41 protein-coding genes and 2 pseudogenes (1 of these 43 running past the window's edge) are annotated in these 51994 nt (G+C 65.1%); 20 read left to right on the forward strand and 23 right to left on the reverse strand.

Annotation, left to right across the window (positions count from 1 at the left end; translation table 11 throughout):
• The 13 genes and pseudogenes from A7D17_RS12155 to A7D17_RS12205 all read right to left on the reverse strand — a co-directional run.
• Positions 1-168 (reverse strand): annotated as a pseudogene (locus A7D17_RS12155) (hypothetical protein) (it extends 222 nt beyond the left edge of the window).
• 70 nt (positions 169-238) lie between these two features.
• Entirely contained in the window at positions 239-493 is a 255-nt protein-coding gene (locus A7D17_RS12160) for a DUF2164 domain-containing protein (RefSeq protein ID WP_064509318.1), read from the reverse strand.
• A gap of 118 nt (positions 494-611) precedes the next feature.
• Positions 612-839: a hypothetical protein gene (locus A7D17_RS12165; RefSeq protein WP_153041938.1), complete on the reverse strand. Its 228-nt coding sequence runs from the start codon at positions 837-839 to the stop codon at positions 612-614.
• A gap of 185 nt (positions 840-1024) precedes the next feature.
• Positions 1025-1315 (reverse strand): hypothetical protein, encoded by a 291-nt coding sequence (locus tag A7D17_RS24520; RefSeq protein WP_064509320.1) that lies wholly within the window; start codon positions 1313-1315, stop codon positions 1025-1027.
• Positions 1316-1654: 339 nt separating this feature from the next.
• Positions 1655-2122 (reverse strand): LuxR family transcriptional regulator, encoded by a 468-nt coding sequence (locus A7D17_RS12175; RefSeq protein WP_082861937.1) that lies wholly within the window; start codon positions 2120-2122, stop codon positions 1655-1657.
• A gap of 241 nt (positions 2123-2363) precedes the next feature.
• Positions 2364-3977, reverse strand: a complete 1614-nt coding sequence (locus A7D17_RS12180; RefSeq protein WP_239692173.1) for a hypothetical protein — start codon at positions 3975-3977, stop codon at positions 2364-2366.
• Positions 3978-3979: 2 nt separating this feature from the next.
• Complete coding sequence (locus A7D17_RS24860; RefSeq protein WP_239692174.1) at positions 3980-4534, reverse strand: RDD family protein; 555 nt, start codon at positions 4532-4534, stop codon at positions 3980-3982.
• 201 nt (positions 4535-4735) lie between these two features.
• Positions 4736-4876, reverse strand: a pseudogene (locus A7D17_RS25245) (GYF domain-containing protein); the annotation flags it as partial.
• Between the two features lie 138 nt (positions 4877-5014).
• Complete coding sequence (locus tag A7D17_RS12190) at positions 5015-5419, reverse strand: hypothetical protein (protein WP_064509324.1); 405 nt, start codon at positions 5417-5419, stop codon at positions 5015-5017.
• A 146-nt stretch (positions 5420-5565) separates the two neighbouring features.
• Complete coding sequence (locus tag A7D17_RS12195; RefSeq protein ID WP_064509325.1) at positions 5566-6033, reverse strand: DUF4410 domain-containing protein; 468 nt, start codon at positions 6031-6033, stop codon at positions 5566-5568.
• A 264-nt stretch (positions 6034-6297) separates the two neighbouring features.
• The gene (locus tag A7D17_RS24095; protein ID WP_153041939.1) at positions 6298-6750 is read right to left on the reverse strand and encodes a hypothetical protein; all 453 of its coding nucleotides are present in this window, start codon (positions 6748-6750) and stop codon (positions 6298-6300) included.
• Between the two features lie 314 nt (positions 6751-7064).
• Positions 7065-8075 carry a class 1 fructose-bisphosphatase gene (locus A7D17_RS12200; protein ID WP_064509326.1) on the reverse strand — a complete coding sequence of 337 codons (1011 nt, stop codon included), beginning with the start codon at positions 8073-8075 and terminating at the stop codon, positions 7065-7067.
• 370 nt (positions 8076-8445) lie between these two features.
• Entirely contained in the window at positions 8446-9648 is a 1203-nt protein-coding gene (locus tag A7D17_RS12205) for an amino acid aminotransferase (RefSeq protein ID WP_064509327.1), read from the reverse strand.
• A 157-nt stretch (positions 9649-9805) separates the two neighbouring features.
• On the opposite strand from A7D17_RS12205, the gene A7D17_RS12210 reads away from it, so the two are divergent.
• The 4 genes from A7D17_RS12210 to adh all read left to right on the forward strand — a co-directional run bounded on the left by A7D17_RS12210 (position 9806) and on the right by adh (position 14958).
• Positions 9806-11932 (forward strand): TonB-dependent receptor family protein, encoded by a 2127-nt coding sequence (locus A7D17_RS12210; RefSeq protein ID WP_064509328.1) that lies wholly within the window; start codon positions 9806-9808, stop codon positions 11930-11932.
• A 225-nt stretch (positions 11933-12157) separates the two neighbouring features.
• Positions 12158-12454, forward strand: a complete 297-nt coding sequence (locus A7D17_RS12215; protein WP_064509329.1) for a hypothetical protein — start codon at positions 12158-12160, stop codon at positions 12452-12454.
• Entirely contained in the window at positions 12426-13034 is a 609-nt protein-coding gene (locus A7D17_RS12220; RefSeq protein WP_161946543.1) for a hypothetical protein, read from the forward strand. Before A7D17_RS12215 ends, A7D17_RS12220 begins: the two co-directional genes overlap by 29 nt.
• A 394-nt stretch (positions 13035-13428) precedes the next feature.
• Positions 13429-14958 (forward strand): aldehyde dehydrogenase, encoded by a 1530-nt coding sequence (adh, locus tag A7D17_RS12225; protein ID WP_064509331.1) that lies wholly within the window; start codon positions 13429-13431, stop codon positions 14956-14958.
• A 267-nt stretch (positions 14959-15225) separates the two neighbouring features.
• On the opposite strand, the gene A7D17_RS22855 is transcribed toward adh, so the two are convergent.
• The gene (locus A7D17_RS22855) at positions 15226-16554 is read right to left on the reverse strand and encodes an XVIPCD domain-containing protein (protein ID WP_082861928.1); all 1329 of its coding nucleotides are present in this window, start codon (positions 16552-16554) and stop codon (positions 15226-15228) included.
• 75 nt (positions 16555-16629) lie between these two features.
• Entirely contained in the window at positions 16630-17190 is a 561-nt protein-coding gene (locus A7D17_RS12235) for a hypothetical protein (RefSeq protein ID WP_064509332.1), read from the reverse strand.
• A gap of 451 nt (positions 17191-17641) precedes the next feature.
• Between A7D17_RS12235 and A7D17_RS12240 the strand changes: the two genes are divergently transcribed.
• Positions 17642-18037 carry a DUF779 domain-containing protein gene (locus A7D17_RS12240; protein WP_064509362.1) on the forward strand — a complete coding sequence of 132 codons (396 nt, stop codon included), beginning with the start codon at positions 17642-17644 and terminating at the stop codon, positions 18035-18037.
• Positions 18038-18143: 106 nt separating this feature from the next.
• On the opposite strand, the gene A7D17_RS12245 is transcribed toward A7D17_RS12240, so the two are convergent.
• Positions 18144-18323, reverse strand: a complete 180-nt coding sequence (locus A7D17_RS12245; protein ID WP_064509333.1) for a hypothetical protein — start codon at positions 18321-18323, stop codon at positions 18144-18146.
• A 150-nt stretch (positions 18324-18473) separates the two neighbouring features.
• Here A7D17_RS12245 and A7D17_RS12250 point away from each other — a divergent pair, with 150 nt between their 5' ends.
• The 4 genes from A7D17_RS12250 (at position 18474) to A7D17_RS12265 (ending at position 23512) form a co-directional block, all read left to right on the forward strand.
• On the forward strand, positions 18474-18872 hold the full coding sequence (locus A7D17_RS12250; RefSeq protein WP_064509334.1) for a hypothetical protein: 399 nt from the start codon (positions 18474-18476) through the stop codon (positions 18870-18872).
• Entirely contained in the window at positions 18872-19840 is a 969-nt protein-coding gene (gene ku / locus A7D17_RS12255; protein ID WP_064509335.1) for a non-homologous end joining protein Ku, read from the forward strand. Before A7D17_RS12250 ends, ku begins: the two co-directional genes overlap by 1 nt.
• A gap of 9 nt (positions 19841-19849) precedes the next feature.
• Complete coding sequence (gene ligD / locus A7D17_RS12260; protein WP_064509336.1) at positions 19850-22621, forward strand: DNA ligase D; 2772 nt, start codon at positions 19850-19852, stop codon at positions 22619-22621.
• A gap of 75 nt (positions 22622-22696) precedes the next feature.
• Complete coding sequence (locus A7D17_RS12265; protein WP_153041940.1) at positions 22697-23512, forward strand: hypothetical protein; 816 nt, start codon at positions 22697-22699, stop codon at positions 23510-23512.
• Positions 23513-23801: 289 nt separating this feature from the next.
• Here A7D17_RS12265 and lldD read toward each other — a convergent pair whose 3' ends face one another.
• The 4 genes from lldD to A7D17_RS12285 all read right to left on the reverse strand — a co-directional run bounded on the left by lldD (position 23802) and on the right by A7D17_RS12285 (position 27921).
• A complete protein-coding gene (gene lldD / locus A7D17_RS12270) occupies positions 23802-24962 on the reverse strand; it encodes an FMN-dependent L-lactate dehydrogenase LldD (RefSeq protein WP_064509338.1) in 1161 nt (386 codons plus the stop codon).
• Positions 24963-25182: 220 nt separating this feature from the next.
• Positions 25183-26700: a carotenoid oxygenase family protein gene (locus A7D17_RS12275; protein ID WP_064509339.1), complete on the reverse strand. Its 1518-nt coding sequence runs from the start codon at positions 26698-26700 to the stop codon at positions 25183-25185.
• Positions 26701-26726: 26 nt separating this feature from the next.
• Positions 26727-27119, reverse strand: coding sequence for a DUF2141 domain-containing protein (locus A7D17_RS12280; RefSeq protein ID WP_064509363.1), 393 nt, complete (start codon positions 27117-27119; stop codon positions 26727-26729).
• 235 nt (positions 27120-27354) lie between these two features.
• Positions 27355-27921 (reverse strand): methyltransferase family protein, encoded by a 567-nt coding sequence (locus tag A7D17_RS12285; protein WP_064509340.1) that lies wholly within the window; start codon positions 27919-27921, stop codon positions 27355-27357.
• A gap of 183 nt (positions 27922-28104) precedes the next feature.
• On the opposite strand from A7D17_RS12285, the gene A7D17_RS12295 reads away from it, so the two are divergent.
• Together A7D17_RS12295 and A7D17_RS12300 are read left to right on the forward strand one after the other, a co-directional pair.
• Complete coding sequence (locus A7D17_RS12295; protein ID WP_064509342.1) at positions 28105-29331, forward strand: sensor histidine kinase; 1227 nt, start codon at positions 28105-28107, stop codon at positions 29329-29331.
• Positions 29328-29960: a response regulator transcription factor gene (locus A7D17_RS12300; protein WP_064509343.1), complete on the forward strand. Its 633-nt coding sequence runs from the start codon at positions 29328-29330 to the stop codon at positions 29958-29960. The genes A7D17_RS12295 and A7D17_RS12300 overlap by 4 nt, the downstream gene beginning before the upstream one ends.
• A 1131-nt stretch (positions 29961-31091) precedes the next feature.
• On the opposite strand, the gene A7D17_RS12305 is transcribed toward A7D17_RS12300, so the two are convergent.
• Entirely contained in the window at positions 31092-31499 is a 408-nt protein-coding gene (locus A7D17_RS12305) for a hypothetical protein (RefSeq protein ID WP_064509344.1), read from the reverse strand.
• Entirely contained in the window at positions 31496-34846 is a 3351-nt protein-coding gene (locus tag A7D17_RS12310; protein WP_064509345.1) for an nSTAND1 domain-containing NTPase, read from the reverse strand. Before A7D17_RS12310 ends, A7D17_RS12305 begins: the two co-directional genes overlap by 4 nt.
• 272 nt (positions 34847-35118) lie before the next feature.
• Here A7D17_RS12310 and fabV point away from each other — a divergent pair, with 272 nt between their 5' ends.
• Positions 35119-36327 carry an enoyl-ACP reductase FabV gene (gene fabV / locus A7D17_RS12315; RefSeq protein WP_064509346.1) on the forward strand — a complete coding sequence of 403 codons (1209 nt, stop codon included), beginning with the start codon at positions 35119-35121 and terminating at the stop codon, positions 36325-36327.
• 440 nt (positions 36328-36767) lie between these two features.
• Positions 36768-37055 (forward strand): hypothetical protein, encoded by a 288-nt coding sequence (locus A7D17_RS12320; protein WP_064509347.1) that lies wholly within the window; start codon positions 36768-36770, stop codon positions 37053-37055.
• A gap of 413 nt (positions 37056-37468) precedes the next feature.
• Here the strand turns inward: A7D17_RS12320 and A7D17_RS12325 are convergent, their stop codons facing one another.
• A complete protein-coding gene (locus A7D17_RS12325; RefSeq protein WP_064509348.1) occupies positions 37469-38491 on the reverse strand; it encodes a sugar kinase in 1023 nt (340 codons plus the stop codon).
• Between the two features lie 284 nt (positions 38492-38775).
• On the opposite strand from A7D17_RS12325, the gene A7D17_RS12330 reads away from it, so the two are divergent.
• The 7 genes from A7D17_RS12330 to A7D17_RS24450 all read left to right on the forward strand — a co-directional run bounded on the left by A7D17_RS12330 (position 38776) and on the right by A7D17_RS24450 (position 51902).
• A complete protein-coding gene (locus A7D17_RS12330) occupies positions 38776-41556 on the forward strand; it encodes a TonB-dependent receptor (RefSeq protein ID WP_064509349.1) in 2781 nt (926 codons plus the stop codon).
• 242 nt (positions 41557-41798) lie between these two features.
• On the forward strand, positions 41799-44996 hold the full coding sequence (locus A7D17_RS12335; RefSeq protein ID WP_064509350.1) for a TonB-dependent receptor: 3198 nt from the start codon (positions 41799-41801) through the stop codon (positions 44994-44996).
• Positions 44997-45009: 13 nt separating this feature from the next.
• Positions 45010-45987 (forward strand): pectinesterase family protein, encoded by a 978-nt coding sequence (locus tag A7D17_RS12340; RefSeq protein WP_064509351.1) that lies wholly within the window; start codon positions 45010-45012, stop codon positions 45985-45987.
• A complete protein-coding gene (gene pelA, locus A7D17_RS12345; RefSeq protein ID WP_064509352.1) occupies positions 45987-47015 on the forward strand; it encodes a pectate lyase in 1029 nt (342 codons plus the stop codon). Before A7D17_RS12340 ends, pelA begins: the two co-directional genes overlap by 1 nt.
• A gap of 186 nt (positions 47016-47201) precedes the next feature.
• Entirely contained in the window at positions 47202-51032 is a 3831-nt protein-coding gene (locus A7D17_RS12350) for a LamG-like jellyroll fold domain-containing protein (RefSeq protein WP_064509353.1), read from the forward strand.
• A 235-nt stretch (positions 51033-51267) separates the two neighbouring features.
• Positions 51268-51675 carry a ParB N-terminal domain-containing protein gene (locus tag A7D17_RS22860; RefSeq protein ID WP_082861929.1) on the forward strand — a complete coding sequence of 136 codons (408 nt, stop codon included), beginning with the start codon at positions 51268-51270 and terminating at the stop codon, positions 51673-51675.
• Between the two features lie 71 nt (positions 51676-51746).
• Complete coding sequence (locus tag A7D17_RS24450; RefSeq protein ID WP_161946544.1) at positions 51747-51902, forward strand: hypothetical protein; 156 nt, start codon at positions 51747-51749, stop codon at positions 51900-51902.
• Positions 51903-51994: the final 92 nt, after the last annotated feature.

Consider the following 51994-nt stretch of genomic DNA (forward strand, 5'->3'; position numbering starts at 1 on the left):
GAGCAGCGCGCCCCATGCAACCGCATTGAACGCGCCCAAGAACAGCCAGCCGCCGATAGCCGTGTCGGTTTATTGCGCAAGCCATTGCGCCCCGCGCGGCAGGCGCGCCGCATAGGGCAGCAACACGCCAACCAGCACAATAACGAAACGGGCACTGCGCATGCTCATTCGCACGCCGTCCCTGCCTGTAGGAACGCGGTTGTCGGCTCTCATCATCGCATCCGCGCGGTAAGGCAAGTCACTTCTTGAACTCGGTCGGGCGTTCCAGCTGGTAGATCGACTCTCCCAGATCGTCCAGCTGCTTGGCGATGATCGCCTGGGCATCGTAGACGCCGCGGTTGTAAAAGTACGCTCCGACCTCCTCGGCAAAGAAATCGAGCAGGAACTCTGCATCGAAGCGTCCGATCTGCTGCTTCAGTTCTTCGCTGAAGTAAAGCTGGACCTTGCGGATGATCGCCGCCCGCTCGCCTTCTGTGAATGTGATCTCGGTCATGGGTGCTCTGGTCGGCTCAACGACGGTCTCGGGACAGTTTACGTACGACACAGGCAGCTTAGGTCGGTTCCCGGCGGTTGAACCCAACCGCATGCCTGGGCGGCATCGAGATTGAGGGTCATGTGGCAACCGGCCAACCGGAAGGCCGGCCTGCCCGAATGTAGGCAAGGTAGATCGAGACGGCGAGAATCTTCAAGCCCGCCTTCGCCCCCTGTGCCATGGCTGGCAATAGCGCCTTGCGCTGAACCGGCCCCGTCATGCCGGCCGCATCGCACTGCAGGTCGTACTCGAAATCAACACACCAGTCCTCCAATGAGGATGCGGCCGCCGTCATCAAGCCTGTCATGCACATCTTGCTTGGAGAACAGCAGCTCACCTGCATGGGCGAGAGGGAGATCCACACGCACGTCGACAACTCTCTGCATAGTGCGCCCGCCAATCAACTGGACCGAGGTCGTGACACAGTGACGATCAGAATGTTTCCGGACTGGTTTGGTATCACTCTGCCAAGCTGGAAATCTCGATCAAATCCTAATTCCTGAAATGTTCCTGGCCGGGTTGAGCGAGCACCAGCTGCGGCCAGGTCAATGCCGGTGTCTTGCTGACGAACACGGGCGGCTTTCCTTTCGGGCTGTATTCGATCACGAAACCGGCCAGTTCAAGTCCCAGCGATGGCATGATGACACTGTTGCGATGCCAGAAGACCGCACCTGCCGCTCGCCCGAGCGTCGAGTAGACAAGCTTCGGATCGTCGTCGAAGACAGAAACGTCCTGGAACCGGATGTTGATCGTGTCGGACTGTCCAATCGAAAGATAGGTCAATCGTCCCCGTTGAAACGAACACAACGGCGCGTCGCGATGACGGAACTGGTTGATTGCCAGGCTACCGTCGGGCAGCAGTTCTTCGGTCGTCTCCTAAACGCGTCCCATGACACTTTCAAACGCGGCAACTTGCGCTTGCGTCATGCCGAATTCAAGCGGTCCCAGGCCCCTATTCGGCGTGATACTCCAGATTTCCCTCACGGGGGTCTCCTCGGCTTTGTCACTTCGTCGAGCGGAGAACGCAGCGCACCGCAGGCCAGCGGTCGAACTGCGAGGTCTCTCAAACGAGGTCTCTCAAAACATCGAGTCGCGCCATGCTACGGCGCGACTCGATGTCGCTTACTTGCTCTGCCGTTGCGCGCGCTTGAAATACGCCGTGCGCATCATCGGGTTGCCGTCCTTGAAGTAGGCTTCGATCTCGGTCATCACCTTGTTATCGGCACTGACCGTATAGGTGCGTGTGGATGCGGGGACGCCCTGATACATCAACTGCATCACCAGCACGCCGGGCTCGGGCATCTTGACTGCGGCGCGATCGACCAGGTAGGTGCCCGAGGCCTTGCCCGGCGTGCCATCCAGCAACAGCGTGGATTGTGCCTGCAGCGTCTTGTTGTCGTGGTCGACGATCTCGGCGCTGGTGGCCCATTTGTTGCCTGGAACCTGTTTGAACTCCAGGACAACGCGTTTGGGTCGTGCAGCCGGTGGCATCGGCAGGCTGCTGGTGTCCAGTAGCCAGGTTCCGACCAGTGGCGACGGCGCAGTTGGCGCGGAGAAGGCGGGCGTGGCTTGCAACATGACGGCAGCCACCAGTGCAACGCATGCGGTCTTCATGAGAACTCCCTGATCGATATGTGATCCCTGCGGGCAGTCAGGCGACTGCTTGCAAGGCATTGCGCGTAGAGATCGACTTCCCGTAGACCGTTCCACTCCGGCCCGAGGGCGATACTCACCGCCGAACGGTGGTGAGTCAACCGCCGGCGTATCGAGTCGGCGGCCCCGCTTCTGCGGCACGCCGGCGGCGGTGCAAGCGCAGCCGGCGATGCGTGGTTCAATCGAAATGGATGATGCGCAAGGCGCGTAGCGCGGCCGCCGCCTGCGCAGGCGGTAGCGAAAGCGCTTCTTGATAGAGTTGTGCCGATACCTTGCAGCGCTGTGGCTGCGACCATGTCGTCCACTCGACCGGGCGCGGCTGTGATGCGAGTGCCGTCCAGAACAGGGTGTTGTAGCGCAAGCGTGTGGCCTGTTCTTCTGCGTCGGACACCGCGCGTTGCGGCGCCTGCACCGCGGTGCGGGCGATCAAGTCGGCAAGCAAGTCACGCACGCGTGCGCGCGTTTGCTCACTCTGCGGACGCTCGCCGTTATCCAGCAAGGTGTTGCATTGCGCCTTGTCCTGGGTGCGCACCGTGTCGTCCCAAAGCGCGGACACATCCTTGCCCCAGCGGAGCATGTCGGCATCGGTCGAGCGACCAAATGCGAATGCTGTCATGTCAGCGTACAGCCTGCCCAACCACGCAACAGCAATGTCCTTGTCCTTGGCAAGCAGCGCCTGACGAATCGACGGTGCGCGCTGCAGGACCTGGTCCGGCTGCTTGGCCGCATAAGCCAGATAGGTGCGCCAGGACGCATCGCTTGCGCCCATCTGGTGCAAGGCACCCGCCATGGCAATGGCGGCAGGCGTTGCTGGCTTGCCGTGCGCATCCAGGATACGCACGCTGACACCGCTTTCGACCAACTCGGTGGCATCGATCCAGGCCATCGACGTGGGCGGCGTATGGCTGCGTTTGGACAACAAGCCAGGCCCGAATCCGGCGCGCAGCAGGATGGCACGCGATTGCGCATCCCCCTGCGCCAGCGCAGATTCGCGCCATTCCTTGGGCGCGTTACCCAGCATTCTGTTTTGGTGCAACCCGATGGAGCCTCGCAGTCCGAGCTCACGCTCGGGCGATGCCGCCCATAGCAAACTGCAGGCGCTGGCGCAATAGTCATCCACGCGCACTACCAGGTCGCGGGCACGGATGATCTTGGCGACTTCAAGTGCGTCGCCGACCAACCCGCCGCCACTGCGGATATCGATCCGCTGCAGATGCGGCGCACGCGCCATGGCAGCCTTGAAGTCATCGATAAAATTCGCCGCGATACTACCGTCGATGCTTAGCACCCGCCTGTCGGCACTCAGCACCATTCGTGCGTCTGGATCTTCGTGACGTGCACGATCGTTACTCACCACCTGGTAGAGCAATGCAGCAATCAATGGCAGTGCCAAGATCAGCAACCACACCGACGTCCACGCGCGCGAGGGACCGTAGCCGGGGTCGCGTTTGATCGCGATACCCAGCACCGTTGCAGTCAATATCAGCGACACGGCAAACAGGCTCAGATGCCAGGCCAGCGGCAATGGCAGCCGCCCGGGAATGTGAAAACCCCATAACGGCAGCGCGACGCCAAGGACCAGACAGCCAAACAGTGCGAGTGCCCCCAGGACGGGCAGCCACGGTGTCATGCGCGGGCTCCAGCGGCGTCCGAGGGAGGTCCACGCTGTTTCGCCAGGGCGCCACGACATGGTGTCGGCACGATAGCGGCCACGTCCGAATTCGGCTTGCACCTGGGCCATCTCCCACACACCGAGATAGCCGCGCCTGTCGCGTAAATGCAGGTGTTGCATGCTCATTGCATCCAGCGCATCAGCGCCACCAATGCCATCGCCGAGATGCCGGCGACCACATACAGAGTGATCTGCCAGCGGCCTGTCGGCCGGTGCGTGACCACCCAGCCCGCTTTCAAGTCCCAGGAGGTCTTGCCTGCATTGATCAGTTTCACGAGAGCAAATAACTGCGTCATCATGCTGATCAACGGCACGCATAGGCCCATGCCGAACACGAACACCCGTCCCTCGCGGCGGAGTGCATCTGCAAAGCCCAGCGCATATCCATCCGCACGCAGAACGCGGACGCCGAACACCCACTTGCCGGGCGTCGTGCCGCATAGGCCGATCCAGATGGCAAGCATCGGCATCAGGAACAGGCTCGTCAGAATGCCGGAGAGCAGCGCCTTGCTGGAGACCGGCGCCACCAGCGCCGAGTACAGCGGTGGACTGACCGTGCCCACGACAATGCCGATGGAAAACCACAGCAGCAGGCCGAGCGCAAGGGTGTCGAAGCTGCGTGCAAAACAGCGGCGCCATGGATGCGCACGGATGTCTTGCCAGCCATCGGCGTACACGTGCAGCAGCGGCGCATCGGCCGGGACCGCAAGCTGTGGCCGGCTGATCGTCGCCAGGAAGTCGGTGGAGTCGAAGTTGCGTGTTGCCGGGGTGCTGCCATCGGCTTGCCCGGCATGCAGCGCCACTAAGCTCATTGCATCAACAGGGATCGGTGGCGGAGTGGCTTGCGACAGCGAGCAGCGCGCATACGGCTCCCAGCCCGACATGCCTGCCGTCCACATCAGCGTGTCCGCGTGGATACGTCCTTCGGCAAACCACGCCTGTGCCTGCATCCGGGTCGCCCCGCTCGATGCTCCATTTTCCTGGGCATACCAGTACTGCTCCATGTGCAAGGCACCCATTGCGTTGACGCGGTTGATGCAAGCGATAGCGGCAGGACGGCAAGCAACTTGAGGCACTCAGTGTGCTCGAGCACCGGATCGCGGCGGGCAGCCAGCTGTGATCTGTCAGTAACGTTGCGCGCGCATCTGCTGCTTCGATCAAGGATCGGCGCTGCGCAGTGGTCCCATTGGGGTAAACAGGTATCCCGCCGCGCGGATCTGCGTCAATGCCTGTACTGCCAGCACCGCAAAGCACACATATTTAAGCAACGGGACGATTGCGCATACCACCATCGCGCCGGTGACGAACGACGACCAACCCAGTGCGGTTGCAGTGAGGTAGCCGCCATAGGCGCCGCAGCCGACTGCCAGTACGCTCAGCACAAGGCAAACGATGGTGGTGGCGGTTCCCAAGCCCCCCGTGGCGGTCATCGCGACCGCAGTGCCGAAGCTCAATCCGGCCGCCAGGCATGCCAACAGGATCCAGCGCAGCCCACTGACGGCATCCCTGGCATTGGCCTGCTGCTTGTGCGATTTATTGAAAGACAGATTGCTGACGTCCATGATCTTTTCTGTTGAAGAGATGTCTTGCCGCTCCGGGCAGTGACAGCATCCAGTGTGGCGTGTAAATGAGGTGGGTGCTGTGCAAACCACGTGGTGCTGAGTTCGGGCACCACTGTGCATCAGTGTGGTGCCGCCACCCGCACGCGTTATCGCATCTGGGTCAGGCGTTCGACGATTTCTTCGGCATGCGTTTCGATCAGGCCTTCCGAGGTCCCCCATGCCGAGGTGTTGGTCGATTCCACATCGAATGCGGCTACCGTCTTGCCGGCATCCTTGACCTCGATGGAGGTCTTGACCTTGTCGCGTCCTGCCATGATGCCGGCCCAGAACCGGGCGCCGTTGCTGCGCATGTAGTAATGGGTGACGCTGATGTCCAGTTCGCGTGCTCCCGGCGCACCTTGCACGCCGCGGAGTTTGGCCTCGCCGAGCTTTGCATCGAGCTGACGTCGAAACATCGCCAGACTCGCAGCATCGGTATCCTCGTTGCCCTTGATCTCATACCAATACGTCGTGGCAGCATCGGCCTTGTAGCTCTGACGCACCACGCTGTTGGTGGAGCAGGCGCACAGCAACGCAGCGCTCGTCATTGCGAGCACCCAACCAAGCTTCTTCATCTATGTCCCCCGTGGCATCCATTCGAGCCGGCCGCTTGCCGGCCGGGGATCAAGCGTAACAAAGCAAACTGCTGTCGCCTGTCGGGGAAATTCTGACGGTGGATCCCGAGCGGGGGGCCGGTCCCGGAACATGGCGATGCGCGCGGGCGATAAAAGGTCATATCCATGTTGCTGTCGCCACCCAGTGCCTCAGGCGGGTACTGCAATCTGGCGCGTCTTTCATACGCGCTCTGTGATTCGAACCATGACCCTCGTACAAAGCAGTTACGTTGCCGACGCGAGCTCTTTGCTACGCTGATAGATGCAGCTTGCGATTGCTGCCCAAAGTGACGGGCAAGCGATAAACAACGCAACAGAGCTGAAGGAAGAAGGTGGCGCTACGGAATTATGCATCAAGCGCAGGATGAAAACGATGCTTCCTGCGATTGCAGCCCCCGCAATTCCTGCGATGTAGGGGTGTGCATACTTTAGTCCGGGGACAAAGTGCAGTATTGGGACACCCAAGAAGAAAAATATCGGTGAGCCAATGCAAAAGGAGAAAAAGCAGTAATACGAAAAAAATGCACCGGCCGTTCCGCTATCGCTTGATATTGCCAGAAGAAGCGCAAAGAAAAATCCGCTCAAAACTGTTGCTGCGACACATGAAAAAAGCACCGAGCCCAGAAAGATGAAGCCGGCTTTTGTGGCGCGTGCGGTTGCGAACAAGACGTTGGTCATCCCGGCTATTGCGATGGGGAAACATTATTTGCGCTCAGCAAGCGGGTTCTCCGATGAGAATGCGGCCGCCATGCTGCAATTGGAAAGTCAGGTCCTGCTTGAGGCCTGGCTGTTCGCCTGCACTTCTTCCATGGATATCGTCGAGCACCAACCCGGCGGGCGAGTCTGTGTACCAGCTATGCGGCATTCTGAACTGCTTCAAAGGACTTCTTCTTCCATGAGTCGTGGGGCAGCGGGTACATAAAGAGACACCCGCGGTCTGCGGGTGTCCCAGGTCAAATGCCGCTGCTAGTCACTGGATCAGACCGGCAGCCTTACGCCTTATCCGCATCCAGGTGGTACCGCGTCGCCTCGGCCACTTCGTTCTTCGAGCCCAGGAACACCGGCACGCGCTGATGCAGCTGCGTGGGTTGGATCTCGAGAATGCGTTCGCGCCCGGTGGTCGCCGCGCCGCCGGCTTGTTCCACCAGCATGCTCATCGGGTTGGCTTCGTACATCAGGCGCAGCTTGCCCGGCTTGGACGCGTCCTTCTTGTCCCAGGGGTAGATGAAGATACCGCCGCGGGTGAGGATGCGGTGCACGTCGGCGACCATGCTGGCGATCCAGCGCATGTTGAAGTCCTTGCCGCGGGTGCCGTCCTTGCCGGCGAGCAGGTCGCCCACGTAGGCCTGCATCGCAGGTTCCCAGTGGCGCTGGTTGGACATGTTGATGGCGTATTCGGCGGTGTCTTCGGGCACGCGCATGTTGGCCTGGGTCAGCAGGAAGCTGCCTTCCTCGCGCTCCAGGGTGAAGGCGTGGGTGCCGTGGCCCAGCGTGAGCACCAGCATCGTGCTGGGTCCGTAGATGCAGTAGCCGGCGGCCACCTGTTGCGTGCCCGGCTGCAGGAAGTGCTCGTCGCCGGGCTTCTCGGTGCCCTTGGGCGCGCGCAGCACCGAGAAGATGGTGCCCACCGACACGTTGACGTCGATGTTGGAGCTGCCGTCCAGCGGGTCGAACAGCAGCAGGAAATCGCCGCTGGGGTATTGGTCGGGCACCGGCTGGCTGTGGTCCATTTCTTCGGACGCGCACGCGGCCAGGTGACCGCCCCAGGCATTGGCTTCGAGCAGGATGTCGTTGCTCAGCACGTCGAGCTTTTTCTGCGCCTCGCCCTGCACATTGCCGGTGCCGGCATCGCCAAGCACGCCGCCCAGCGCGCCCTTGCTCACGGCGATGGAGATGCGCTTGCAGGCGCGCGAGACGATGGTGATCAGCTGGCGCAATTCCGCATCGATACGGCCGGCGTGTTGTTCTTCGATCAGGAAGCGGGTCAGCGAGGGACGCGACATGGGGGCGGGCAGCCTGTGTAGGAAGTGGGCCGCCATTGTCGCCATTGCGTCGTTAGATTTCGATCACTTGCTGCGCGTTTTGTAGCGTGATTGATCGAACATGCGCGAATGGGGGCGGATGGTTGCGCTGCGCTTGCCCCCATCCGCCCTTTGGGCACCTTCCCCCGCAGGCGGGGGAAGGGAGCGATGCCGGTGCGTGGTGATGGTGGGTTGGCGATGGTTGGGCTGTGCTTGCCCCCATCCGCCCTTCGGGCACCTCCCCCGCAGGCGGGGGAAGGGAGCGGCGTCTGCGGGCACAAAAAAAACCGGGAGGCTGGCGCGCTCCCGGTTTGCTGGCATTGGCCGGTGCGGTCGATCGCGATGCGATCGCTTACATCCGGCTGACGGTCGCCACGGCCTGTGCCACGTAGTCCAGGTTGCGCTGGCTCAGTGCGGCCACGCAGATGCGGCCGGTGCCCACGGCGTAGATGGCGAACTCGTCGCGCAGGCGATCCACCTGCGACTTGGTCAGGCCCGAGTACGAGAACATGCCGGCCTGGCGCTGGATGAAGGCGAACTCCGGCGCGCCCAGCGTGGCCAGCTTCTCGACCAGGCCTGCACGTAGTGAGTGGATGCGCTCGCGCATCTCGGTCAGTTCCTGCTCCCACAGATCGCGCAATTCCGGGCTGGTCAGCACGCCGGCCACCAGCGCGGCGCCGTGCGTGGACGGGCTGGAATAGATGGTGCGGATGATGCGCTTGACCTGAGACTGCACCGCCTTGGCTTCGGCCGCGGTGGCCGAGACCACCGACAGCGCGCCCACGCGCTCGCCATACAGCGAGAACGACTTGGAATACGAGCTGGCCACCACGTAGCTGTCGATGCCTTCGGCGGCCAGCAGGCGCACCGCGTAGGCGTCGGCTTCGATGCCCTTGTCGAAGCCCTGGTAGGCGATGTCGACGAACGGGAACAGGTTGCGCTCTTTCAGCAGGCCGGCGACCTGCTTCCACTGGTCCTTGGTCAGGTCCGCGCCGGTGGGGTTGTGGCAGCAGGCGTGCAGCAGCACCACCGTGCCCGGTTCAAGTTTTGCCAGGTCGGCGAGCATGCCGTCGAAGTTCAGGCCGTGGGTCGCCGCATCGAAATAGGTGTAATCCACCACCTCGAAGCCGGCTGCGCCAAATACCGCGCGATGGTTCTCCCAGCTCGGGTTGCTGATGGCGATGGTGGAGGTGGGCAGCAGCTTCTTCAGCAGGTCCGCGCCCACGCGCAGCGCACCGCTGCCGCCGACGGTCTGCGAGGTCGCCACGCGGCCGGAGGCCACCAGCGCGGACTCGGCGCCGAATAGCAGCTCCTGGGTGGCCTTGTCGTACGCGGCCAGGCCGTCGATTGGCAGATAGCCGCGCGGTTTGGCGTCCTGCGCGAGCTGCTGCTCAATCTTGTGCACGGCGCGCAACAGCGGGATGCGCCCGTTTTCGTCGTAATAGATGCCCACGCCCAGGTTGACCTTGTTGGGGCGGCTATCGGCGTTGTAGGCCTCGGTCAGGCCCAGGATGGGGTCGCCTGGAACCTGTTCCACGTTTGCAAAGAAGGACACGGCATGACTCGCTGAAGGACGAAAGAGTGGGGTACTTCCGGGATGCTCGGCCGCGGCTGGGCCAAACCACTTCATCGTAGCAGCCCATGGCCGGCGTAGCATGCTTCGTTCCGTACGCAACAATGCGCTCACAGTACGGATAAGGGACACTACGCCCATGCCCAGACCCCCTTTGTTGGCCGCCGCGTGCGGCCTGTTCGTCGCGAGCGCCGTCGCGCCCGCCCTGGCCGCCGAGCCGGCACCCGCGCCCCAGACACTGCCGGCCGTGCAGGTGGACGCCGCCCGCGTGCACGGGGTGGACGACTTCGACCTGCCGGCCTCGTTCACCGTGGTGGCGGCCGACGACGACAACCGCCGCGGCGCGCAGGTGTCTGAGTTGCTGGACGGCATTCCCGGGCTGGTGGCGCGCGATCGCCAGAACTACGCGCAGGACACCCAGCTGTCGATTCGCGGCTTCGGTGCGCGCTCCACCTTCGGCGTGCGCGGCGTGCGGCTGCTGGTGGACGGCATCCCGGCCAGCATGCCCGATGGCCAGGGGCAGCTGTCGCACTTCAACGTGCTGGGTGCCGAGCGGGTGGAAGTGCTGCGCGGGCCGTTTTCGGCGCTGTACGGCAATTCCTCCGGCGGCGTGCTGCAACTGTGGAGCGCTGACGGCAAGCCGGACGACCCGTGGCGGCTGCGCGCTACCTACGGCAGCAATGCCACCGTCAATGTGGGCGCGCAACTGCTCGGCCAGCAGGGCGCGGTCCACTACAACCTGGCCGCCAATCATTTCGAAACCGACGGCTTCCGCGACCATAGCCGCGCCAAGCGCGAGTCGGTCAACGCCAAGCTGGGCTTCGATCTTGCCGAGGGCCGCCGGCTGGACCTGGTGCTCAATTATCTGGACGCACCCGACGCCCAGGACCCGCTCGGCCTGACCCGCGCGCAATTCGACGCCGACCCACGCCAGGCCACATCGGTGGCCACCCAGTTCACCACCCGCAAATCGGTGCGCCAATCGCAGGCCGGGGCGATCTTCACCCAGCAGTTCGACAGCCAGACGGTGCGGCTGATGGCCTATGGTGGGCAGCGCAGCGTGGAGCAGTTCCTGGCGGTGCCGGTGGCGGTGCAGCGCAATCCGCTGCATGCCGGCGGGGTGATCGATCTGGACAGCAACTACGAAGGCGCCGACGCACGCTGGGCCTGGCAGGGGCAGGCGCTGGGCCGGCCGCTGCAGCTCACCGTGGGCGCGAATGTCGATCGCCAACGGCAGCACCGCACCGGCTACGAGAATTTCGTCGGCGATACCTTGGGCGTGCAGGGCGCGCTGCGCCGCAATCAGCGCGACCAAGTGGAGAACGTGGATCAGTTTGCGCAGGCCTGGTGGCAATGGAGCGAGCGCTGGTCGGCATTGCTGGGCGTGCGGCATAGCCAGGTGCGTTTCAAGTCGGACGACCACTACATCGTGGGCCGCAATCCCGACGACAGTGGGCGGCGCGAGTACTCGGCCACCACGCCGGTGGCCGGCATCGTGTTCCGCGCCACCGACGATCTGCGGTTTTACGCCTCGGCCGGACGCGGCTTCGAAACGCCCACCTTCAATGAGCTGGGGTATCGCAACGACGGCGGCGCGGGCCTGGCGCTGGATCTGGGCGCGGCCACCAGTCGCAATTATGAGATCGGAAGCAAGTGGCGCGCGCAGAGCGGCGCGGCGCTGCAGCTGGCGTTGTTTCGCGCAGACACCGACGACGAGCTGGCAGTGGCCAGCAACACCAACGGCCGCAGCACCTTCCGCAACATCGGCGCCACCCGCCGCCAGGGCGCGGAGCTGAGCTGGCAGCAACCGGTGGGTGCCACCCAGCAGTTGCAGCTGGCCTACACCTTCGTCGATGCCACCGTGCGCGATGGCTACCTCACCTGTGCCAGCAGTGGCTGCGCCACGCCCACTGCGCCGGTGGCGAGCGGATCACGCCTGCCGGGCGTGCCGCGGCAGCAGCTGTTCGCGCGTTGGCAGTGGCAGCCGGCGCAGTGGCAGTTCGCCGCCGAAACGGTGGCCTCCGATGCCACCGTGGTCAACGACCTGGCCACCGAGCGCGCGCCCGGCTACGCGCTGTTCAACCTGGAAGCCTCGCGTCGCTGGACCACCACCTTCGGCGGGCTGCGTACCTTCGCCCGCATCGACAACGCGCTGGACCGGCAATACGTCGGCTCGGTGATCGTCAACGACGGCAACGGGCGCTATTACGAGCCGGGCCCGGACCGCACCTATACGGTGGGGCTGCAGTGGGATTTTGGAGGGTGAGCCTGTGGCGGCGGTGCGTGTTCTACAACGCGCATTCTGCTTCACCGCGTCTGTTCCATTGCTTATAAGTCAAGCGCATTTGGTGGCTCAACCGGATCGCTGATTTGGGTACACCGCAGACGTACTTGCGGGCGCGCTGAAGCGCCGTTGATCAATTACGTGGTGCGCGATAGGCGGCGATCGTCTCATGCAGCGCCTTTCCATCCACACACGCCAGGTTCCTCTATGATCGTCGTCGACCATGCACCAGCAGACTGGTTTCTCTTGCGCGATGAAGACCGTTATTTGCTGGATATCAACTGCTCGATCTCAGCCGCCGGCTTTTCGATCCTGCTGTTATTGAGCGCAACCGAGCATGCCGCTGTGCTCGCAGACCGACATGGTGCCTGCGCACAGCTAGCAGCCCAGTTCCGGGCCCGGCCACACGACTACGCCGCACGCGATGGCAGCGAGGTGCACGGCACGCATGTGCTTGCGGCAGTGCAGACATGGCGTGCCGCGGGAAGCATGGCGGCCGGCTGATGCGCCGCACGACGGTGCAGGCCCCTCGGACTTGCGTGCAAGCCTTGGCCCCTCACTGAGGGCATGGAGCACGACGATGATGAAGTGGAAGCAGCAACTCGGCGCTTCAGCGATAGTGGTCAGTCTGCTGGCTTGCAGCGCGGCGTGGGCGGATCACATGGACCTGCATATCGTGCGTGACTACCCCGCCGGTTCGCCAGCCATCGTGCAGATCCACGGCTGGTTGCTGCAACAGTCCCGGTCGAGTGACCAACCCAGGCAGATGCCGCCGCCGGCCACCGTGGCGGGCCTGGGTGATGTTCGTGTCAGCACGGCGTCCTTCGATAATCCCTTGGGGACGCACACCGACGCGGCGCACGATGCCGCGCCGTTGCCTGTGAGCGGCCGGCCACGTGATGAGATCACCATCGATGCCTGCAAGGCCGGCCAGCGCTACCGCTGGGTCTGCGCCTGGCAGCCCGTCAATCGCGCTGCTGCATGGCAGCTGCGTTCCTATCGCCAGACGACCGTCGCCGACTGCAAGACATCTCCGGCCGAGCCGTTGCTGTCCGAGGCAGGCGCTCAAGCGCAGGAATCGTAGAGCAACGGAAAAGGCTGCAGCAGATCGGGGTCCGTGTGAGCGAATCTGGCGGATAAGTCGCCTGCCACGAGTGGGCTACGGCAACTTCCCGCGTACGCGCTGCATGTCTGCTAGCGGCTGCACCTTGGCTGTGCCGCCGCTGTTGAGGATCTCGACCCTGCACGTCGGCGCGGGCGCATCGCCGTTTCCCGGATGCATCGGGCACTCCGCCCTCCTGCGGTCGTGCAGCCTTGTCCCTGTGTTACCGGCGATGATGCAACGCAACCAAATTCCAGGCCGAATGCAGTCCTCAGAGCGGTCGGAAGATGACGCGGCGCAACAGGAGGGCTGCTGACATTGCGCTAGCACTGTGCCGGGTATACACGTTGGGTCGTCATTTCAGCCGGAGACCTTGATGAACGCGCAACCTTCCACCAAGCCGCTCAGCACCGACCCGCAATCGATCTTCAAACCGCGCTACGACAACTACATCGGCGGCGCATGGGTTGCGCCGCACGGTGGTCAATATTTCGACAACACCACCCCGATCAGCGGCAAGGTGTTCACTTCGATTGCGCGCTCCACCGCGCCGGATATCGAAGCCGCATTGGATGCCGCACATGCCGCAAAAGAAGCCTGGGGCAAGACCTCCACCACCGATCGCTCCAATGTGCTGCTCAAGATCGCCGATCGCATTGAACAGAATCTTGAATTGCTCGCGTACGCGGAGACTTGGGACAACGGCAAGCCGGTACGCGAAACGCTCAATGCCGATGTGCCGCTATGCGTGGATCACTTCCGCTATTTCGCCGGTGCCATTCGTGCGCAGGAAGGCGGCATCTCCGAGATCGACAGCGACACCATTGCCTATCATTTCCACGAACCGCTGGGCGTGGTGGGGCAGATCATTCCGTGGAATTTCCCGTTGCTGATGGCGTGCTGGAAACTGGCGCCGGCACTGGCGGCCGGTAACTGCGTGGTGATGAAACCGGCCGAGCAGACGCCGGCCTCGATCCTGGTGTTGATGGAGGTCATCGGCGACCTGCTGCCGCCCGGCGTGTTGAATGTGGTCAACGGCTTCGGGCTTGAGGCCGGCAAGCCGTTGGCCAGCAGCCCGCGCATCGCCAAGATCGCCTTCACCGGCGAGACCACCACCGGCCGGCTGATCATGCAGTACGCCAGCCAGAACCTGATTCCGGTGACGCTGGAGCTGGGCGGCAAATCGCCCAACATCTTCTTTGCCGATGTCATGGCCGAAGACGACGACTTTCTCGACAAGGCGGTGGAAGGCTTTGTGCTGTTCGCGTTCAATCAGGGCGAAGTGTGTACCTGCCCCTCGCGTGCGCTGATCCAGGAATCGATCTACGACAGGTTCATGGAAAAGGCGCTCAAGCGGGTGGCGGCGATCAAGCAGGGTAACCCGCTCGATCCCAACACCATGGTCGGGGCGCAGGCATCGAGCGAGCAGCTGGAAAAGATTCTGTCGTACATCGACATCGGCAAGCAGGAGGGCGCGCAAGTGCTGATCGGCGGCGAGCGCAATACGCTCGATGGCGAACTGGCCGAAGGCTTCTACGTCAAGCCGACCATCTTCAAGGGCCACAACAAGATGCGCGTGTTCCAGGAAGAGATCTTCGGCCCGGTGGTGTCGGTCACCACGTTCAAGGACGAAGCGGAGGCGCTGGCCATTGCCAACGACACGCTCTACGGATTGGGCGCCGGCGTGTGGAGCCGCGATGCGTCGCGGTTGTACCGGATGGGCCGCGCGATCCAGGCCGGTCGGGTGTGGACCAACTGCTATCACGCCTATCCCGCGCACGCTGCCTTCGGCGGCTACAAGCAATCGGGCATTGGCCGCGAGAATCACAAGATGATGCTCGACCATTACCAGCAGACCAAGAATTTGCTGGTGAGCTATTCGCCGAAGGCGCTAGGGTTCTTCTGAGCCGATGGCGTGCCGCCTGTGCGGGCGGCACGCCATCAACAGTGCAGGCACGGCGCCTCCGCATCGTGGGTGTCAGGGTGACCCTTGGACGACGGCATAGCCGTTGCGCGCTGCGGCTCGCATCACCCCAACGCAGCGCCTGCAGGCAGTCCGTTGTCACGATGCAACTGCTCGTCGCCTGTCCCGATCGATCAATCGCGCATGCAGCAGCTCCTCGCAGGCAGCAGACCCTACCGTCTGCAGGATGTTGCGATAACCGATGACCTGCTACATCGCCATCGCGCGGTTGGTTTCGCGCGCAGGCTCTTGTTCGATACCGGTCGGCAGATCCTGCCGAAGTTTCTGCGTGGATTGCTCAAGCGTCTGTTGCACCGCCTGGTCGCGATCGACGTAGGCGCGGCGGTGTGCAGGGTCGTCCAGCCTGCCTTCCACCGCAAACAGACCGTTGCCGGCCTTGTTGGGCGTGACGTGGTCGATGCGGGTCAGCCCGCTGATGCTGGCGTCGTGGGTGAGGGTGCCGGCGGCCTGCTCCAGCTCCTTGCGGTCCTTGAACCCGCCCGCAGGGCCGAGCTTTTCCAGCGCGCCCACTGCCTGTTGGTACATTGCATGCTGCGGATGCGCCTGATCGGACAACAGCGGTTGGCGCGATGACGTGTCACGTTGCTCCGCGGCGGCGGCATGCTCGGGCTGGCGCGGCTGGGCGCCGGCCAGCGCCTTGAAGGTGTCCCGGCCGGCGATGCCGTCATCGCTCAGTTGGTGATCGCGCTGGAATGCCTGCACAGCCTGCAGGGTGCGATCGCCAAACTTGCCGTCGGTGCCCAATGGCTGGCCCTGGGCATCGGTGTATCCCAGCGCATTGAGGCGTTCCTGCAGCGCTGTGACGTCTGGCCCATGTTCGTTCTTGCGCAGCACGCCATCGGCCAGCAGCGCGGCGCTCACCCCTGCGGCCCCGCCCGGCGCAGCGACTGTGCGGCCATTGCCTGAAATGTCCGTCACCTGGGCCGTACCGGTCAGGTTGGGCTGGGCGTGTTGCGGGCGCTGATCGGTGGTGATCGTGCCGCTGCTGATGTCGCGCACATAGCGTTCGGCCTGTGGAAGGTAGCTGGTGTTGATGTCCACATGCACGTGCTTGCCGAACGCACTGGGATTGCCGTTGTTGAAGCCGCCCTGGATGCCCACCGATTGCCCGTATTCGATGCGTGCGCCGGTTTCCAGCTGGGTATTGCGCAGGTCCAGATGCCGGTACTGCGCGATCATTTCGCGGCTCGGGTCGGAGGCAGGCCTGTCGTAGATCTGTACGATCCCGTCGCTGGCATCCACGCGGCCGATATAGCCGCTGGCAATGGCCGGCACCGGCACCGCACTGGTCCCACCGGCCTGCAGCACGAAATCCTTCGACACGTAATGGTCGCCATCGCGCGAGACAGTTGCCGCGCCGTTGTAGTTGCCGAGCAATTCTTCGCGTTCGCCGTTGACGCTGCCGTACACGCGCCCGCGCTCGTTTCCGCGCGTGGGGTGATGGCGCTCGATGTCTTCGTAGTCGTGGATGTGCTGGACGCCGCGTCCGACCGATTCGACGATGGTGTACCGGGGCATGTGCAATTTCCTTATTGATAGCAAGACAACCAGGGGTGACGGAGTCTGCCTGCCTACGGGCAGGCCAGTCGCCGATCAGCGCAGATGCTGGGTCAACTGCCAGCATTGCTGGGTGTAGTCGAACACATAGGCCTCCGGCGTCCCGACGGTCCTGACGACTTCTTCGTCGGGGGAGAACTCGGCCCTGATGAACTCTGCGCGCATGCGCTCGCCGTCGGGCTTGAGCTCGAGCTTCACCCGCGCCAGTTGCTCGGGCTGCTTGTCGGGCTCGTCGTAGGACCAGCGCGAATCGATCAGGACCAGCCGGAACGGCTCGCCGGGGCGGTCCACCGGCTTGGACGGGTCGCGCAGGTCGCGTTCTTCGACGTAAGGGGCACTGTAGGCCGCACGTAATGCCGGATCGGCGACGATCGCTTCCAGAAACGTAGAGAAGCCGTCTTCGGTTTTCTCGCAGGCTCCCTGGGGCAGCGCGGGGCGCTGTGCTGCCGGGGTGGCCGGAGGTGCTGGTTCCGGGGCGGCGGTTGTCGTGGCCGTGGAGGTCGGCGCAGCGGGATCGGCGGCGGCAGTGGGCTCGGGTACCTGACAACCCTGCAGTAGCAGGGCAAGCAGGGCGGCGGTGAGCAGGCGTTGCTTCATGGTGTGGTTCCTTCCGTCTGAGCGTTAAAGCGCACAGTGACCAGCACCACGTGACGCGAAGGCGTCGGACGGAGGCGGATGGCGCACAGGGGCGCAGTGTACGAGTGGCATGTGAGGGCGGCGACTATCGGCTGCGTCCGTGCGGCCGGTGCCTCTTGCGAGTGCCGCTACGTCTGCGCTCCATGCGGCTGTGGGGAGCGGCTCACGCGCAGGCTGCGTGGCGGTCCGGTGCTCGGATCATGGTTGATCGCGGATACGGCCGAATCTGAGTTGCCCCCTGCCGCCTGACCTCGAGCGGTGCACGTCCCTTGCAGAACACCTGGGTGGTTACGACCGTGGCGACCGACACACGTGACAGCCACATCAACGGCCGTATGCATGCGTGCCTGCATGACCGCGAGGGCGTATCGTGCAAGACATGGCAGCCTGACGCGGCCATTGGAGGCAGATGATGCACGGCACGATCACCCAGACGGACTTGCCATTGCAGGTCATAGCCATGCTGCCAGCATTACAGTTGATCGACACCTTGCGCGCACGCCATGGTGATCTGCTGTTCCATCAATCCGGTGGTTGCTGCGATGGCTCGTCGCCCATGTGCTTTGCGGTCGGCGACTTCATCGTCGGCGACCGCGACGTGGTGCTGGGCGAGATTGGCGGCGCGCCCTTCTATATCAGCGCGCCGCAATTCGAATACTGGAAGCACACCCAGCTGATCATCGATGTGGTGCCGGGCCGTGGTGGCATGTTTTCGCTGGAAAATGGCGAAGGCGTGCGTTTTCTGGTGCGCTCGCGGCTGTTTGACGACGATGAATTCGCACGGCTGCAGCAGGCCGGCAGGGCTTAAGCCAGCTGCGCTGCAATCAGCAGCACTGGCGATATGGCGAGCTGACGCCCGCTCGCTCGCCTTTCAACAACACGCTTTCAACAAGACACCTCTCAGCGACACGCATTCAGTCATCCGGCGCCGTGGATGGCGCGCTGCCCGGGGTTTTTGCGGGGGTCTGGTCATCGGCCGGTATCAAACGGCCCGGCGCATCGCCAGCACCCCGGTCTTCGTACTGTTCGGCATCGCGTTTGCCACGCTGCTCGCCCGGTTGGGCGGGTTGCTCGCGTAGGGGGTCACGGGTCATGGCTGGTCTCCTGCACTCGATGGATGCCCGAGTTCACCGCGCGTACGGTGAAGGCCATGCAAATCGCAAAATGTATGCGTATTTCTCACGTATGGATCACGGCGGCGGCGGTACTGATGACGGCCCCATGCCGCACCGTGGAGCAGACCCATGCGCACCCTGGACCGCCGTCCCGATCGTCGCCTGTTCAGCGTCCACCTTGACCCCGCATCGCCCAAGCGCGCACACCACAAGGTGCTTGTTGCCGATCCGGTAGGTGTGGCCCAGGACTTCCACTATTACAGCCTGGCCGATTACCAGCGCCGCCGTCGCCGCGGCGGGCCAACCTGGCGCGATCTGTCGCCGGTCTACGCGTTTGCGCGCGTCACACATGCGGCCGACTGGCCGCGCGGCCCGGATGCACAGTGCGAGCAGGCACTGGCCGCGCAATGGGAAAGCATGCGTGGCAGCTCGCGTCTGGATTGGCCGCATGCGCGCAACATCGTCGAGGATGCCTGGCTGGCGCTGGACCACATTCCCGACGCGGCCGTACACGGAGTAGCGCACTGATGGCACGCCCGATCTGGACCGGCACGCTGTCCTTTGGCTTGCTCAATGTACCGGTGTCGTTGATGTCCGGTGAGCGCAAGGTGGATCTGCACTTTCGCATGCTCGATTCGCGCGACAAGAAGCCGATCCGGTTCGAGCGTGTCAACGCCGACACCGGCGACGAGGTGCCGTGGAAGGAGATCGTCAAGGCGTTCGAGTACGACAAGGGCAGCTATGTCATCGTCGAGGAACAGGACATCCGTTCCGCCGCGCCGGAGAGCCACGAGACCGTGGAAGTGGAGACCTTCGTCGACGCGGCTGACATCGACCCGCGCTATTTCGAGAAGCCCTACATCCTGGTACCCGGCAAGAAAGCCGAGAAAGGCTATGTGCTGCTGCGCGAAACCCTGCGCGATACCGGCAAGGTGGGCATTGCCAAGGTGGTGATCCGCACCCGTGAATACCTGGCCGCAGTAATGCCGCAGGGCGACGCGCTGATCCTGCTGCTGCTGCGCTACCAGCAGGAAGTGGTGGACCCGCAGGACTACAAGCTGCCGGCCGGCGCGGTGGGCGAGTACCGCATCACCCCCAAGGAACAGCAGATGGCCAGGCAGTTGATCGAGTCGATGTCCGGCACCTGGCATCCGGAGGATTACCACGACGAATTTCGCGGCAAACTCGAGAAGATCCTGCGCAAGCGCATCCAGGCCAAGGGCGGCACCACCAAGGTGGAGGCCGAGCCGCCGCAGCACGAAGACGCCAGCACCAACGTGGTGGACTTCATGTCGCTGCTGCAGAAGAGCCTGCAGGCAAAGACGCGCACCCCGGCCAAGAAGAGCAGTGGCGCAGGCTCGAACGCCGCGCCGGCAAAGAAAGCCGCAACCAAGAAGGTCGCCAAGAAAGCCGGCAAGAAGACCACCAAGAAGACCGCAGCCAAGACCGCCAGGACCACAGCCAGCAAGGCGCCGCCGCGCCGCAAGGCCGGATAGGCCCCGCCCATGTCATTGCACGACTACAACGCCAAGCGCCGCTTCGACCAGACGCCGGAGCCGGCCGGCAACATGCCTGCGCGCGCCAGCAAGCAACCGATCTTTGTCGTGCAATTGCATCACGCCAGCTCGCGCCATTACGACTTCCGTCTTGAAGCCGATGGCGTGCTCAAGAGTTGGGCCGTGCCGAAGGGGCCTTCGTTGCGTGTGGGCGAAAAGCGCCTGGCGGTGCAGGTGGAAGATCACCCGCTGTCGTATGCCAGCTTCGAAGGCGACATCCCGCAAGGCCATTATGGCGCCGGGCATGTGGATGTGTTCGACCACGGCCATTGGCAGTGCGAAGGCGATGCGCTGGCGGCGCTGGAAGCGGGCAAGCTGGAATTCGAGCTGCAGGGCACGCTGCTGCGCGGCGGTTTCGCCTTGGTGCGCACGCAGATGCGCGGCGGCAAACCGCAATGGCTGCTGTTCAAGCGCAGCGATGCCTACGCGGCCGACCTGGATGCCGATGCGCTGGTGGCGCAGCAGGCGGCAGGCGCATCGGCTGCTGCGGTTCCAGCGACACGTGCCAAGACAGCGCCGGTCTCTGCGACGCGTGCCAAGGCCAGCCGTGCGCGGCGCGCGCCTGCAGAAACAATCGCCGACACAGCGACAGCGACAGGCAAACGCGCACGCCCGGCGCGTGCGGACGCCAGGCAATGGCGTACCCGCGCCCTGGCGCTGGACGGTGCGCGCGAGGCGCCATGCCCAACCGAGCTACGCGCGCAACTGACCTTGCTGCGCGAACAGGCCCCGGATGGCGAGCGCTGGTTGCACGAGATCAAGTGGGACGGCTATCGCCTGCTGGCCGACATGGTCGATGGCCAGGTGCAGCTGCGCTCGCGCAACGACCAGGCCTGGACGCAGCGCTTCCCGGACGTGGTGCGCGCGGTGCAGGCCCTGCCGGTGCGCGACGCGCGCCTGGATGGCGAGCTGGTGGTGCTGGACGCGCAAGGGCGCAGCGATTTCTCGGCACTGCAACGCGCGCTCGATGGCAGCGTCACGCAGCCGCTGCGCTACATCGTGTTCGATCTGCTCGGCGTGGCCGGAGTGGATCTGCGCGACACCCCGCTGCTGCAACGCAAGCAGTTGCTGCACGACGTGCTGGGCGATGTGCCGGGAACGCTGGCGTTTAGCGACCATGTGATCGGCCATGGCCCGGAGGTCTTCGCGGCCAGTGCCGGCACCGGCTGGGAAGGCATCGTCAGCAAGCTCGCCGATGCGCGTTACCGCGAAGGGCGCAGCGCCGATTGGGTCAAGACCAAGCACGCAGACAGCGACGAGTTCGTGGTGGTGGGCTACACCGATCCCAAGGGTGGGCGCAGCGGCTTCGGCGCCTTGCTGATGGCGCAACGCGAGGGCAAGACGCTGCGCTATGTCGGGCGTGTGGGCACCGGCTTCGACGATGCCTTGCTCGGCACAATCACAAAGCGGCTGCAGGCGCTGCACAGCGACACCGCCACGCTGGAATTGCCGACGCATATCCCCGGGCGACCACGCGATGTGCATTGGGTACGGCCGGTCTTGATCGCCGAGGTCGCGTTTCGCGGTTGGGCCAAGGAAGGTCTGCTGCGGCAGGCCGCATTCAAGCGTCTGCGCGAGGACAAACCCATGAGCGAACTGGGTGGCGACCGCGCCGCGCCGGGCAAGGCACGTGCTGCAGGGAAGCGCAGTGCTGCGACCACGGCCGCTGCGCCTGCGCGCAAGACAGCGACGAAGAAAACCTCAAGGAAGACGGTCGACGCATCCACCAGCACCGCCAGCAAGCGCGTGCGGTCGACCGCATCGAAGACGAGCGCCACAGCCAAGGATTCGGCATCCAAATCCACCACATCGAAGTCCACTGCATCCAGATCCACCACGTCCACATCCACAGCCACGTCGACGGACGGCATCACCATCACCCATCCCGAACGTGTGGTGTTTCCCGCCCTGGGCATCAGCAAGGGCGATGTGGCCGACTATTACCGCGCAGTGGCGCCGCTGGTGCTGGCGGAGATCGCATACCGCCCCTTGTCGCTGCTGCGCTGCCCCGATGGCGTCGGCGGCGACTGCTTCTTCCAGAAGCACCAGGGCAAGCAGCTGGGTGCGCACATCGCGGCGATTGCACTCAAGCAGAAGAGCGGCACCGAGGACTACATTTACGTCGAAGATGCAGCCGGCCTGCTCGAGCTGGTACAGATGAACACGCTGGAGCTGCATCCGTGGGGATCGCGCACCGACGATCCGGAGCATCCGGACCGCCTGGTGTTCGACCTGGATCCCGGCGACGGGGTGTCCTGGGCAGAGGTGGTAGCGGCCGCGCGCGATATCCGCGCCAAGCTGCGCAGCGCAGGCCTGGAGAGCGCGGTGCGCCTGTCCGGCGGCAAGGGCCTGCATGTGGTGGTGCCGATCGTGCCCGAAGCGGGCTGGGAACAGGCGCGCGATTTCTGCGAGGCCTTCGCCCAGGCGCTGGCCGCACACGCGCCGGAGCGCTACGTGGCCACCATGAGCAAGGCCAAGCGCCACGGCGTGATCTTCATCGACTGGCTGCGCAACGGCCGCGGCAATACCAGCGTGTGTTCATGGTCGCTGCGCGCGCGCGAAAAGGCAACCGTCGCGGTGCCCTTGCGCTGGGAAGAACTCAGCAGGATCAGCGGGCCGGATGCGTTCCCGATCGACAAGGCCGTGCAGCGAGCCAGGCGCCAGCGCGTTGACCCATGGGCGGAGGTGTTGGCGGTGAAGCAACGTTTGCCCAGGGCATGATCCACACCGCCTGCGAGCGGCAGCGCAGACTGTGCTAGCCTGCGGACACATGGACTGCAATGAAAGGACTCTGCAATGTCAGTGATGCGCGCTTGCGTCTTCATGCTCACCTGGGTGTGCGTGCTACCGGCCTTTGCAGCAGACAAGCTCGACCCGGTACTGGCCGGCATTCAAGCCAGCGATGCCGAGGCGCAGCAGGTGCGGGCATCGGTCCGCGCCGCGCCGCTGCTACGTGGGCAGTTGCTGCAACTTGTCGATGCCGGACAACTCAAGCGCATCCGTGTCGTTGCCGACACCGCGCAGCCAGTGATCAAGAACCGTCCGTTCGCCGCGGCGGTTCTGGACAAGGAGATGATCCTCACCAGCGGGCTGCTGCAGCAACTGCGTGAGGCCCCACGCCCGCATGCGCTACGCAGTGGCGACCTGGCTGCGGACAACCTGGTGTTCGTGCTTGCCCACCTGGCAGTACACGCGGCGGTCGCCGAACGGCATGCACAGTTCGAGCGGACGCTGGAGGGCAAGATGGCTGCCGGTATCGGCGATGCACGGGCCAAGGGAACCCAGTTCGACGCGACACCGATGGCGCAGGAGGCGCTGAACCACAACATGGCGATCGAGGCCAATGCCTTCATCGCCGGGTGGAATGCGGTGGTCGATGCGGCCCAGCACCAGGCATCGCCAAGCGGCGCCCCGCTGCCGGAAGCGCAGCGCGCCGTGCTGCTGGGTCCGCTGCTTCTGAGTTTCCGCTACAACCAGGTCCTGGAGCGGGCAATGGACGGCGCGCAGGATCAGCGCGTGGTGCTCGGCGCCGATGGAATCGTTGCCGATACGCGTAACGTCTTCGCCATTGCCCAGGCGCTGATGGCCGGCAAGATGCTGGAGATTCAATAGCGCAGGCGCACCTGGTGCGCCTCATGTCGGAGTGCATGCCTTCCGGCTGACGCCGCTGCGTGGGCCGCTGTGCGTTGTGTCACTGCAGACAGGACGCGCTTGGTGTGTTCAGCCAGTCCGGTCGGGCCAGCAGTGCAGCCTGCTGGCCGGGCGCGTTTGCCTGTGATCGCGACCGATGCAAGCCGGCGGCAGCGGTACCTGCACGCCGCGTGCAACCCGTACACCTCTGCCGATGCATGGCGATTGCGTCCATCGGCGCGCCGGCGCGGCCACCGGCGTTGCACTGCGGCTACGCAGAGACCGCGGCCTCGCGCGTCACCCGGCTCAACGCATCGCTACCGATCTCGGCAATCGAGTGGGTGCCGGTCAAAGTCATCGCCACGCGCATTTCCTTCTCGATCAAGCCCAGCAGGTTTTCCACGCCGGCCTGCCCGCCGGCCGCCAGCGCGTAGACGAAGGCGCGGCCCAGCAACACCGCATCGGCGCCCAGCGCCAGCATGCGCACCACGTCCAGCCCACTGCGGATGCCCGAGTCGGCCAGGATCTTCAGCTGCCCCTTCACCGCATCGGCAATGGCCGGCAATGCGCGTGCGCTGGACAGCACGCCGTCGAGCTGGCGCCCGCCATGGTTGGACACCACGATGCCGTCGGCGCCGAAGCGCACCGCATCGCGCGCGTCGTCCGGGTCCAGGATGCCCTTGATCACCATCGGCCCGGTCCAGAACTCGCGGATCCATTCCAGATCCTTCCAGGCGATCGACGGGTCGAAGTTGGCGCCCAGCCAACCGATGTAGTCCTGCAGGCCGGTGGGGCTGCCGCGATAGGCCGAGATGTTGCCCAGATCGTGCGGTTTGCCGAGCAGGCCCACGTCCCAGGCCCAACGCGGATGCGTCACTGCCTGCAGCATGCGCCGCAGCGCTGCATTGGGCCCGCTCATGCCCGAATGCGCATCGCGGTAACGCGCGCCCGGCGTGGGCATGTCCACGGTGAACACCAGCGTGGTGACGCCGGCCGCCTTGGCGCGCTCCAGCGCGTTGCGCATGAAACCGCGGTCCTTGAGCACGTACAGCTGGAACCACATCGGCCGGCTGATGGCCGGCGCCACTTCCTCGATCGGGCACACCGACACCGTGGAAAGGGTGAACGGGATCCCGCGCGCGGCTGCCGCACGTGCGGCCTGCACTTCGCCACGGCGCGCATACATGCCGGTCAGCCCGACCGGCGCCAGGGCCACCGGCATCGCCAGGGTTTCGCCAAACAGCTCGGTGCTCAGGCTCAGGTCGGACATGTTGCGCAACACCCGCTGGCGCAGCGCGATATCGGCCAGGTCGGCGACATTGCGCCGCAGCGTGTGCTCGGCGTAGGCGCCGCCATCGATGTAGTGGAACAGGAAGGGTGGCAGCCGCGCCTGGGCGGCGGCGCGGTAATCGGAAGCGGCAGAGATGATCATCGAAGACGGACGACAGCTGCGGGGTAGCCGTCGAGTGTAAGGCGATCGGTGTGTTGCGGGGATGGGCGGTGCGTCTGTCGGTAGCAACGCGTGTCTTAGGCCGGCCAGGCTGTTCGTCGGTGCGGCGATGGCCTTGTTGTTCGCAACCTTCCATTGGTGGTTCGGTGCATCAGGCTGTCAGCTGTCACCCGACGCAAGCGCGGCCAGCTCATCGGCCGTGCTATGCAGCCGCCACAAAATGCCCATGGAATCCCAGCGGAATCGCATAAGGCAGCCATGCCTGTGCAATCGGCCCGGCATCGATGTGCTGCGCGTCCAGCACCATCAACCCGGTGCATGCGCGCTGGGTGTCGAGCACCGTTCCCACCAACCAGCCCTGGTCCGGGCGGGTGCTGCCGGGCCTGGCGACGAACACATGTTCTTCGGCCAGCACATGCGGGCCGTAGCGGTGCACCTGGCGGCGGTCGCGTTCCAGGTCGTAGCCGGCCACGGCATTGAGAAACGGCGACCGGTTCGGGCCATCGATGCACGGCGCGTACAGGCGCGCGCCCTGCGTGCGCGGGGTGCGGTGGTCGAACAGCGGCAGTTCCAGGTTGTCCACCGGATGCACCTGCCAGTGGGCGCGGCCACTGGCCAGGTCCAGATGCAGGCTGCGTAGCTGCACCGGTGCCGGCGCGGCCTGCGGGTCGCCGTGCATGGCCGCGCGCATCGGCGAACGGGCTTCTTCCGGATCGGTGTGCACGATGGCGCGCACCACGATGCGGTCCTGCTGCGCGTAGGCATCGGCAAAGTGGTAGGCCACCGCAAAGTCGGCCTCGAACCAGCGTGGTTGGTCCAGCGCATCCTTGGGCACCACCGCAATCCGGCATGGGGCATCCGGGGTGAAGCGCAGTTGCTCGAAGAACGCCCCGTCGCCGTCCAGCCGCCGATACGGCGCCATGATCAGGATCAGATGGCGATCGGTCATCGCAAAGCTGTGCATGTAGGCCGGCGCATCGGTCTGCAGCAGCTGCACGTTGCGCAACGTGGCATCGGCGCCCAGATGCCAGAGCACCACGCCGGTGGAGCCCACCACGCTGATCGAGCCGACGTTCCACATGCTGCCGTCGTGGTCGGTCAACGGGTGCGCGGAAAACGGCATCGCGGCCAGATCCTCGCGCCAGGTGACCGGGCCGATGGTGCTTAGCGCGTCGGGGGCCAGTTCGATCGCCGAGCCGGCTTCCCACAGCGCAAACAGGCGGCCGTTGAGCATCGTCACCGAGGTATTGGCGGTGTTGACGTCGTCGTTGTTGCGGCCAGGCTGCATGTCGGGCACGGAGGTGCCGGCCGCGCGATACAGAAAGCGCCCAGCCTGCTGCTCCTGGGTGAACTTGTGGGTGGCCACCATGCGCCCGCGGTGCTGCACCTGCCCACCGCCCAGACGCCAGCGGTGCACCATGCCGTCGCCGTCGAACCAGTGTTCGTAGCGGAACCCGGCGCGCTCGGTCCAGGCCGGGCCATTGCGATACAGGCTGCCTGCCAACCCTTCGGGCAGTGCGCCCTGCAGTGTTGCGGTGGCCGGCCCCAGGGTGGGGCTGACCACGCTACGCCAGCCCAGCAGCCAAGGCGTGCGCTGCAGCTGCGCCTGGAAGGCGGCAGCCTCCGCGGCGTGTGCAGGCAGGCTGCGCATGCCAAAGCCGCCCAGCGCAGCACTGCCGGTGGCTGCGAGTAACGATTGCAGGAAGCGGCGGCGGTGCATGCATGGCTCCTTTTGCGCGTAGGCCTTTAGCGCATCTGCACGCTGATGCGTTTGCCGGCAGCGGGCAGATCGAAGACGATCTCGTCGAAGCCGGGTTTACGCATGCCGGTGGGGTTGTTGCTGAAGCCGTAGCCTTCCACCGGCATGCCGATCAGGTTGGTGTCCAGCTTGCCGTTGCTGTTTTCGTCGTGATTGATCATCACCGCGTAGCGCCCGGGGGCAAGATCCTTGAACTGGATGCGCGGCGTCGCGCTGGTGATCGGCACCGTTTGCGCCTGCACCGGTGGCTGGGCGCTCTCCAGTTGTGCGGCCGAGGCGATCACTGCGATGCGCAGCTTGCCTTGTTGCGAGCGCAGGCCGCTGACCCCCACGTCCAGATCGGCGGCGTAGGCGGCAGCGCTGCCGAGCAGGCTGACCAGGGCGACGGCACAGGCAAGGGTGCGGGCAAGCATGCAATTCTCCTGACGGCGTTGGAAAGCGAAGGCTGGGACCGATGGTACGCAGCGCGTTACAACCGTGGCGGTGGCGCCGGTCGCAGATCGGCCCACGCGCAGCCTGCCCACACACTGCGGCAGGGCGATCGATCCCATGCCGTGCAGGGCCGAACCTGTGTGCGAGCCGGCGAAGCAGCTTCGCTCGCAGGACGCGGCGGTTTCACCACACCAGCGGCAGCAGGCGATGGCTGTGCGCGGCATACGCCGGGTAGGCGATGGGAAAGGCGCGCTGCAACGCGGCTTCCTCGATGCGGATGCGGCGCAGGAACACCCAGGTCACCGGCAGCACGATTGCCAGCAGCGACGCTGCACTGCCCATGCCCAGCGCAAGCCCGTAGAAGGCCATCAGCGCACCGGTGTAGGACGGATGCCGCAGCCAGCGATACGGGCCGCTGCGCACCAGTTGATGACCGGCCTGGATGGTGACATCCACCGTGAACCAGCGTGCCAGCACCGTGATGGCCCACACGCGCACCGCCAGCCCGCCGCCGATCAGCGCACACGCCGCCCATCGCAGCGGTTCCTGCCAGGCGTGCGGCCAGTGCATGACGCCGGCAAACGCCAGCCCCACCGCCGCCGCAATGGACAGCGACAGCACCCGCCACAGCTGGCCCAGGGTGCCGCGGTCGTGCGTGCCGCCATCGGCTGCGCGGCGCTGCTGGCGCAGCCACAGTTCGTAACCGATCCACAGCAGGCTGAGCGCGGTGAGCAGAGGGGATGCAGACATGGGAGAGCTCCGTAGTGGATGGAAGACAATGTGGAGGGATGGCAAGGACCGAGGCAGCAAGCAGCAGGCAGCAGACAGCAGGCAGCAGGCAGTTGAGATGGCGGCAGCGCCGCTGCCATCCAGCGCGTGGTCCATGCCAGACGCTGCGCTGTCTCATCTGGCATCGGTGTCCAGCAGCCAGTGATGCCAGTGTGCCCAGCGCCGGTGCGACCCACAGGAGCCGCAGGTCATCGATCCCACCTGCCAGAAGTCACTTTCTGCGCGCGCCCCATTGCCGGGCAGCGGCGCGGCGGTCAGCATCGCCACATGAAACATGTCCTGCGCGAGTTGATCCAACCCCTGAGCCTGGCCGGGCTGATGGCCATTGCGGCGGTGGCGCTGTCGTTCAACGCCATCCCGTCGGCGCACGGTGGCTGGCGTTGGGTGGCTCTGGCCGGGTTTACCGTCCTGTTCCTGCTGCACGACCTGCTGCCGCGCCAGTACGTGGTGCGCAATGTGTCGTTGCTGCTGCAGGCCGCATTGGCGCTGGGCCTGACGGCGCTGCAGCCGCGTGCCGGCACCAGCCCGGTGCTGCTGGTCATGCTGGTGGCGCAACTGGCGATGGTGTGGCCGCCGCTGCGGGTGGTGGCGATGGCGCTGACCATGAACGCGATCATGTACGCCTTGTTCGTGCGTGCCGGTTTCGACAACGCGCTGCTGTCGGTCACCGTGTACGCCAGCTTCCAGGCGTTTGCCGCGCTCACTGCCTATTACGCGCGCAGTGCCGAGCGCGCGCGCGACGCGCTGGCCTACGTCAACGCCGACCTGCTGGCCACCCGCGCATTGCTGGCCGACAGCGCGCGCGATGCCGAGCGCCTGCGGCTGGCGCGTGAGCTGCACGACGTGGCCGGGCACAAGCTCACCGCCATGCGCATCAATCTGCGCCTGCTCGTCGCCGACCCCGCACTGGCGGGCCGCGGCGACATCCGGGTGGTGGAGCAGCTGTCTGCCGAACTGTTGTCGGACATCCGCAACGTGGTGCAGTCCTTGCGCGATGACCAGGGCCTGGACCTGCAGACCGCCCTGCGCGCGCTGGCCGCACCGTTCCCGCGCCCGACCTTGCGGCTGCAGATCGATGCCGACGTGCGCGTGACCGATGCCCGCGTGGCCGAGCTGCTGCTGCGGCTGGTGCAGGAGGCACTGACCAACGCCGTACGGCATGCCGATGCCAACGAAGTGGCCGTGCACCTGCAGTGCCAGGACGCGCAGCTGCGCGTGGAGATCCACGACGACGGCCACCGCGCCGAGCGCATCCGCGAGGGCAATGGCATCACCGGCATGCGCGAGCGGCTGGCGGCCCTGCACGGCCAGCTGCAGCTGGAGCGCACCGCGCAAGGCGGCATGCATCTGATTGCTACACTGCCGCGATGAGTCCACTTCGAATCGCCCTGGCCGACGACCAGGTTCTGGTCCGCGCCGGCCTGCGTGCCTTGCTGCAGCAGCAAGGCGTGGAGGTGGTCTGCGAGGCCGACGACGGTCAGGGCCTGCTGGACGCGCTGGCCACCACCCCGGTGGACGTAGTGCTCAGCGATATCCGCATGCCCGGCATCGACGGCATCCAGGCGCTGGAGCAGCTGCGCGCCCGCGGCGACCGCACCCCGGTCCTGCTGCTCACCACCTTCGACGACGGCGACCTGCTGCTGCGCGCCACCGACGCCGGCGCGCAGGGCTTCCTGCTCAAGGACGCCGCTCCGGAAGACCTGCGCGACGCCATTGCCCGGGTCGCCGCCGGCGACACCCTGCTGCAGCCGGTCAGCACCGACCCGGTGCGCGCGCGCTACCAGTTCCGCGACCAGCAGGCCCCACGCGAGACCTTCAACGAACGCGAGGTCGCCATCCTGCGCCTGCTGGCCGGCGGCTATTCCAACAAGGAGATCGCCCGCACCCTGTTCCTGGCCGAAGGCACGGTGAAGAACTACGTCTCCACCATCCTGGAAAAGCTCGGCACCCGCGATCGCACGCGCGCGGTGTTGAAGGCCATTACGTTGCGGGTGATTTGAGGGCCGGAATCGGGAATCGGGAATCGGGAATCGGGAATCGGGAATCGGGAATCGGGAAGCGGGAATCGGGAATCGGGAATCGGGAATCGGGAATCGGGAAGCGTGAAGCGTGAAGCGTGAAGCGTGAAGCGTGAAGCGTGAAGCGTGAAGCGTGAAGCGTGAAGCGGGAAGCGGGAAGCGGGAAGCGGGAAGCGTGAAGCGGGATTGGGGAATCGGGAAGCGGGATTGGTAAGGGCGCTACCCGGGGCGGCTTGAGACTGGGTTTGGGACTGAGGTTGATAAAAGCGCTACCGCAGCTAAAGCCCCTCTCCCGCCTGCGGGAGAGGGGTTGGGGGGAGGGCACGGAGGCGAAGCCACCCGCTGAATCCGTCAAACCGGAGCCTCGCCCTCAGCTTGCCCCCCATCCCTGCGGAACAGACGCTGCCGAAGGCAGACGTCACAGCCCGGCCGCAAGTCGGCATGGCTTGGCGCCAGCGACCAGTCGCTCCAGGTTGCTGCTTGGTTGGCCCAGGAGCTAACTCGAAATGTCCGTTTTCCCATAGCTCGCGGAGTCGGACTGAGGGTAAGCCGCGACACCAGACACGCTGGGTCGTCAGGCACGCCTCGCTCGACACGTCTGCTCTATCTTGCTGTTCAAAAAAAGGATTTACAGCGTTCGTCAGCCTCCGTAAGCAACCGTAAGGTTGCCGTCAGGTCAGGCGTTGCCCCAGACAGCAAGGTCGTCCGGCGGCCTCTGGAGCCGCCCGGAACCGCGTCGCGCTCCGGCCTGCTGCGGAGCCCGTCATGCGCCCTTTCCGATACATTGCCTTGCGGTCAATTGTCGCCGTCATGGTCGTCTGGTCGTTTCCGACTCAGGCGGAATTGCCCGGTCCATGGGTTCAGGCCGCTCTGTTGGCTCACGCCCAGGGCTGAGGCGGTAGCAGCGTGGTTGCCGTCACCCACAGCAGAGACGACCGGTCGAGGGAGCTGCACGCCGCCGCTGATGCGAACGCTGGACGCCGATGCCGTACTGGACCGTGGTCGATGCTTGGCAGGAAATGGGCAAGCGAGGACCGCCGTCGGCGGCCCCCGCGGTGGTGCGTTGACCGACGCCGGTGGAGAATGAACGCCTCCGCTCCAGCGAGGGCAGGCTCACGGAGTGATCTGCGGATCGTTGCCCACCTCGGGATCGCAGCTGAACGTGTCGTGGCGTTGAAGGTCCTCGACGACCACCATGAAGAAGATCAAGGTGGAACGATCGTTGGCATTGCGGAACGAGACCCAGCGGCCGTCGCGGTCGTACTTGACGTTGCTGATCTGGTTCTGCGAATCGGAACTGATCAGGTTGCGAATCTTGAAGTTGAAGCCCACCGCATCGTCGAACCGGTAGCACATGGTGACATTGCGCTGGTCGCCCGGCACCAGCATCAGCCCTGGCTTGAAGTGATAGTGGTACTTCCCATGGCCGGTATTCCCGCCGATTTCCACATACGCCACCGACATGTCGCAATGAATGTGCGTTTCGGGGTGGCACGCGATCTTGGTTTCCTGTTCCGTCATGACGAGGTCTGTTCCTTGGGGAGCGGGGCATAGAAGGAAACGAACCCCGGATGGCGGTAGCCCGCCTGATACAGCCACCCGAGTTGTTGCATGACTACCGCCTGCCGCCCCAGATGGATCTGCGCGCGGATCCAGGGGTCGAGCAGAGCCTTGTTATGGCTCGCGCCGGCATCTGTGCCGAGCACTGCCAACGCACGTTCCCAGCATTGGCGCGCTGGCCCCGTCTGGCCGGCCGCGGCATGTTGCTCTCCCTGCCACACCAGCGCGTGCGCAAGGGTGGTCGGTCCCAGCGGATCCTGCGGCCGGGCGCGATGCAGGGCCTCCAGCCGGGCGACGCTGGCCTGCAATGCCAACGCACGCGCGGCCGATGCGGCCGGCTGCAGATACGCCAGACGCAGGGCGATCACCGCATCCAGCCATTGCCATTCCGGTAAGGCCTGGCCCTGCTGCAGCAACGGTGCCAGGCGCTGCCGAGCCTGTTGCAATGCACGTTGTCCCTGCGCGGGCCGTCCATCCAGTGCCGCCACCCAACCGATCTGCGCATAGGCATGGGCCAGATCGCGCTGCCATTGCAGGTTGTCCGGTTGCAGGCTGACCAGCGGTTGCAGGATCGCCACCGTGGCCTGCGCATCGGCTTGGGCCTGGACGGTTTGACCACGTGCCAGCGCCAGGTTGGAGGCGAGCAACAACGAGGCGGCCAGCCGCCGTCTCCACGTGTCGGCATCCGGCGTGGCTGCCACCAGCGTACGCAGCATTGCGATCTGCTCGCGGTACCCGGCTTCGGCATCCGCCAGCAGGCCTTGGGTCTCTTGGGCGGAGCTGCGCCATGACAGGCCATTGATCAACTCATAGCGCACGCTGGTGTCATCCGGTGCGGCGGCCAGCACCTGTTGCTTGAGCGCGATCGAGCGGGTGAACAGGGGAATGGCGCTGGCCGCATCGCCCTGGTTCTGTGCCAGCGAACCGAGATTGGTCAGCGCGTAGGACAGTTCCCGCTGCCAGCGTGGGTCGTGCGGCACGGTGCGCTGCAAGTCTTCGGCGATGGCCAGGTAGCGCGACCAGTGCTCGCGCGCCACTGCCGGCTGCTTGCGTTGATACGCAAGATACCCGCGCCAGTAGGCGGCCTGCCCCGTTTCTGCCCGCGCTTCCAGCAAGTCCGGAGCATGCTGCGCCGCCTGCCCGGCGATAACCGCGGCACGGACGAATGCCGCCTGTGCCTGATCGAGCTTGCCTTGGTTCATCAATACCTCGCCCGTGGTGCGCAAGGCACGAGCGTGGTTGACCAATTCGGTCGGCTGCATACCGACACTGGGCAGATCCTCCAGATACCGCAGCGAGCGGCTGCCCACGCTGTCGAGCAGCTTGAGGTTGCCCACCGTGCGCAACTGCTCGGCCAGGTCGCCCAGCATGTAGCCCACCAGCTGCTGCGCCTGGTCGCGGCGTTCTTCTGCCACCTGCTGCGCCTGGCGTGCTTGCCAACCGAGCAGCAGCGAGGCGCTGGCCAGCACCACCAGCAAGCCGGCGGCGGCGGCATACAGGCCGCGCCGACGCTGCTGGGAGCGCTCGCAGGCACGCAGGAACGCCAGTTCCGATGCGTCCAGATCCTGGGGCATGCGCCGCGCGGCTTCGCGCGCTTCGCTCAGCGGGCGCCCGCTGTTGAGCAGGTGATCGCTGCGCCGGCCCTCGGCTGCCCAGCGCTGTGCGGCCAGTTGCAGCCGCTTGCGCGCCTGCAGCAGGCGGCGGTTTTCGTGGATCCACTCGGCTGCGCGCGGCCATTGCCGCAGCAGCGCTTCGTGCGCCACCGCGAAGCCCGGTTCGCCGGCCACCAGCTCGCTGACGAACAGGCGCGCCTGCACGAAGGCATCCACCAGCGTGCGCGCCGCGCTGGCATCGGGCAGCGCCGACCACAGCGCACGCCGCGCGGTCACCGCATCGCTGTCGGGGTGGATCACGCTCAGCAGTGTCAGTACCTGGCCCAAGGCGGCCTGCGCACTGGCCGGCAATGCGCCGAAGGTGCGTTCGGCGTGATGCGCGAGTGCACCCTCCAGCCCGCCCAGGGCGCGGTAGGCCGCGAAGGTCAGCAGGCCGTCGTCGCTGCGTTGCGCATGCAGCGCATGCAGCAGGTGCTGCAGCAACGGCAAGGCATCGGGCTGGCGCGCGGTGGCATCGCGCAGCACATCGTCCAGATGGCTGGCGCTGTCGCGCTCCTGTTCGAAGCGCAACCCCGCCATGGCAGCGGGCACGCGGATGATCTGGCCAATCTCGCCATCGCGCGGCGGCAGCAGGTCCACATGCCCATCGCCGCGTTTGAGTTCCACGATCTCCGGTACCGCATCGATCAGGCGCGGGTAGAAGTCGCTGCGCGCCAGCATCAGCACCGCCACCTGCGCGCTGCCGCACAAGGCCTGCAATGCCGCCGCCAGCGCGGCGCGATCGGCATCGGTGATGCCCGGCGTGGCCACCATCGCCTCGGCATGGTCGATCACCAGCAGCAGATGCCGCTGCGCTGCTGCGCCTTCGCGGGGCGGTGCGGCGTGGCGCATCGCTTCGGCAATGGCCGCATGCAGCGGCGCAGGGCGCTGCAACCAGCCAATGAGCAGCGCCATCTGTGCCGGCGAGAACACCGCGCGCTGGCCCGGCGCCCAGTCCCCCAATGCCCGCGCCAGGGTCTCCAGCACATCGCCGCCACGGCATTGCGCCAGGTTGCAATACGCCACCGCCAGCGCTTGCAGCCCGTCCAGCCCGCCCGGTTGGGTCAGCAGCGGCACCACGCCAGCGCGCAGCAACGAGGTCTTGCCGCAGCCGCTGGCGCCACTGATCAGCACCAGTCCGCGCTGGCTGTGCAATTGCGCACGCAGCGCTGCCGCCACCTGCGCAATGGCGTGGCTGCGGCCAAAGAACACCTGCGCATGCGCCGGGTCGAATGCCTGCAGGCCCACATACGGGCTGCCGTGGCTCCAGGTCTGCGTGCCCAGTACTGCGCCGCGGTAGTCCTCGGGAAACACCACTTTCGGCAGCAGCCGATACCCGCGCTTGCGGATGGTTTCGATAACGCGCGGCTGGCGGCTGTCGTCGCCGAGCTTGCGGCGCAGCTGGGCGATGGTCTTGTGCACCGGGTTGTCGCCGTAGAAGCTGCCGTGCCAGACCTCGATCAGCAACTGCTCGGCACTGACCACCTCGCCGGCGCGTTCGGCCAGCGCGATCAGCACCTCCATCATGCGCGGCTCCAGCGCGATGGCCTGGCCGTCGTCGATCACCAGCAGCCGTTCCGGTTCCACCAGCACTGCGCCCAGGCGGAAGCGTGGCACCGAGCCAAGTTGCGTGACACGCTCGCTACGAAGGGACATGCACTCGGACACCGGTCGCACAGCTGGAAGGGGCCTTGACGATCGCCAACAGGCGCGGCCAGGCACGGCACGGCAGGGACGGAAACGTAGCATAGCCGGCACGGGCGGACTTCGATTGCGGTCGCTGTTCGTGGCGGCCTGGGCCGGCGATGGTGCGGTGGCCGATGGCCGTCACGCGTGTCCATACAGCAGCGTGTGTTGCGCATCAGGCTGTTTCGCATGCGCCACACGCACTAAGATGCCGCCAGCATCTTGCTGACCAGGAGTCCACGTTGATCATCCATCCCAAAGTGCGCGGTTTCATCTGCACCACCACGCATCCGCTTGGTTGCGAGCGCAATGTGCTCGAACAGATCGCCGCCACCCGCGCGCGCGGCGTGCGCAACGACGGCCCGAAGAAGGTGCTGGTGATCGGCGCATCCAGCGGCTACGGCCTGGCCTCGCGCATCACCGCCGCGTTCGGCTTCGGTGCCGATACGCTGGGCGTGTTCTTCGAAAAACCCGGTAGCCCCAGCAAGGCCGGCACCGCCGGCTGGTACAACTCGGCCGCGTTCGACAAGCACGCCAAGGCCGCGGGCCTGTACAGCAAGTCGATCAATGGCGATGCGTTCTCCGACGCCGCGCGCGAGAAGGTGATCGAGCTGATCAAGACCGAGATGGGCGGCCAGGTGGACCTGGTGGTGTATTCGCTGGCCTCGCCGGTGCGCAAGCTGCCGGGCACCGGTGAAGTGAAGCGCTCGGCGCTCAAGCCGATCGGCAACACCTACACCGCCACCGCCATCGACACCAACAAGGACACCATCATCCAGGCCTCGATCGAGCCGGCCAGCGCGCAGGAGATCGACGACACCGTCACCGTGATGGGCGGGCAGGACTGGGAGCTGTGGATCGACGCGCTGGAAGGCGCCGGCGTGCTCGCTGACGGCGCACGCAGCGTGGCCTTCAGCTATATCGGCACCGAAATCACCTGGCCGATCTACTGGCACGGCGCGCTCGGCAAGGCCAAGGTGGACCTGGACCACACCGCGCAGCGCTTGAATGCGCGCCTGGCCAAGCGCGGCGGCAGCGCCAATGTGGCGGTGCTCAAGTCGGTGGTCACCCAGGCCAGCGCGGCCATCCCGGTGATGCCGCTGTACATCTCCATGGTCTACAAGATCATGAAGGAAAAGGGCTTGCACGAAGGCACCATCGACCAGTTGGACCGCCTGTTCCGCGAGCGCCTGTATCGCCAGGACGGCCAGCCTGCCGAGGTGGACGACGAAAATCGCCTGCGCCTGGACGACTGGGAACTGCGCGACGACGTGCAGGACGCCTGCAAGGCGTTGTGGCCGCAGGTCACCACCGAAAACCTGTTCCAGCTCACCGATTACGCCGGCTATAAGCACGAGTTCCTCAAGCTATTCGGCTTCGAGCGCGACGATGTGGATTACGACGCCGATGTGGATCCGGACGTGAGGTTCGACTGCATCGAGTTGGGGTGATGAATCGGGGATCGAGAATGGGGAATCGCAAGAGCGTGGTGCCCTGATTGTTTGAACTTCCGTGCGCATAGCGCGATAAAGAACGGCCGGCAGTGATGTCGGCTGTTTTTTATAGGAGCGGGCAGTGGTGGTTGGCTCCGCGCGCGATGCGTCATCGACGCGCTGATACGACGCGCTGCTGCAGTGTTTGCGTTGCGGCGTCCGATGAGTTGATCGACGAGTCCTGTAACGCCGTCATTTGGTCAATGCGACGGATGGCGCAACGTCGAGCGGCCGCACCTTCATCCGCCCTTCGGGCACCTTCTCCCGACGGGAGAAGGATCGGTCCCGGTGCTATCCGTAATCTCAAGCGCGGCATGCCTACAGTGTGGGCGCGCACCCCGACGCCGCAACGCCGCCGCTCCCAATCCCTGACGACAACTCCCCAATCCCGGCACCCAATGGACAAACTGATCGCCCATCTCGTCCTGGCCGTTCTCGTCAGCATCGTCTGCGCCATGCTGATGCGCCTTATCCGCGGGCATGGCGCACTGAAAGCCATCGCCAATCTTGCGATCACTACCGCCGTGGTGTGCGCTGCGGTGATGCAGGACGGCACGGCGCCGCCCTGGCAGGACGCCCTGCTGATTGCGGTGTTTTTCAGTCTCCCGGCCTCGGTGTGCGTGGTCACGCTCAGCGCGGTGATCAAGTGGATCACCGGACGCCGCCGGACCCGCAGCCCCGTCTGAAGCGGCTGCTCACCCGCGCAACACCGCAGCACTGCCGTGCAACCACCCCGGCCCGTCCCAGGGTCGCAGCGCACTCGCAACGCCATGGCACCCACCTGAAACAAGCAGCACCCGCCCAACGACAGCCACAAGCACGCGCAGCACTGCACCAAACCACTTCAGGTGCTCAAACCACCACGCATCGCCTCAAACCGCCAGAACCGCGACTTTGCGATTCCCGATTCCCGGAAAGTCGGCACACGGCAGGTGCCCAAGCCTCCAAACGTCATACACGCAAAAAACCCGCGCAACAAAACGCACAAGCAAGCGCACACCGGAACAACCGCTCCATGTGCGCCCGCCACACAACATCATCAGAGCCCCAGAAAACTGCTTTTACGATTCCCCAATCCCGATTCCCGATTCCCGTAGCGTCAGCGCCGCACATCAAACCGCGCATCCCCCACGCAGGCCTGCACATCGGCCACCGACAGCGGATTGAAATCGCCGGGAATCGAGTGCTTCAGGCAGCCGGCCGCCAGGCCGAAGCGCACCGTGTCGTCCAGCGACCAGCCTTCGATCAGGCCGTGCAGCACGCCGGCGGCAAACGCGTCGCCGCCGCCGATGCGGTCGATGATCGGCGTGAGTTCTTCGCTGGGCGCGCGCGCCACCGCACCACTGCGCGGCACCAGCAGTGCGCCCAGGCTGTGGTGGTCCACGTTGTGCGCCACGCGCTGCGTGCACGCCATCAGCTGCAGCTGCGGGAATGCGGCAAACGCCTGCTGTGCGGCCGCTTCCACGCGCGCCTCCAGCGTGTCCTGCGGGAACTCGCCGCCCAGCACCACGCCGATATCGCGGTAGTCGGCAAACACCACATCGGCGCAGTCGAACAGCTGGTGCAGGATGCCGCGCGCATCGCCCTGCCAGCGTTGCCATAGCTTGGGCCGGTAGTTGCCGTCGAACGACACCTTGACCCCGGCCGCACGCGCGGCGCGGGCGGCGGCCAGCGTGGCCTGCGCCACATCGGCGCCCAACGCCGGGCTCACTCCGGACAGATGCAGCCATTGCGCGCCCTCGAGCAGGGCCGGCCAGTCGTAGGCATCGGCCGGGGCCAGCGCAAACGCCGAGTCGGCGCGGTCGTAGACCACTTCGCTGGGGCGGTGGATCGCGCCGGTGGTCAGGAAATACAGCCCCATGCGGCCATCCACCCGCCGCACCTGCCGCGTGTCCACGTCATGGCGGCGCAACTCGCCCAGCACGGCGGCGCCCAGCGGGTTGTCGGCGACGGTGCTGACCATGGCCACGTCGTGGCCGAAATGCGCCAGCGATACGCCGACATTGGCCTCGGCCCCACCGCAATGCACGTCCAGTCGCGGCTGCTGCAACAGCAGTTCGTGACCGGGCGCCCCCAGGCGCAACAACAACTCTCCAAAACACAGGATGCGGGCTCGACTCATGCGGCAGTACCTCGGCTGTGTGGTGCGTCACGGTGTGGGGAAACCGCTGCGCGTCAGGATGACCATCGGTGTCATTCTAGCCGCCGCAAAACCTGGCGGGCCAGGGGCATGATGCGACCTGGAGTGACCGCTTGCACCCCTTTGGGGCAGATTTGGTGACGTTTTCTGCTGCGCTGCAAGATGTTGAACGACGATTCAGCTGGTAACGTCGTTTTGACCAGCGGTGTCATTGCCGCTCACAACCAGACATTTATGTTGTTCATGGACCCTTGGGAGGGGAGGACATGCAATTTCGGACCACCAACCGGAAGACACCGGTTACCTTGCTGGCATTGTCGATCGGCCTGGCGCTGAGCGGCCATGTCGCCGCACAAGAGGCCGCCCAACCACCTGCCGAGCCTGCCGTGGACCTGGACACCGTCACGGTGACCGGTTACCGCGCCTCGGTGGAAAAGGCCCTGGACATCAAGCGCGGCGAAGCCGGCGTGGTCGATGCCATTGTCGCCGAGGACATCGGCAAGTTCCCCGACCTCAACCTGGCCGAGTCGCTGCAGCGCATCCCCGGCGTGGTGATCACCCGTGAGGCCGGCGAAGGCCGCGCCATCTCGGTGCGTGGCCTGGGCCCGGAGTTCACCCGCGTGCGCATCAACGGCATGGAAGCGCTCACCACCGTGGGCGCCGGCGACCAGAGCGGCGGCACCAACCGCGGCCGTGGCTTCGACTTCAACGTGTTCGCCTCGGACCTGTTCTCGCAGCTGATCGCGCGCAAGACTGCCTCGGCCGATGTGGAAGAAGGCTCGCTCGGCGCCACCGTCGACCTGCGCACCGCACGTCCGTTCGACTACAACGGCTTCACCTTCGCCGCCAGTGGCCAGGCCGCCTACAACGCGATGGCCGAGAAGGCCAACCCGCGCGTGGCCGGCTTGATCGCCAACACCTGGGCCGACAACACCTTCGGTGCGTTGCTGTCGGTGGCCTACACCGAGCGCGAAGTGCTGGAAGAAGGTTCCAACACCGGCCGCTGGGCCAACGGCACCAGCAACGGCGGCTTCAGTGCCGCCTCGCCGTTCGCCGCCGCGCGCTCGGCCGATGTCTACCACCCGCGTTTCCCGCGCTACACCCAGCAGATCCACGACCAGCAGCGCCTGGGCGTCACCGGCTCGCTGCAGTGGAAACCGTCCGACCGCACCACGCTGTCGCTGGACATGCTGTATTCCAAGATCGATGCCAAGCGCGACGAGCACTACATCGAAGCGATCTCCTTCAGCCGCAACCGCGACGGGCTCACCCCGCGCCGCGCGGTGCGCGACGGCAAGCCCGCCACCATCGTGCGCAATGGCGAGATCCGCAACAACGCGCTGGTCTACGGCGAGTTCGACAACGTCGACATCCGTACCGAAAACCGCCACGACGAGTGGAACACCGAGTTCAAGCAGATCAGCTTCGACATGGAGCATCGTTTCAACGATGCCTTCAGCGTCAATGCCCGGGTCGGGACCTCGCGCTCTGCGCACGAGAACCCGATCCAGACCACCATCATCATGGACAAGTACGACGTCGACGGGTACAGCTACGACTACCGCGGCAACAACCGCGCGCCGGTGCTGAACTACGGCATCGACCCGACCAATCCCAACGGGTGGGAACTGGCCGAAATCCGCCTGCGTCCGCAGTCGGTGGACAACGACTTCGACACCGGCCAGATCGACTTCAACTGGAACATCAGCCCCGGTTTCCGCCTCAAGGGCGGCGTGCTGGCCAAGAACTACACCTTCAGCACCGTCGAACTGCGCCGCGCCAACGAGCTGGCCGTGCCCACCTTCGCCAACGGCAGCACCATCGTGCCGGCCGACCTGACCGAACAGGCCGGGCTCAAGGGCATCAACGGCAGCCCGTCCAATTGGGTGGTGCCCAACCTGGATGCGGTGGCCGACCTGTTCGGCATCTACAGCAACAGCGGCACCTTTGCCGTGGCGCCGCGCGTCAACAACAGCCGCAGCGTCGAGGAAAAGGATCGCGGCGTGTGGTTGATGGGCGAGTTCTCCACCGACCTGGGCTCGATCCCGCTGTCGGGTAACTTCGGCGTGCGTTACGTGCGCACCGAGCAGGAGTCCACCGGCTATGCGTTGATCAACAACGCACCGGCGCTGACCACTGTCGGCCGCAAATACAACAACACGCTGCCCTCGTTCAATCTGGTCGCCGAGCTGGCACCGGACCTGCTGCTGCGTCTTGGCGCCGCCAAGGTGATGTCGCGTCCCGGCCTGGGCAGCCTCACCCCCGGCGTCACCGTGGCCGTGGCCGGCGGCTCGCGTACCGTGGCCGGCGGCAACCCGGACCTGGACCCGATCGAAGCCACCAACGTCGACCTCGGCCTGGAGTGGTACTTCAACGAAGGCGCCATGCTCGGTGTCGGCCTGTTCTACAAGGACATCGAAAGCTTCATCCAGACCGCGCGCGAAGTACGCCCGTATTCCAGCAGCGGCCTGCCTGCCGAATTGCTGGCCGGTACCGGCGCCACCGTCAACGACGACTTCGCCTTCAGCATCCCGCTCAATACGCCGGGCGGCGAATTGAAGGGCGTGGAAGCCAACTACACCCAGCCCTTCACCTTCCTGCCGGGCAAGTGGGCCAACCTGGGCGTGCAGCTCAACTACACCTGGGTCGATTCGCAGATCCAGTACCTGGCCAGCACTGGCTTGCCGGTGATGAAGAACGACCTGCTCGGGTTGTCGCGTTCGTCGTGGAATGCAACGCTGTTCTACGAAGGCGACTCCTTCGCAGGGCGCGTGTCGGCCACCAACCGCGACGACTACCTCACCCAGGCACCGGGTTCGGAGGCCGGCTTCAACGTCGATGGCGTGCACGGCATGACCGGCACCACCATGATCGACGCCTCGCTGCGCTACAAGATCAGCAAGCAGCTGGAGTTGAGCCTGGAAGGTATCAACCTGACCAACGAAGCCTCCGACGAGTGGGTGTCCTCGCCGCGCACCGGCCAGTTGCCGCTGCAATACGGCGAAACCGGCCGCCAGTTCCTGCTGGGTGCCCGCTACAAGTTCTAAACGCGTGTCCGCCCGCTGCGCGCACGCGCAGCGGGCCTGATTCCAACGCCTGATCGCGATGCTCTGTTGCGCCCGCCGTGCGTGCGCGCATGCAACGCGGTGGGCGTGATTCAAGCCGCAGACACCGCATCGCGCCACACAACGTCGCGCCGCACGGTGGCGGTGATGTGACGAGTCGACGCCCGTGGCCCGTGGGGAGGCTGCACGCGTCTTTGCAGCCGCGCCATTGGAGTGAGTGCACCATGCAAGTCCGTTCGCGTCGTTCCGCCTCACTGGCGGCCGCTCGCCTGCCCACCGCGCGTCTGCCGGTGGCCATCGTCCTGGCACTGCATGCGGCCAGCGCCGTTGCGCAGACCGCCCCGGCCACGCCAGCCACCGACGCGGTGGATCTGGACCGCGTGCAGGTCAAGGCCACCTACCGCGAAAGCCTGCAGCAATCGCTCGATGCCAAGCGCTACAGCGTGGAGCAGGTGGATGCCATCTATGCCGAAGACATCGGCAAGTTTCCCGATCTGAATCTTGCCGAATCGATGCAGCGCATCGCCGGCGTCTCCATCGACCGCGAAGGCGGCGAGGGCAAGCAGATCTCCGTGCGTGGCCTGGGCTCGGACTTCACCCGCGTGCGCATCAACGGGCTGGAAGCACTGGCCACCGCCGGCAGCGGCAGCGATGGCGTCAACCGCAGCCGCGGTTTCGACTTCAACACCTTTGCCTCGGAACTCTTCAGCCGCGTCACCATCAGCAAGACCCAGTCCGCGCAGATGGACGAAGGCTCATTGGGCGCCACCGTCGATCTGCGCGGCTCGCGCCCGTTCGACTTCGACGGCTTCGAAGCGGCCGCGTCCACGCAATACGGCTACAACGATCTCTCGCGCGAAAAGGACCCGCGCTTTTCCGGCCTGATCAGCAACATCTGGGCCGATGGCCGCGTCGGCGCGCTGATGTCGGTGTCCTACAGCGAGCGTCACCTGCGCGAGGAAGGCTACAACCCGGTGCGCTGGGAGCACGGCAACTACCGCAACTCCAACCAAAGCACCGCGACCAACAACGGCACCTACGGCTTCTGTTCGCCGGTGGGCTACAACCCGCAGACTCCGCGCAACCCGTTGTCCAACGAAACGCGTGCCGGGGTCGGCTCGCAGGCCAACCAGGACCGCAACAACGGCTGGGGCAGCTACGGCATCAGCGCCACCACCTGCGGCACCGGCATCCCGCGCCCGGCCAACACGCCGGAGAACATCCAGGCCTACGAAACCGCCACCGATGCCTGGATTCCGCGCTACCCGCGCTACATCCGCACCGATCACGAAATCAAACGGCTGGGTGTCACCGGCGCGCTGCAATTCAAGGTCAGCGACGACACCCTGCTCAACGTCGACATGCTGTATTCCAAGCTGGACAAGGACCAGCGCGAAGACTCGGTCGGTGCCAACCTGCACCGCACCGCCAACTTCGGCGGCAAGACCCAGATCGCCGTGCGCGAGGCGCAGGTGGACGACCAGAACCGCCTCACCTACGGCGTGTTCGACAACGTCGACTTCCGCACCGAATCCAGCAACATCGAAGAATCCACCGAGTTCAAGCAGTTCAGCCTGGACCTGCAGCACCGCTTCAACGACCAGGTGCGCGTCAATGCATTGGTCGGCCACTCGACCTCAGACTACGAACGCCCCGAGTTTTCGATGGTGAGTTTCGACAACACCAACCTGGACGGCTTCGTGCTGGACCGGCGTGGTGGCGGCGACTACCCCAGCATGACCTTCCCGTTCGATGCGGGTAACCCCAACAACTGGCAGTGGCTGGGCTACGGCGCGGTGCCGGTCAACAGCAATGGCACCGCGCGCGGCACCAACATCAGCGAGGTTCGGCTCAATCCGCAGTCGGTGAACAACACCTTCGACACCGCCAAGGTGGATCTGGAATTCAACATCAGCCCCACCTTCACCTTCCGCACCGGGCTGGCCTACAAGAACTACGACATGGACACGTCGGAGTCGCGCAACATCTCCTACGGGCGATTGGCGCAGGCATTGCCCGCAGGTGTCGGTGTCAACGATCTGAGCACCAACCTGGACGGCTTCGGCCGCAGCTTGAACGGCAGCTTCCCCACCACCTGGGTGATCCCGGATTTCCAGAAGGTCGCCGACCTGCTCAACATCAATTGCAACTGCGACACCGGCGTGCCCGGTGGCGACTACCGACTGGCCGATGTCGGCCACTTCGGCTCGTCCAACAACAATTTCGCCGTCAACGAAAAGAGCCTGGGCACCTACCTGCAGCTGGATTTCAACACCGACCTGTGGGGCCGCGCGCTGCGCGGCAACCTGGGCGTGCGCTATGTGCAGACGCAGATCGCCGCCAGCGGTTATGCACCATGCACGGCCACCGCCGCCGGCGCGATTTCGCCCAACTGCCAGTCGTTCTTCGGCGTGGCCAGCGCCACCGCCGCGGCCGGCGAGCGCCTGCTGGTGCCCACCACGGTCAACCACAACTATCGCGACATCCTGCCCTCGTTGAACCTGTCCTGGGATGTCAGCGACGAGGTGGTGTTGCGCTTGGGTGCGGCCAAGACCATGGCGCGGCCCACGCTGGCGTATCTGTCGCCCAGCGTCAGCGGCGGCCCCACCCAGTATTTCGACGACGGGCGGTTTTTCTCAATCAATCTGGGCAACCCCAAGCTCGACCCGTTCCGCTCCACCAACTACGACCTCAGCGCCGAGTGGTACTTCCGCGAGGGCTCGCTGCTGTCGGCGGCGGTGTTCTACAAGGACATCGACAGCTACGTGCAGCGCACCCGCGTGCTCAGCACCTGGGAAGCGATGGGTTACTCGCTGGACCTGCTGCCGGCCGGCTTCACGCCGGACACCATCTTCAACGTGCAGAGCTACTTCAACACGCCCGGCGGCCCGCTCAAGGGCTTCGAGCTGACCTATCAGCAGGCCTTCGACTTTCTGCCCGGCTTCTGGCGCAACTTCGGTATCCAGCTCAACTACACCCAGGTCGATTCCAAGATCAATTACCTGTTCAGTACCGCAGGCAGCAGCAATACCAGCATCACCACCACCGCCACCGAGCGCGACCTGCTCAACCTCTCGCCGCAGTCCTACAACGCCACCGTCTATTACGACGATGGCCGCTTCAGTGCGCGCGTGTCCACCAGCTACCGCGATGGCTACATCAACAACATCCTCGCCCAGGAAGACGTCTACGACCTGGACGGCAAGCGCCTGGTCACGGCCGACGTGACCGGCAAATACAGCGTGGAAAACGTGGATTTCAACATGTCCTACAAGCTCAACGACCAGCTGTCGCTGACCTTCGAGGCCATCAACCTGCTCGACACCCCCGACCGCCGCTACGTCGATTCCACGCTGGAACTGCCCGACAAGTACACCGTCACCGGGCGCCAGTACTACATCGGCGCGCGCTACAAGTTCTGACAGGAGAACAGCAATGCAACCGCATCGCAGGATCGTGTTACGCACCCTCGCCGCCACCGCCCTGTTGGCGGGGCTATCGCTCGGCAGCACCGCCGCCATCGCCGCCGACCCGGTCTACACGGTGGCCAAGCAGGGCAGCGCCGGCTACCGCACCGTGCAGGCCGCCATCGACGCCGCCGTGCAGGGCGGCAAACGCGCGCAGATCAATATCGGCGCCGGCACCTACCAGGAACTGATCGTGGTGCCGTCCAACGCACCGGCGCTCAGGCTCACCGGCGCCGGCCCCACCCAGACCATCATCACCTACGACAACTACGCCTCGCGCATCAATCCGGCCACCGGCACCGAGTACGGCACCTCCGGCTCGTCCAGCGTCATCATCGCCGGCAACGACTTCACTGCCGAAAAACTGGCCTTCGGCAATCACGCCGGCCCGGTCGGGCAGGCGGTGGCGGTGCGTGTGGATGGCGACCGCGCCGCGTTCCGCAATGTGCGCTTCCTCGGCTACCAGGACACGCTGTACCTGCGCGGCGCCAAGCTGTCGTACTTCCTCGACTGCTATGTCGAAGGTACCGTGGACTTCGTGTTCGGCGCCGGTACCGCACTGTTCGAGAACGTGCAGCTGCACTCGCTGGGCGATGGCTATCTCACCGCCGCCTCCACCCCGCAGGAGAGCGCACGCGGCTTCGTGTTCCGCAATGCGCGCGTCACCGCTGCCAGCGGCGTGTCGCGCGTGTTCCTGGGGCGCCCGTGGCGGCCGTATGCCAGCGTCAGCTTCATCGGCAGCCAGCTGGGCGCGCACATCCTGCCCGAGGGCTGGAACAACTGGGGCAACACCGCCAACGAGGCCACCGCCCGCTACAGCGAATACCAGAGCAGCGGCGCCGGTGCCAACCCGTCGCGCCGCGTGAAGTGGTCGCGTCAGCTCACCGCTGCGCAGGCCGCCGCGCTGGACCGCAACACCATCCTCGGCAACTGGAAGCCATTCTGATGCGCACGCTCACGACATTCGCCCTCACCACCGCGCTGCTGCTGGCGCCGCTGTCGGCCATGGCCGACAAGATCGCCGACAACATGTTGCTGCTGCAGACCGCCTCCGGTGGTTGGTCCAAGCAGTACAAGGGTGTCGCGGTCGACTACACCCGCACCTTCACCGCCGCCGAAATCGCCGAGCTGCAACAGCCCGGGCGCAAGGACGACGCCACCATCGACAACAAGGCGACCACGTACGAAATTACGTACCTGTCCACCGCCTTCAAGAACGAGAAGAACGCCAAGTACATCGCCGCCGCGCGTCGTGGCGTGGACTACCTGCTCACCGCGCAGTACGCCAACGGCGGCTGGCCGCAGTTCTACCCGGACTTGTCGTCCTACCACCATCAGATCACCTACAACGACGATGCGATGGTGCGCGTGCTCAACCTGCTGCAGGACATCGGCGAGGGCAAGGGCGATACCGGTGCGCAACTGCGCAGCAGCCACGGCGCACGCGCCGTGCAGGCGGTGGCCAAGGGCCTGGAATGCGTGCTCGCCACCCAGGTCAAGATCGGCAGCACGCTCACCATCTGGGGCGCGCAGTACGACGAGGTCACGCTCAAGCCGGCCAAGGCGCGTGCGTATGAGCTCGCGTCGCTGGCCTCCAGCGAGTCGGTGAGCATCGTGCGCTTTCTGATGCGCCAGCCCAACCCGTCGGCCAAGATCAAGACCGCAGTGCAGGCGGCCGGTGTCTGGTTCGACACCCATCGCATGCGCGATCTGGCCACCAAGAAAATCGACGACCCCACCCAGGAAACCGGCAAGGACATGATCCTCGTCGCGCAACCGGGTGCCTCGTTATGGGCACGCTTCTACGACCTGCAGAATCAACGCCCCCTGTATGCCAACCGCGACGGCAAGGCCTTGACCGACTACATGCAGGTGCCCAACGAACGCCGCGTGGGCTATGCCTGGCATGGCACCTGGCCGGACAAGTTGTTGAAGGATGAGATTCCCAAGTGGAAGGCCGCAAACGGGCTGTAGTGGACGCAGCCATCGCACTACCGCACGCGGCGCATGCTGGCGCGCGCAGCACCCAGGCACGGCATGTACTCTCGTACGTGCCGGCCCGCGTGCTCGCCGCCACCCGTGCGTCGCGTGCTGCGTTGCGGTGGCACGTTGCAGTGTCTGTCGCTCGTATGGTGCGGCAGTGGTTTTGAAACAGACGAGGTGCGTGTGCTGAAGGTTTGGATGGGTGTGTTGTGTCTGATCGCGCTGCCGGCAAGTGCGGCCACTTCCACGGCGCCGGAGTTGCTGTTCCGGGTCTCGGCCGATCGCAGTCTGGAGGCCGATGTAGCCCGCGGCGATCGCGTGCCAAACTTCCGCGACAAGATCACGCTGGTGCCCACCGGCAAGCGTGGCAATGCCATCGAATGGGCCGACGACGGCGTGCTGTCGTGGAATGCGCCCGGCAACCTCTACACCCAGCGCGGCACGCTCGGCTTCTTCTGGCGCGCGCGTTATCCCGTGGGCGAGGCGCCATTCGTGATCTTCCGTGTCGGCTACGCCGACCACACCAGCTGGGACATGGCCTGGCTGCGCATCGACTGGAACGGCCACGGCTTCGATGCCTTCGTCACCGATGCCAACCTCGCGCGCACCCGCGTCTCCTTCAAGCTCGACAAGGCTCCGTCCGCCAGCGACTGGACCCACATCGCCTTTGCCTGGGACGAAACCCGCGGCGTGCGCCTGTATGTCGATGGCAAGGAAGCCGCACGCGTGGACTGCGGTGCGCCCTGCGCCAACGGCGGCGCGCTCGACTTCGACGCCGCACTCGACCAGTTCGGCCTGGCCGGACGCGTGATGTCGCCGCACCAGGTGCAGAGCCGCTACAACTTTTTGCGCGGCAGCGACTTCGACGAGATCCGCATCTACGACCGCATGCTCGACGCCAGCGGCGCCGCCGCGCTCGCGCGCCTGCAGGAGCCCGCCACCGCCGAGCCGACCACATTTGCATCGCAACACGCCGCTTTCCTGCACCGCTACGGCTGGGACAACGGCCACGCACCGCCGCTGCTGGACGCACCGGTCACCCGCATCCGCAAGGTGGAGTTCGCCGACGCGCGCGACCTCAAGCAATGGATGTGGAAGGCCACCGACGGCATCGCCGAAACCACCTGGCCCGGCGTCTACAACCGCTCGCGCCTGCCCGGGCGCGACGACTACTTCCAGCTGCCGGACTGGAACACCTATGTCGAAGGCGGCAAGGCGCTCGACCTCACCCTGCCGGACGAGCCGGTCAACCGCATCGAGCTGCGCGGCGCCGCCTACGGCCAGGCCACATACGCTGCGCCCAACGCACAGGCGCAGCCGCTGTTCGCGCGCAGCCAGGGCGTGGTGCGCAGCGTGGACCAGTTCCCCGAGCGCCGCGGCGGCACCCTGCGCTTTGCCAACACCGCGCAGGAAACCCCCATCCAGGAAATCTGGGCCTACAACGTGCAGCCGGGCGAGGTGCCCAAGGGCAGCGCGCAACTCAGCTACACCGTGCGCAGCGACATCCAGCCCGACTACGACAACCTCGCCCCCTTGCGCGCTGTCATTGCCGGCCGCTACCCGCCAGGCGAGCGCCAGACCGTCATCGCGCTGCCCACCAAGGCACCGGCGCGCAAGCGCCCCAGCGACAAGGCCGCGGCAAGCGCGCAGCAGCCCATCGTGCACATCCTGGTGCCCTCCAGCCTGGGCGACCCGCCGCCGGACCAGGCGCTGATGCGCAGCTGGTCCTACGGCTGGGAGAACATGCACGACGGCCTGGACGGCATCGCCATCACCCTGCCGGCGCTCAACCTGCCGGCCACCCACAACGGCAGCATCCCGCTCAACATCCGCATCAAGGACCCCATCTGGCCCGCGCGCGACATGATCGACGTCTCGGTCGCGGTCGCCCCCGGCCAGGCCCGCACGCTGTGGCTGGACCTGCGCGACAGAATCCTGAGCAACGACAGCCTGATGCTCAGCATCGCCGCCGCCGCGCCCGGCTTCGATGCCAACGCACTCGACGGTACCCAGCTGCAGCTGGTGTTCAAGCCGCGCGCCGAGGCCATCAAAGAGCACGTCGCCGACCGCTTCAACCAGGTCAAGGACAACTGGGGCTTTCTGGTGGAAGAGCACACCACCTCCAAGCGCCAGCTGCTCTACAAGCGCCTGGATGCGGACATCACCGACCTGCTGCGCGTGGACCCGGACCACGCCCTCGGCCGCCAGTACTGGAACGACATCAGCTACGCCAACCAGGGCGCGTTGCCTGTCGAACTGCCCAGCGTGCCCAAGGGCGTGCCCGCCTGGGCGTTCTGGCAGCTGCAAGACCTCAGCGCCACCCGCCGCTACATCCGCTGGTGGATCGAGCAGCGCCAGGTGGCCTACGGCGATTTCGGCGGCGGCATCTCGGATGACTCAGACCTGGTGCAGCAATGGCCCGGCGTCGCGCTGATGGGCGTGGACCCGGACATACTCAACGCCTCCATGCTGGCGCTGTCCGATGCCAACTACCGCAACGGCATGTTCACCAACGGCCTGTCCACCATCGAAACCGACGAGCTGCATTCGTACGAGGAGGGCATCAACCTCAACAGCGCCCTGCTATATCTCAACTGGGGCGACCCGCGCACCGTCGAGCGGCTGATGCAAACGGTCAAAGCCTTCGACACCATCATCCAGGTCAACCCGCAAGGCCACCTGCTGTTTGCCAGCAACTGGTTCGGCGGCCGCAAGGTCTACCGCGAGCCCAACTGGCAATGGCAAAAGCCATATTCCTTCCCCATCGTGCACCCGGCCATCCTGCTGGGCGGCTATAACGCCGACCCCAACAGCCGCCGCATCGTCACCGGGTTAGCAGACGGCTATCTCGCCCACGCCTACACCAACGCCAAGGGCAACTGGGCGCTGCCCAACGAGATCAACTGGCAAACCGGCAAAACCCGCGGCGGCGAACTGTTCGAAGGCAGCGGCGGCGCCGACACCTTGCACACCTTCTGGGCCGCCTACCGCTTCACCGGCGATGCGCGCTATCTCAAGCCGATCGATTATCGCGTTGCCAACAGCGGCCCAAACGGCCTCTCGCTGCTCAACGAAAACTTCCTCGATGTCATGGGCAAGCGCAACGATTGGAGCGGCAAGCTCATCGATGCCGCAAATAAAGACGACGGCAGCGCCCCGGACTTCCCGCACCACGTGGCCTGGGAGCAAACCGGCAATCTCGAGTATCTCGCCGCCATTTACCGCAGCGAGGCGCGGGAGAAACTGCAGAACTTCTACATGAACACCGAAGGCCACTGGTGGAGCGACCGCGTGGAATCCCCCACGGTCAACCTGCAACGCGCACGCCTTGGCGGCGTGGCGCTCAAGCGCAACCAGACCTACCCCGGCCACACCGTGAGCTGGCGCTTCGCCGATCCAGAAGCGGCGACACAGGTCGCCATCGCCATCCCCGCACCCCAGCAAGACCGCTTCACCGTCATCGCCTACAACACCTCCAGTAAAACCCAGCGCGCCAGCATGACCGGCTGGAACGTCGCCCCAGGCCAATGGCGCATCACCCAAGGCGTGAGCAAAGGCAATGACGGCAAGCTCGACAGCAACGCCAAAACGCAAGAGATCGCTTTCGAAAAAAGCGCGGCCATCGACATCGACTTCCCCGCAGGCCGCACCACCGTCCTGCAGCTCGAACGTATTGCAGCCACCACCCCGGTCGAACTACGCCCGGACCTGGGCATTGGCCACGGCGATGTGCGCGTGACCGCGGACGCCATCGAAGTGACCGTGCACAGCCTCGGCCACGCCGATGCACCGGCCGGGTTTGTGGTTTTGGAGGATGGGCGTGGGAAGGAGTTAGCAAGAGCTCCCTTCCCAGCACTCGCGGCACCACGCAACCTGACGCCTAGGACGGCTGTTGTCCGGTTGGCGGTGCCGTCTGCTAGTACTGGCAAGGAAGCGCATTTGCGTCTGGTAACGGAGGGCGAGGTTGCTGAGGTGACTCAACGTAACAACACGATGGCGGTGCCGTAAAAGTAGGCAACGGGCTCAAGTGGTGAGTTGTCTAGATCCCGGTATTACGCCGCAAGTAACTAGGCGTAACAGGATGAGCCCGCAAGGGCGCAGCCTAACACCTGCCGTCAGACACCGGCACACAGTTGGAAAGCGATGAGCTTGTGATTGACCGCTTTCAGGGAGTCGGCGAGGATCAGGTTATGCCGCGCTTAGGCGGTACAATAGTAGTTAGGCCCTACGTGTGGAGCTTCGGATGGAACTGAAAGTTAAAATCTCCCATGGGCAGGCCACGGTCAGGGAATGGCACAAGGAGTGCGAAACAGTGCTTGGTAGAGAAGTGGGTGGGAACTTGAGTGGACGTGAAGAAAAGTGGTGCGCCATTGAGCTGGACTCAAATAAGCTTCTTGGATGGCTCACAACTACTCGCGACAATTTCACTTGGAAACCCAAGCCTTCTAGTCTGCAATTCCATGTCACGTCGATCCAATCTGGCACAACCATCGACGCACCAGTTATGTGCAGCGATCTCGATACAGACGGCTCAATCAGGTTCGTTGATGGACGGCATCGCACGGTCGCCCTACAACAGTTAGGCGCTACAAAAATTCCAGTCATGGTTCCCAAAAGTCAGATCAAGCTGTTCTTGGATTACCTTGGGTGAGGCCCAAAAATTTATTCAAGCCGTAGCCGCTTCGCGGCTCGGCTTAATTCTGGTGTTGGGCAGCAGGAACTATGAACCTCGCAACCGAAGTAAATCCTGATCTGTGGGCAGCCGTTCGGCGCAGCTACGAGAGCCAAGCTTGGTCGAATGCAATTCTCGACGCTGTTCATCATTTCAGTGATGTGATTCGCGCTAAGGATGGTCTGATCAACGCCATCGGAGGATGAGGTAAGCCGCATCGGTCGCGCCAATGACGCTCAGGCCTGCGGTTTTTGGCCGTTTCCGGCGCATGTGCGCGGTGTTGCCCCTGCTACAGGCA

The sequence above is a fragment of the Xanthomonas floridensis genome (assembly GCF_001642575.1).
GTDB classification, from domain to species: domain Bacteria; phylum Pseudomonadota; class Gammaproteobacteria; order Xanthomonadales; family Xanthomonadaceae; genus Xanthomonas; species Xanthomonas floridensis.

Excerpts from the sequence above, each read along its gene's own strand:
- A7D17_RS12160 (WP_064509318.1), bottom strand. The coding sequence starts at position 493 with ATGACCGAGATCACATTCACAGAAGGCGAGCGGGCGGCGATCATCCGC.
- A7D17_RS12165 (WP_153041938.1), bottom strand. The coding sequence starts at position 839 with ATGACAGGCTTGATGACGGCGGCCGCATCCTCATTGGAGGACTGGTGT.
- A7D17_RS12180 (WP_239692173.1), bottom strand. The coding sequence starts at position 3,977 with ATGCAACACCTGCATTTACGCGACAGGCGCGGCTATCTCGGTGTGTGG.
- A7D17_RS12190 (WP_064509324.1), bottom strand. The coding sequence starts at position 5,419 with ATGGACGTCAGCAATCTGTCTTTCAATAAATCGCACAAGCAGCAGGCC.
- A7D17_RS12195 (WP_064509325.1), bottom strand. The coding sequence starts at position 6,033 with ATGAAGAAGCTTGGTTGGGTGCTCGCAATGACGAGCGCTGCGTTGCTG.
- A7D17_RS24095 (WP_153041939.1), bottom strand. The coding sequence starts at position 6,750 with ATGACCAACGTCTTGTTCGCAACCGCACGCGCCACAAAAGCCGGCTTC.
- A7D17_RS12200 (WP_064509326.1), bottom strand. The coding sequence starts at position 8,075 with ATGTCGCGTCCCTCGCTGACCCGCTTCCTGATCGAAGAACAACACGCC.
- A7D17_RS12210 (WP_064509328.1), top strand. The coding sequence starts at position 9,806 with ATGCCCAGACCCCCTTTGTTGGCCGCCGCGTGCGGCCTGTTCGTCGCG.
- A7D17_RS12215 (WP_064509329.1), top strand. The coding sequence starts at position 12,158 with ATGATCGTCGTCGACCATGCACCAGCAGACTGGTTTCTCTTGCGCGAT.
- adh (WP_064509331.1), top strand. The coding sequence starts at position 13,429 with ATGAACGCGCAACCTTCCACCAAGCCGCTCAGCACCGACCCGCAATCG.
- A7D17_RS22855 (WP_082861928.1), bottom strand. The coding sequence starts at position 16,554 with ATGCCCCGGTACACCATCGTCGAATCGGTCGGACGCGGCGTCCAGCAC.
- A7D17_RS12235 (WP_064509332.1), bottom strand. The coding sequence starts at position 17,190 with ATGAAGCAACGCCTGCTCACCGCCGCCCTGCTTGCCCTGCTACTGCAG.
- A7D17_RS12240 (WP_064509362.1), top strand. The coding sequence starts at position 17,642 with ATGCACGGCACGATCACCCAGACGGACTTGCCATTGCAGGTCATAGCC.
- A7D17_RS12245 (WP_064509333.1), bottom strand. The coding sequence starts at position 18,323 with ATGACCCGTGACCCCCTACGCGAGCAACCCGCCCAACCGGGCGAGCAG.
- A7D17_RS12250 (WP_064509334.1), top strand. The coding sequence starts at position 18,474 with ATGCGCACCCTGGACCGCCGTCCCGATCGTCGCCTGTTCAGCGTCCAC.
- ku (WP_064509335.1), top strand. The coding sequence starts at position 18,872 with ATGGCACGCCCGATCTGGACCGGCACGCTGTCCTTTGGCTTGCTCAAT.
- ligD (WP_064509336.1), top strand. The coding sequence starts at position 19,850 with ATGTCATTGCACGACTACAACGCCAAGCGCCGCTTCGACCAGACGCCG.
- A7D17_RS12265 (WP_153041940.1), top strand. The coding sequence starts at position 22,697 with ATGTCAGTGATGCGCGCTTGCGTCTTCATGCTCACCTGGGTGTGCGTG.
- lldD (WP_064509338.1), bottom strand. The coding sequence starts at position 24,962 with ATGATCATCTCTGCCGCTTCCGATTACCGCGCCGCCGCCCAGGCGCGG.
- A7D17_RS12275 (WP_064509339.1), bottom strand. The coding sequence starts at position 26,700 with ATGCACCGCCGCCGCTTCCTGCAATCGTTACTCGCAGCCACCGGCAGT.
- A7D17_RS12285 (WP_064509340.1), bottom strand. The coding sequence starts at position 27,921 with ATGTCTGCATCCCCTCTGCTCACCGCGCTCAGCCTGCTGTGGATCGGT.
- A7D17_RS12295 (WP_064509342.1), top strand. The coding sequence starts at position 28,105 with ATGCCAGTGTGCCCAGCGCCGGTGCGACCCACAGGAGCCGCAGGTCAT.
- A7D17_RS12300 (WP_064509343.1), top strand. The coding sequence starts at position 29,328 with ATGAGTCCACTTCGAATCGCCCTGGCCGACGACCAGGTTCTGGTCCGC.
- A7D17_RS12305 (WP_064509344.1), bottom strand. The coding sequence starts at position 31,499 with ATGACGGAACAGGAAACCAAGATCGCGTGCCACCCCGAAACGCACATT.
- A7D17_RS12310 (WP_064509345.1), bottom strand. The coding sequence starts at position 34,846 with ATGTCCCTTCGTAGCGAGCGTGTCACGCAACTTGGCTCGGTGCCACGC.
- A7D17_RS12320 (WP_064509347.1), top strand. The coding sequence starts at position 36,768 with ATGGACAAACTGATCGCCCATCTCGTCCTGGCCGTTCTCGTCAGCATC.
- A7D17_RS12325 (WP_064509348.1), bottom strand. The coding sequence starts at position 38,491 with ATGAGTCGAGCCCGCATCCTGTGTTTTGGAGAGTTGTTGTTGCGCCTG.
- A7D17_RS12330 (WP_064509349.1), top strand. The coding sequence starts at position 38,776 with ATGCAATTTCGGACCACCAACCGGAAGACACCGGTTACCTTGCTGGCA.
- A7D17_RS12335 (WP_064509350.1), top strand. The coding sequence starts at position 41,799 with ATGCAAGTCCGTTCGCGTCGTTCCGCCTCACTGGCGGCCGCTCGCCTG.
- A7D17_RS12340 (WP_064509351.1), top strand. The coding sequence starts at position 45,010 with ATGCAACCGCATCGCAGGATCGTGTTACGCACCCTCGCCGCCACCGCC.
- pelA (WP_064509352.1), top strand. The coding sequence starts at position 45,987 with ATGCGCACGCTCACGACATTCGCCCTCACCACCGCGCTGCTGCTGGCG.
- A7D17_RS22860 (WP_082861929.1), top strand. The coding sequence starts at position 51,268 with ATGGAACTGAAAGTTAAAATCTCCCATGGGCAGGCCACGGTCAGGGAA.
- A7D17_RS24450 (WP_161946544.1), top strand. The coding sequence starts at position 51,747 with ATGAACCTCGCAACCGAAGTAAATCCTGATCTGTGGGCAGCCGTTCGG.